The sequence below is a fragment of the Amphibacillus sp. MSJ-3 genome, from assembly GCF_018919165.1.
In the GTDB taxonomy this organism is placed as follows: Bacteria; Bacillota; Bacilli; order Bacillales; family Amphibacillaceae; genus Amphibacillus.
Window position 1 is genome coordinate 1 of the sequence record NZ_JAHLQM010000018.1, and the last position, 54,002, is coordinate 54,002.

A 54,002-nucleotide genomic window follows, 5' to 3' on the forward strand; every position below is an offset into this window, starting at 1 on the left:
CGAAGTCTACATGACCGTTATGAATTTTTGCGTTATAAATCTTAATTGAACCGCCGTATACGGAACCGTACGTACGGTGGTGTGAGAGGACGGAGGCTAACCGCCTCCTCCTACTCGATTATTAATTAAGATTTAAACCTCGTCCCAATCTATCCTCTACAAAAATAAAAACACTTATATTATCTTTTGACTTCTATCCATTAGTTCCTCACTATCTTATTAAAATCAGCTTGTTAAGATTTTATCCTTTTGATAGATAGCTACAGTCTCGGATCCATTCCCGGTCTAATCAAATGATGAAAAGCCCTTAACCGTCATTTATTATGGAAAGATTAAATCGTTTATTTATGTCTAAAATCCTAAAAGTAAAATGGTCATTGTAAGCATATGGAATATGTAGTAATTATTCACTATATATTCTTGTGAATATTAAGGGGAATATCTAGTGAAAACCTTTATTTATGCAGGTTAATGATGTTATCTTATCTGATAAAATCATGATAATTCTAAATACCTATAATAAGTAATAGAATGAATCAAAATTACTTATTTTCAATAAAAATATTTTTTTGGATATTATTTATGTATAATATCTATATATAGGTATTTTATATAATAAATTAGGAAAGGGATTGATTGTATGTCAGGTATGATTCGAGTTACACCAGAAGAATTGGTTAATATGTCTAATCGTTATAGCAATGAAAGTAGTCAAGTAGGTGAACAAATTACTCGATTGGATAATATGATACAAGAATTAGAATCCATATGGGAAGGACAGGCTAGTAGAGCTTTCAGTGAACAGTATGAAACGCTTAGACCTTCTTTTACGGAAATGCAACAGCTGTTAGAAGACATTTCAATCCAATTGAACAGCTCTGCTAGAGCATTAGAGGAAGCAGATCAACAAGTTGCTAGTCAAATTCGTGGGTAAAAAGAAAAGGAGACTGTGAGGGAGTGCTTATCGATGATACGGTTACTCGTTCCAGTTGCGCTGTGCTATATCAAGGGTTAGGGGCTAATTGAAATCATTTAGCCCCAGATTTAGCCCCACCTAATGCATTGTTAAAGATATCGAGTGCCTTCTCTTCCATTTCATCGAACGAGTGAACATAAACTTTATAGACCATTTCAACGGTGTTACCTAGCTTGTCCGCAACAGTTTTAGCGGGAACTCCGTTATTGATTAAAATAGTTGCGTGAGTATGTCGCAAACCGTGAGGAGTTATTCTTTTCAAATTGATACCTTGTTTTTTTAAATCATCATACATAAGATTAAAAAACTTGTATGTGAATCTATCTCCAATTGGTTCCCCAGATTGAATTGAAATAATGACATAATCGTTTTCATGTAATTTCTTCCCGTTTTTTAGTTTTATTTCTTTACACCACGTTCGATAACTTCTTAACCTATTTAGTAATATATCATCAACCTTAATAACTCTATAACTATTTCTTGTTTTCGGTAATCTTACTCCATACTCATCGCGGGTTCTTTTAATAGATATTGTTTTTTTATTGAAATCAATATCATCCCATTTAAGCCCGAGAGATTCACCTTTACGCATACCCGTATATGCTAATATCCATATGAATATAGATCTATTAGGACTAAACTTGTCAGCGGTGACTAGTAAAATGTTGAGTTCATCGGGCGTTAAAAAGTTTTTTAACTTCTCGTCTTTTTTTATTTTAATGTTTTTGAAACGGTTACGTGGTATCCTCTCATCATTGACCGCAGCGTTAATTCCAATACTAAAGATTCGATGGTACATGTACACTGACCCGGGACTATACTTTTCTAATAGCGGGTTGATAAATTCTCGAATATATGTTGACCTATCAAGTTTTGCTATCTTGCGTTTACCGATTAAAGGTTTAATTTGATTTTCGACGATCTCTTTTCTTCTAGCAACTGTCTTTACTCCCCAATTACTTTTATAAGCGTCAAACCAGATATCAAACCACTGCGATACGGTCATTTGATCATGCTCTACTTTTTTTACATTACCATCCAGCAGATCAGCTTTGAGCTTCAACAGAGCCTTTAACGCTTGCTTTTCAGACTTAAAACCACTCTTTTTCTTCTCTCTTCTCTTTCCAAGAGTGTCATAGTACTTATGGCGATACATCCACCGCTTTTCGCCACTTTTCAAAAAATAATAATAAATCTCGTCATCAATCTTTGTTTTGTTTAATTTCAATTTAGTTCATCCTTTTCTTACGTGGGTAGACGTTTTAAGGATGTTTATTTTTATCACCACCTTTCAGTTAATGGAACGTTTGTTCTTTATTTATGTAAAAATTTTTAATGAGAAGCTGTTTGGGGATTCTATAAGTCGCTACAGCTTCATTAATCGTAATTGGTTGATCTCTTTCTTGATGTGATAAGAGTTCAATAGCAAATAGATTCGCTTCCTTCTCAATTCTACTTGTTGGGTAATGCGTTTTTGATTTGAGAAAAGCAGTGTTGATCTCTGGGTGTAAAATAGCATGTCCAAGTTCATGGGCACATGTGGAAAGTTGTTCTTCATAGGATAATGATTCATTAATATGAATAATTGTCGTTCGATTGAACCTACTAAAGTAACCTAGCGAATCACCTAAAAATTCATACACAACTTCAATGCCCAAACATTTCGATATTTCAAAAGGATTGCTTGTGTCGTGCTTTTTAATTAATTGAATAACCCTCTTTTTTATTGTCACAGAATCATTCCTAACGATATTTTTTAGGTGTGAATTTCTTTTTAGCTAGGCGCTTATGCATTCTCAATGCGTTTTTCAATGAGTCAATCATGATTTCTCTATTTTCCTCATCTAATTCATCTAGTGTGTTACCATCAAACGCTGCAAAACCTGAATCACTTACGTTATTGATCATATCCTCTAATTGTTTTTCAATATCACACTCATCTTTTTCAGTTAAATCATAGTAACGTTTTTTATCGGTGCGTCCTAATAGGTAGTCTGTAGAGACGTCGAAAAAGTCGGCGACTTTTAGAAGATTAGTCCCTTTTGGAATATTTTTCTTCCAAGAATACAGTGAATTTCTACCTATATCGAGCCTTTCTTCTAAAGTATTCACAGAAATTCCTTGTTCATCACAAAGTATTTTTAATCGATCAAAAGCAGTCATATCAATAATGCTCCTTGTTTTTGTACCGAGATTTTAAAACTAGTTTTAAATATTTTTATAAAAAGCGTTGACTTTTAAAACTAGATTTAATATACTCTAGGTAAGCTAATTAATTAGCGAAAAAGACAATAAAAAATACGACCTATCAAAATACAGTTTTTTCGTTGGGGAACGGATAACTACAGTATTTACAGGCTTTTAAAGTCTTATTTAGCTATGGTTATATATTAAATCTAGTTTTAATATTTGTCAACGACTTTCGCTAATTTTTTAGCTTATAAATTAAATCACTCACATCCAAGCATCAGTAATCGATTGAGCGGAGTACGCCAAGACCTACTAATTACAGTAGAGAGCGACAGTCACATAGACCAACGCCATGACATCGAATATTGGTTCTTGGGTGTGAGTTGGGAGAAGGAGGTGAGGATAATGCTACATCACTATATTACTAAGTATGAAGAGAATGGACTTAGATACGTTGAAGCATGGCTTCAATTAAACTTCTTCAATAAAAGTTGGTGCTTTTCTAGAAAGAAAATTAAGTTATAGAAGCCATTGCGAAAATAATGGCTTCTACAGAAAAAGTCTACATCTTTTTCCACTTACGTCCTTTTTCTTGAGTAGGTGGTAATCGATCGCCTGGATCGATGTTAACAATTCTCGGTTTTGGTACATTGCCGCCACGTGGTCCAACTTCTTGATACTTACCTGGGGGCCGGTTATCAGAACCAGGTTTTATTAGATCAGCCATAAGAATCCTCCTTTCTACATTAGGTTAAGACTATAAATCTATTATACCACAATATATAGTGGTTTCAATCATTGTTAAGGAGGTTTAATCTATATGTTGATTTTGAGGGAAATTAGAGAATCAAAAAAAATATCTCGCTATCGACTATCCAAAATGGCAGGGATAAGAGAATCTACTTTACAAAATATCGAGAACAGTAATGACCCTAACCCTACTTTTAAGGTAATGTGCAAAATCGCAGATGCATTAGAAATTACATTAGACGAATTGAGAAAGGATTGATAGTATGCCAGATTTAACAATTATTAATCACAACGGTCAACTTGTAACAGACAGCAGAGAGGTAGCTCAGATGATCGACAAAGAGCACAAACACCTATTAAGGGATATAAGAAATTATTTGGAGGTTCTAGGTAAGTCCAATTTTGGACTGAGTAATTTTTTTATTGAAAGCTACTACAACGATTCGCAAGGGAAAACAAGACCACACTTCTATTTAACTAGAAAAGGATGCGACATGGTAGCCAATAAAATGACTGGCGAAAAAGGTGTTTTATTTACGGCTTATTATGTTACTAAATTTGAGGAAATGGAACAACAACTTGATACTTCACAACTCAGTCCAGAATTACAAATGTTCAATGGTCTATTTCAATCATTAGCTAAACAAGAATTAGCAACCAAGCAACTAGAAAACAAAGTAGACGGTATTCGTGAGGTCGTTGCTTTAAACACAATCGACTGGCGCAAGGATGCACGACACCTAATCAATAAGATAGCTCAATCACGTGGAGGCTATGGAGCATATAAAGATGTAACGGTTGAAATCTATCAAGAAGTCGAACGTAGAGGAAAGTTTGATCTTACTAGACGTTTAACGAATAAAAAGCAACGCATGGCACTAAATGGCGATAGTAAATCAAAAATAGATCGAATAAACAAGGTTGACGTCATTGCAGATGATAAACGTTTAGTTGAGATTTATATCGCTGTCGTTAAAGATTTTGCAATAAAACACGGTGTTGATCTTGGCGATCAGCAAACAGTTATTTGAGAAAGGAGTAGAACAACATGTCAGAAGATTTGAGTCTTAAAGTTAGAAATGAGCTTTATAGAAGAGGTAGAACCCAAACTTGGTTGGCGAACGAGTTGGGTATTTCTAGACCATATTTGTCAGATATTTTATCAGGGAAGCGCGATGGGGATAGAGCACAGGAACATGTTGAACGTATTCGAAAAATATTAGTGATTTGAGGTGATTAAATGATACCCGCTCAAGTCAATGTTGAAATTGATCAGAAACAAGTTAAACAAATTATTGAACAAGAATTACAGAAACAAATCCATCAAAATTTATTATTTGTTGATATCAATAAGTTGTCAGAGATCACATGCATGTCCATTCGGTACTTAGAAGATGAAATTTTATGTGATCCAAGAGTAAGGATTCATGAGCGCAGAAAGAGTCGCAAGCGTTGGTGGCTTTATGAGCCAACCATAAAGGCAATTGTTGATATTACAGATGAATGGTAATAAAAATAAAAAATACGTGGGTAGACGTGTTTTAAAAGGAGCGAACCCAAATGAAAACAATGACAATCGGCGAAATGAACACTTATGCCGGACGATTTATCGCCATCACAAAAATAAAAGACCAGGATCTTAAAGATCGCAGGTTGGCTCATTTAATGAGTGACTTAGAGTGTGTTTATGACATCCCACTTTTAGCAAGTAACGTTGAAGACAGTGGAGTGGATCCTATCGCTCTTAGTTTTTACAAAATGGTGTCGGCAGAAAGGAGTTTTTGAGGGTGGGTGATAAAGAACGGTTGGAACGGATAGAGGATATAGACCAAGAAATAGGAAATGGATTTGCAGTAGAAGATTTAGATTTAAACACTATGACGGTTGTTAACAGAGAAGATTTTGAATGGCTTAATGCACAAGCTAAACGAGTTGAGGAATTGGAAAGATATGTTGAAGCAAGTACTCATATTCAAAGGCAACTAAGAAAGGAAAACAAGCGTTACAAATACGCTTTGGAAAAAATATATGATAATTGGATCACTTCAACCAGTGCGATTTCAGGGGGAGTAATAGCTTTTAACGCCAAAGAAATAGCATATCAAGCGTTGAGAGGATGTGAATCAGATGAATAAAGAGCAGAGAGATAAGTTTTACGAGGAATTAAACAAACTTATACTTTACAACGAATTGGAATTAGAATCAGCATCTAAAATAACTGAAGAAACGATAGAAGAAAACAAGAAACTTAAAGAACGTGTTGAGGAACTGAAAGATAAGATAGTATCTTTTGAGGTTTGGTACACGCTACTCGAACAACAAAACAAACGCTACAAACAGGCACTTGAGTTTTATGCAGATTTAAGGAATTGGAGAAAAACAGACACAGAAAGAATAAATCACTCGCCGTCAAGAATTATAGCAGACACAGGAGACAAAGCACGTGAAGCCTTGAATTGAAAGGAGCTGAACCAAATGAAAATCAAAGCTAAAGATTGGTTGTTGTTACCTGGTAGCTTAAAGCGTGCATTGTTAAGACAAGCCATGAACTCGAAAGGTGGAATTTGAGATGGAACTGATCAGACACATTTATTTAATCTTTTTAATCATCAGCATGATCTGCATGGCGATCAATATCTGTATTGCTCTTGTGATTGGGGGTACTTCAGATGATCAATCTTAAACATTATTTAAGCACTGACCATAATAGAGTGGTCCGATTAAATGACTATTTTGAATATTATTCTGCTTTAGCTAACTTCGAATTGTCAAAAGGTAACTACGACAACGCTGAGAAGTATATGCGCTATGCTACTAATTTTATTAGTGAGCTGAAAAAACTACATGACCAAAAGGTAACTTGTGATGAAGCTAGTGAGTTGCTGAAGCAGATCAAGCAACGGGAGTTATCTGACCTAGGCGAAATGATTCGGAGAAATTATTTTTGAAAGGGGGTGAAGAGATGTCCGAATGTATTATCGCAAGACCTATAAATGGAATAACCATTAATGGCTTAGAGTACATCCTTGATGATTTTGGGGAAGTTAAAAGATTCAACAATGAAGATGAAGCCGTTCAATTTTTAAAGCAAAATGACTTATCGGAAAAGGAAATTGAGAGCCTAAAATTTATTGAAGTTTATTGAAGTTTATTGAAAGGGGGTGAATTAAATGGAACATCCAGCAGTTTATCGCACTAGACAAACTGGCTATCCAGGGAAAGAGCCTAACATTTATGGAACAGATGCAAGAGGTAATGAAGTTTATGTTGGCGATGAGATCTACATTTACGATGAAGAGTTTTGGTTAGCAGACGAACTATCACAAGATGCAATTGAGGTGCTAGAGCATTTTGGGGCTAAAAGAATAAAAGCTTGTTATGGGCTTTGAAATTGAAGGAAGGTGATTCGTTTTGAAGGAAGGTGATTCGTTTGGGAGAAATTGAAGAAATGAAAGATTACGCAATAAAAGCCCTAACATACACACTTGAGGAGGTGCGGAAAGATATAAAACTAACAATCCGATTGTCGGAAGACAAGACAGCAATTCACCATTTGCATACAACTATAAAAAACATAGAGAGCATTCTAGATGCAGTATACGCAAAAGAAAAACCCACTGACGGCAATCAGTGAGCTTTGAAAAAACATTTACAGGTTTAGTATATCACAAATTGGAAGGAGTTTTTATCGTGAATATAAATATCAAAATTGATGCAGAGGGGCTTGAAGGAGCAATTCTTAAATTAACTAAAGCTTTATCTGGGGGCGCACCTTTAACTGCCTCCGAAATATCGCCAGCTGAAGATGGGCCTAAAGAAGTTGAGCCAAAGGAAGACCAACCTAAGAAGGTGGACAAGCCGAAGAAAGAGGGCAAGCCGACAGTCACTCTTGAAGTCGTTCGTACTAAGTTGGCTGAATTGGCTCAAGCGGGTAAGCAAGCGGAAGTTAAGGAGCTGATCACATCATTTGAAGCTAAAAAGTTATCAGATATTAAAGTGGAAGATTATGCGGAGTTGCTTAAAAAAGCGGGTGAAATTTAATGGCTGAAATTAATCATGCGGAAAGGGCTCATGCCACTTTATCGGCTTCAGGTGCCCATAGGTGGATGGCTTGCACACCTTCCGCCATGTTGGAAAAAGACTTGCCTGATACGACAAGCGAGTTTGCCAAAGAGGGTACCACCGCCCACGAATTAAGCGAGATTTACCTTAGTCATGAAATAGGTGAGATCAACAAGAGTACACGTACGAGACGGATCAATAGGTTTAAAAAAGAAAATGCCTACTACTCTCAAGAGATGATTGATTACGTTGAGAAGTATGTAGATATCGTTGTAGAGAAGATCAATGAGGCAAAAGCTAGATCAGATGATGCGGTTATCCTGCTTGAACAACGCTTAGATTTTAGTGAATGGGTGCCTAGGGGTTATGGGACTGGGGACGTTGTTATCATCTCAGATGGGCACTTAGAAGTTGTTGACCTCAAGTATGGTAAGGGCGTTGAAGTTTCAGCAGTTGAGAACGAACAGCTCAGACTATACGGGCTTGGGGCTTTTAATCAATTTGACATGCTCTATGACATTGAGACGGTCTCCATGACGATTGTCCAACCTAGACTAGACAACCTATCCACAGAAACGCTAGAAGCGGAGACACTAGTTGAATGGGCTAAAACAGAGGTTAAGCCTAAGGCAGATTTAGCCTGGAGTGGCGAAGGTGAGTTTGTCGCAGGTGACCACTGCAGATTTTGCAAGCTAAAAGCGACATGCCGAGCTAGGGCAGAGGAAAATCTCAAGATGGCTCAGTATGAATTCGATAAACCCGCTGAGTTGAGTTTAGACGAGATCGGGCAGATTCTATTTAAGGCTGGTGAACTCCAAAAGTGGGCAAAGGATATTGAAAAGTATGCCTTTGATCAAGCCGAGAAGCACGGCAAGAAGGTTCCAGGTTGGAAGCTGGTAGAGGGTCGCTCTAACCGTAAGTACGCAGATGAGGCAAAGGTTTTAAGTACGTTAAAGGTAGATTATGAGTTAGATAGTATCGCCCCAAGAAAGATTCTAGGCATTACGGCTATGGAAAAGGCAATCGGCAAGAAAGTTTTTGCTGAAAAACTAAGTGATTTAGTGATTAAGCCGGCAGGCAAGCCAACGCTTGTCCCGGAAGGTGATAAACGTCCAGAGTTAAATTCAACAGCTTCAGCACAAGCTGATTTTAAATAAAAAACTTAATTTTAAAGGGGAAATGAAAAATGTCAAACACTAACAAAAATCAAGCAACTAAAGTCGTTACAGGGGAAGTTCGTTTCAGCTATTTACACGTATTCGAGCCACATGCTATTGAAGAGGGCCAGCAAGAGAAATACTCAGTCTCACTGCTAATCCCTAAAAAGGATAAAGCGACTTTAAATAAAATTAAGAAGGCGATTGAAGCAGCAAAAGAGGCAGGCAAGTCTACTAAATTCGGCGGTAAGATTCCAGCCAATCTAAAAATGCCTTTACGTGATGGAGATGTCGATCGGCCGGATCAAGAGGAGTATGCAGGACATTATTTTATCAACGCTAATTCGACTAATAAACCGGGAATCGTTGACGCGAACGTCGATCCAATTTTGGATTCAACCGAATTGTATAGTGGTTGCTACGGTCGAGCTTCAGTTAACTTTTATGCTTACAGCGTTTCAGGAAATAAGGGGATTGCTTGCGGCTTAAACAACATCCAAAAGCTTCGAGATGGGGACACTTTAGGCGGTCGCTCAAGAGCTGAAGATGACTTTGATGCGGTAGAAGTAGAAGGCGAAGATGAAGGTATGGATGATTTTCTGAACTAAACCTTTAGTTAGGCCTTGAGGGGGTGTCGTTTGCGTCTACCCCCTTCAATTTTAATAAATCAATAGGGGTGATAACAATTGATACTTTAGCGATTGATATTGAGACGTATTCAAGCTACAACTTGCTAGATACGGGGGTTTACCGTTATGCGGAGGCACCGGACTTTGAAATTCTACTCTTTGCTTACAGCTTTAATGATGATCCAGTAGAGGTAATTGATCTAACTTGGGACGATCTTCCCGATCGAGTATTAAAAGCCTTGACTGACAAGAACACGCTCAAAACAGCTTTTAATGCCCAGTTTGAGTTCGTCTGTATCAACAAACATTTTAATTTAGATATGGATATCCGTCAGTGGCAGTGTACCATGGTGCACGCTTTGACTTTAGGCCTGCCTGGTAGCTTAGCCAATGTAGCAAAGGCCTTGGGCATTGAGGAACGAAAGGACACAGCCGGAACGGCTTTAATCAATTATTTTTCTAAGCCTTGTAGACCTACGAAAGCGAATGGCAAACGGACGAGAAATCTACCCGAACATGATCCCGAAAAATGGGCGAATTACATTAAGTATAATCGTCAAGACGTAGTTGTTGAGAAGGCAATTAAAAATAAATTATCTCGTTTCCCAATCAGTGAAAGAGAACAGACTCTTTGGGAACTGGATCAGCGCATCAATGGGGGTGGGGTTAAAACGGATCTGCAAATGGTCTTAAATGCAATAAAAATTGATGAGACGGATTCAGATCGTTTGTTGGTTGAAGCAAAAAAGCTAACAGGGCTCGACAACCCTAATAGTACAGCTCAGTTGAAAAAATGGGTTGAAGATCAAGGCGAATCCATGCCGAATGTTCAGAAAGCTACGGTTGAAAAATTAGCAAATGAAACAGAAAACGAAGCGGTGAAACGTGCGCTTGAGATTAGACAGCAGCTCTCGAAAACGAGTGTTAAAAAATACTATGCCTTACAGGCAACCCGTTGTGATGATGGCCGAGTTCGTGGATTAATGCAACACTACGGGGCTAACAGGACAGGCAGATGGGCGGGTAGGCTGGTTCAAGTTCAGAACTTACCCGGCATCAGTATGGGAGCCTCTGACCTTGATAGCGCGAGGTCACTAGTGGTTAAGGATGAAGGTGAGATGTTTGGTTTACTTTATCCTGTAGCGGACACGCTCAGTCAATTAATTCGGACGGCTTTAGTTGCAGAAGAGGGCAGTCGCTTTATTGTTTCAGACTTTAGCGCTATTGAAGCAAGAGTCATCGCTTGGTTAGCTAACGAGAAATGGCGGATTGATGTATTTAAAGGTCATGGGAAGATTTATGAAGCTTCGGCTTCACAGATGTTTAACGTGCCCATTGAAAATGTAACGAGGGAAAATGGTCTGCGGGCTAAGGGTAAGGTTGCCGAGCTTGCTCTAGGCTATCAGGGATCACTAGGGGCTTTAAAGCAGATGGGCGGTGAAGCAATGGGCTTGAGTGAGGAAGAGATGGAAGAAATCGTTCAATCTTGGCGATTAGCAAGCCCAAATATTGTTCAATTCTGGTATGACGTGGGTAACGCTGCATTAAAAGCTGTCAAGGACAAAGCAGTCATTAAATTGCAGTATGGGCTTCAATTCTCATACGAATCCGGCTTTTTATTTATTAGATTACCCAGCGGGAGACGGTTAGCTTATGTCAGACCAAGAATTAAAGAAAACAAGTTTGGTAGAGACGCTATATTTTTTGATGGGGCAAGAAGTGAAGAAAGTACCTACGGGGGTAAATTAGTAGAGAACATTGTTCAAGCAACAGCTAGGGACTTATTAGCTGATAATCTCTTAAAGCTAGATGGTATGGGCTATAAAACAGTGTTCCATGTGCATGATGAGGTGGTTTGTGAGATGCCTTATGGGCAGGGAAGTTTAGAAGAAGTCGAACAGCTCATGTCAGAACCGATCGAATGGGCTCCGGGCTTACCCTTATCAGCAGATGGTTTTGAAACAGAATACTATAAAAAAGATTAGGAGAGATTAACATGTCAGAGATTACAAGAAAAGATATTTGCGCTTTAATTAACTATTTCAATGGATATGGAAGTCCCTTTGATGACTTAATTATGAAGTTAGCTTCAAAGTATTTAAGAAAAGGTTGGAATTATTTTAAATATGATAAACCAAAGAACGGCCAGGAAGTACTAGTTTACTGGTATGAGGAAGATTACGAAACCGAACAAATTCACATCCTAACTTATTTTGAAAAAGGTACAGTCATAGAGGACCCTGCTGTTGAGGTTGTTCTTACTGGGAAAGGCACTAAAGTAATTGCAGATAGTGACGGCTTTTACATTTACGAAAACAGTAAATGGAGAAAACATGCAGATTTAATAACTCACTGGCAACCTCTACCAGAAGATCCGATTTTACCAGAGTATGAAGGCTGAATACTATAAAAAAGATTAGCTGAATCCAAACGTGGATTCAGTGGAAAGGGCTGATAGAAGATGAGTGAACTACCTGAAAGGGTAACCTGTCCAGATTGTAAAGGGGACGGGCTTGATAGATACCTTGATTATATTGACTATATGACACCTTGCCCGACTTGTGGGGGCAGGGGGACAATTAAGGGGGATGTTGTAGACAATGGATGATTTGACAATGGTGATTCAGCAGTGGGCTTTTGATAGAAGGCTAGATACGGCTGATCCAAGTAAGCAGACGATTAAACTCGGGGAAGAGTTTGGCGAGTTATGCGAGGGTATGGTCAAAGATAATATCGATCAAGTCGTTGATTCGATAGGCGATATGTACGTCGTGCTCACGATTCTATCAATGCAGTTAGGTTTAGAGATTGAAGATTGTGTTCGGTTAGCCTACGAGGAAATTGCTGATCGTAAAGGAAGAATGGTCAACGGGGTTTTTGTTAAGGAGGGGGACTTATGAGGCCATCTGAAAAGTATGGGGTTTTTATGCGACATGCTAAAAAGTTAACGAACAGTCGAGTAGTTAAGGATCACCATAGAAGAGATGTACTAGAGGGTGTCAAGCATTTTGATGATGGGCGTTTAGCCGTAACGGACGGGCACCGACTCTACCATCTTAAGGATGTTGATCACGGCAAAGGGGATAATTTAATCACTCCAAGCGGTCGACTGATTAAAAAGAAGGGTTATCCGGATGTTATGCGATTAATGCCCGACAGTACACCTGATCAAGAAATGTACTTAGCAGTCAAGGAGCTGTTTATTGGGGCTGATGGCTCAGCGCTAGCAGGTAAAGTGGCGGGAGTTACGCCGTCCATGACCTTTAAAGGCAATCACCTGAGTTTTGTATCAGATCAAATAACGTTTAAGCATGAGCTATCCAAGACTTTTGAGGGTGATGAATTCTATTCCAATGCGCAGTATTGGGTAGATGCTCTAAATTTATTCAAGGCTTTAGGCTATGACCAGGTGTGTCTAAAGACCTTTGGGCGTGTCAGACCTTTTCTACTGGGAAGTCTAGACCGAAAGCTAGAGGTTATCATACTACCGATTAGGAGGCTTTAACATGGAACCTAGAATTGTAGGAAATTTTACAGAGGGCAAGGAAATGATGAAAAAGAAAAGGGAAGAGCTTAGGAAGGAACTAAATCAGGCAGAAAAAAAGGGTGTAGTGAAAGCTAAATCTTTAAAAAGGCTAATAGCCATCTACTCCGTTTCTGCAACGCTTCCAGCTGAGATAGATGGGATCATAGTCAACGGATTAGCTTTAACCCGTTTTATTAAAAAGTTAAAAGGTTTTCGCTATGAAATCATTGTTGAAGGTGATTGTTTAACCGTAAATTACGGAAAAACCCGCAGGGAGTGGACGGGTAAACTTGTTTTATATGATATGTCTTCTTACTTCGAGGGGTATCCTGATATACCAAAGTTGGTGATGGATCGTGTCTGATCGAGTAAACCATCCATCGCATTACAACCAAGGCAAATACGAAACGATAGACGTTATTTTAGATACGGTACAGCATATTCCAGGACGAGAGGGCTTCCTGGTCGGAAATATCATTAAATATCTAAATCGTTGGCCTTTTAAAAACGGTAGGGAAGATTTAGAAAAAGCTAAACGGTACTTAGGTTTACTCATTGACCTGATTGACGAAGAGGACTGAGGTGGTCAGCTTGAATGCAACACAGAGTAGTAAACAACTAAAAATTGAATATGACGGGTCACTGACAATTGCCACGGGTCGAAATCGGAAAGAGATGCAGTGGAAGAACAGGGAGATGCTTTGGTCAGACTTGGCCAAGCGTCTCTCAAACACCACGCGAACGGGTGAGACCCAAGAGGAATATCGGAAGAGCGCTAAGGGCGTACAGGTTGATATTAAGGACGTTGGGGGCTTTGTGGGTGGAACTTTAAAAGGCGGACGTCGGAAAGCGGATGCCGTTGTGTGGCGCCAGTTAATTACCTTAGACGCTGACTTTATCAAGGGTGATTTCTGGACAAGCGTTGAGTTGATGTATGACTTTGCTTGTTTGGCTTACTCAACCCACTCCCATAGCTCAAATAATCAGCGCATACGCTTAGTTATTCCACTCACAAGACCGATTACCCCAGATGAGTATCAAGCGGTCAGCAGAAGACTTGCTGCAGATGTCGGGATAGATTTCTTTGACGATACCACCTATCAAGCGCACCGTTTAATGTATTGGCCAAGTACATCGCAGGATGCGGAATTTTTCTTTAAACTCCAAGATGAGCCTTGGCTTAACCCTGATGATGTGCTTGACCGTTATCCTGATTGGACGGATCCGTCGTATTGGCCAGAGTCCAGTCGAGTACACCAGTCAAGGCAAAAGATGGCTGACAGACAGGGAGACCCATTTGAAAAGCCGGGGCTTATAGGGGCTTTCTGTAGAGCATATTCGATTCCTGAGGCAATTGAGGCCTTCTTAGGTGACATCTACAAGCAAGAAGATGATGGTAGGTACAGCTACATCAAGGGCTCAACTAGTGGCGGATTGGTGTTATACGAGGGTGGCAAGTTTGCCTATTCCCACCACGGAACGGATCCGGTTGGTGGTCAGCTGGTCAACAGTTTTGACTTAGTGAGGATCCACAAGTTTGGTGTGCGTGATGAAGATGCAAAAGAAGGTACGCCTATTGTGCGCATGCCGTCATACTCGATGATGACAGACTTTTCTGGTCGAGATGAAAAGGTGAAACACAAGTTAGGTTTAGAGCGATTAGAACAGGCTAGTCAAGAGTTTGATGTCGTTGAAGTAGCAACAGAAGATAACAACGAATGGCTTAAAAAGTTAGAACGGCATCCTAAGACGGGAGCCATTTTATCCACGAGACATAATGCTCTATTGGTGTTAGAAAATGATGGTAATCTAAAGAATAAGCTTGCTTATGATGAGTTTTCCCACCGGCCAGTGATGTTGGGCGATCTGCCTTGGGAGAATGCCGAAAAGGGCGGGTTATGGAGTGATGATGATGAGTCAGCTCTATTCTATTATCTTGAATCGGTTTATGACATCGACAGCCCTGGAAAGGTGAGGGATGCCTTAGGTGTGTTGATGAAGCGCCATAGAGTACATCCAGTCAAAGACTATTTAAAAGAATTAGAGTGGGATGGTGAAAAACGTTTAGAGACTGTTCTGATAGACTATCTAGGCGTTAGCGATACGAAGTTCGATCGAACGGTTACGCGAAAGGCATTGACCGCAGCAGTCGCAAGAATCTTCCGTCCAGGGGTTAAATTTGATTACATGCTTACCATTACAGGACCACAAGGAGCGGGTAAGAGTTTACTGCTTGATAAATTGGGTGGCGACTGGTTTTCAGACAGTTTGACAACGGTTCAAGGAAAAGAAGCGTATGAACAATTGCAAGGTGTATGGCTGATTGAAATGTCTGAGCTATCAGCAACAAGAAAAGCAGATAATGAAGCAATTAAACAGTTTTTATCGAAACGAGAAGATATATTCAGAGTCGCATATGACAGACAAATATCCGTATTTCCAAGGCAGTGTATTTTCATCGGAACCACGAACGATCATGATTTCTTGAGGGATAGAACAGGAAACAGACGATTTTGGCCTGTTGTGGTTGATGAGTCAAGAAGGAATGAAGGCATGATAAAGGATTTAAGCAAGGAGACTGTCGACCAAATATGGGCGGAAGCCGTCGCAAATTACAAGCGGGGCGAAAAACTCTATTTGGAAGAGGAAGATATGCAACAGGAGGCATTTAGACGTCAGGAACTCCATAGGGAAGAAAACCCAACGTTTGGGTTGGTGCAGAAGTTCCTAGAAATGAAATTACCGGCTGACTGGGACGATCGGGATTTATCCCAGAGACGAATGTTTTTGGATAGCGATTTTGGACAAGTTGAGGGCACAGTTCAGCGTGATCGAGTGTGTGCTTTGGAAATATGGGTTGAAGTCTTAGGGGGCGATCCAAAGAATTTTAGACCCGTTGATGCAAGAAACATAAATGATATTTTACGAGAAATGCCGGGTTGGATTCAGCACAGATCGACTTTAAGATTCGGAAAACTCTATGGGCAACAAAGGGCTTTTGTCAGGGACGAAAATATGTGAAAAGGTGACAACAAGAGCCAATAAAGTCTGTTGTCACTAATATTTTCCAGTGACAACAATGACAACGCATGACAACAAAGAAAAGCAAGTTCTGTTGTCACCTCAAACCCTTATACATCATGGTTTTACTATCTACTGACAACAATGACAACAGAAATAATAGAAGAAAGATAAAAAGAGATATATAGATAATATATATATAAAAATATCTATATACGTATATACGCATATATAGGGAAATTCTGTTGTCGTTGTTGTCACCTAAAATTAATTCTTTGAAGGTGAGTTTGTGAAAGAACAAAAAATTGAGAAGTACCTAAAAGATAAAATTGAACATTTAGGTGGGCATGCTTTGAAATTTAATTCAGGGGTAAGGGGCGTACCTGATCGAATTGTTTTACTTCCAGGAGGCAAGGTTATTTTTGTCGAGCTGAAGGCACCGGGTAAAAAACCCAGACCCTTACAAGAAAAAAGGCTAAGGGATTTAAATGAACTAGGCTTTCACGCAATCGTGATCGATTCAAAAAGTAAAGTCGATGATTTTATAAATGAGGTGAGGTAGTGACTGATTTTATCCCACACGATTATCAAGATTATTCGATTAAAAAAATAATAGAAAACCCAGCGGCTGGATTGTTCCTGGATATGGGTATGGGGAAAACGGTATCTACTTTAACAGCAGTAGCGGATCTCATGTATGACTACTTTGAGGTTAATAGAGTTTTAGTGATTGCACCATTACGGGTAGCCAAATATACATGGACGGACGAAATCGAGAAGTGGGAGCACTTGAACCACTTGAGGACATCCCAAATCCTAGGAACTAAAAAACAGCGACTTGCAGCACTTGATAAACAAGCTGACATCTATCTGATCAATCGTGAGAATGTTGTTTGGCTAGTGGACCATTTAAAAAGTGATTGGCCATTTGACATGGTAGTGATTGACGAGCTATCCAGCTTTAAATCAACAAAAGCTAAACGTTTCAGAGCTTTAAGGAAAGTTAGGCCTTTAATTAAACGTATTGTAGGGCTTACGGGTACACCAGCACCTAATGGGCTGATCGACTTATGGCCACAACTCTACTTACTTGATCAGGGCGAACGATTAGGAACGACAATCACAGGCTTTCGCAATCGGTATTTTGTCCCTGGAGCTGGAGACCCAAGCAAGCATGTCGTCTATGAATGGGTACCAAAGCCAGAAGCGGAAGAAAATATTTATAAAAAAATTGGTGATATTTGTGTCAGTATGAAATCTGTCGATCATTTAAAAATACCTGAAAGAGTTGATCACGTTGTTGAAGTCAACTTAGGCCCAAGGACTAGGCGCAAGTACGAACAGCTAGAGAAAGATTTCCTTTTGTCGTTTGAAGATAGCGATGTTGTGGCTGATACTGCAGCAGTTTTATCAAATAAGCTTTTGCAATTGTCAAATGGGGCTATTTATGACGAGAATAAAGACGTCCAACATATCCATGACGAGAAACTAGATGCCCTGGAAGAATTAATCGAACAGGCGAATGGCAAGCCAGTTCTTGTCTTTTATAATTTCAAGCATGACCTGGCCAGAATACAGGCACGATTTAAAGAAGCCGTTAAGCTTGAAACAGATGCAGATTTCAAAGCATGGAATAAAGGTGAGATTCCAATTCTTTTAACACATCCTGCTTCAGCTGGTCATGGATTGAATATGCAAGATGGTGGAAATACAATTATCTGGTTCGGCTTAAATTGGAGTCTCGAACTCTACCAACAAGCCAATGCCCGACTGCATCGACAAGGGCAGAAGAACATTGTTAACATCTATCACTTAATCGTGACCGATTCAATTGACGAAAAAGTGATGAAGGCGATTAAAAATAAAACTGTTACTCAAGATAATCTAATGCAAGCCGTTAAAGCAAGACTTGATCGATATAAGGGGGTTGAAGCTTAATGCAGAAAAAGAATGAGGATGGCTACTCAATCAACCGAATACTTATGGTTATAAACATGTATCACATCAACATGAAAAACATAAAAGAGCTAGAACAAGGGCTTAATCCAAGCGTTGGAGTCGCCCAGTATGGCATCGAAGCGACATTACCGAAAGGCAATGCTATTTCTAAGGTTGTGGAGAATGAGGCCATTAGACAAGTTGACAGTAGCCGTTATTGGGCTGAGACGATAACCGATATGAAATACATCCAGGATCGCTGGCACCGGATCACAGACGAGAAGGAGGCTATGATTTTAAATCTAAGATTGAATGGTATTTCGATTGCTGAAATCAGCCACATTATGAGTATGGATCGCACGAATGTCTATAGAAATTTAAGAAAAATAGCAAAAAAAATAAAAAGTTATCCACAGGACAACGCCACAAACGCCACAAATTTGGTGAAATCGTAAGTAATGGTTTATAATGTGCGTGAGAACGTTTTTAAAATTACCGTTGCAATAGTTAACCAATTCTAGGATAATGGTCTTATAACATAGTCAGGAGTTGGGAAAAATGAGTGAAGAAATAATTTTAGAATTTGAATCGGACTTATTTGGCATTAAAGATAATTCAGAAGGGCCTTTAAAAATCCCAAAAGAATATTACACTTTGACAACCGAACGTTTAAAAGTACGTAAGCAAGGGGTTATGACAAAAACTTTGAGTGACATCGAGGTTTTTAAAATTAACGATATCACCGTTAAGCAAAAGCTAACAGATAAAGTTCGCGGGGTTGGGGATATTGAAATTCTTAGTGCAGATGAATCTGATCCCAAGTTAATCCTTAAAAAGGTAAAAGACCCGCATGAGGTCAGAGAGCAGATAAGAGACGCTGCTAAAAAAGCAAAAGAAAAAATGGGCGTTAAATACAGATATGAACTATAAGCATCCTAACGGGTGCTTTTTTGTTTGTCAAAAACTTTGAGGTGGTGATATGCCATGAGTAAAACAAAAAAGTTAAGCTTGAAACAACAGAAATTCGCTGATGAGTATATCATCACTGGAAACATTGAACAATCAGCGCTAAAAGCGGGTTATAGTAAAAGCTATGCCAGGGCACAATCGCATAAATTATTGGCGAATGTTGGCATAAAATCCTATATAGACAATCGCTTGGCTGAGATTGAATCTGAGAAAATAGCAGATCAAAAAGAAATTCTTGAATTCCTAACAAATGTCCTCAGAGGTGAAGCAGAAGGGACGGAGCTTGTGGGAATGGGTAAGGGTGCACAGTCACCCGAACAGCTTCCGCCAACAGTTGCAGATAAAACAAAGGCGGCGGAACTCTTAGGTAAACGTTATGCTATGTGGACTGAGAAAGTCGATCAGACCAACACGAATATAGAGATCAATGTTGGTGAATGGGATGACGATTAAACTCAATTTTAATAAACCCAGCAAGGTGTTTAATAAAAAGATATTCAAGCTACTCAATGATTATGACACGTTCACAGAAGTGCATTATGGGGGTGCTTCAAGCGGTAAATCACACGGGGTTGTACAAAAGGTTGTACTAAAAGCTTTAAAGCCCTGGAGCAAGCCTAGACGTATATTATTTTTACGTAAAGTTGCAGCAACCGTCAAGGATTCGATCTTCGAAGATGTCCTAGCCTGTTTATCAAGTTTTGGCATACTCGATCAGTGCAAGATCAATATGAGTGATTATCGCATCATACTCCCCAATAAAGCAGTCTTTATTTTCAAGGGGATGGATAACCCGGAAAAAATTAAGTCAATCAAGGGCTTATCAGATATCGTCATGGAAGAGGCCACAGAATTTACCCTTGATGATTATACTCAGCTAACTTTACGGTTGAGGGATAAAGGTCATGACAAAAAGCAAATCTATTTAATGTTTAACCCAGTATCTAAAGTGAACTGGGTTTTTAAATATTTTTTTATCAATAAGCATAAAAATACAAAAGTCATCCAAAGCACTTATAAAGATAACCGTTTTTTAGATGCATCAACAAAAGAAAATATTGAGGACTTAGCAAACCGCAACCCGGCCTATTATAAAATTTATGCACTGGGTGAGTTCGCTACTTTGGATAAGCTTGTTTTTCCTAAGTTTGAAAAGCGGATCATTAATGCGGAAGAGATAAAGCACCTCCCTTCTTACTTTGGGCTTGATTTTGGGTACGTCAATGACCCGTCTGCCTTTATCCACTTGAAAGTAGACGAGAAAAACAAGCGAATATATTTTGTCGAGGAGTACGTTAGAAAGGGATTGCTTAATGACCAGTTAGCTAAAGCCATCATTGATTTAGGCTATAAAAAAGAGGTTATTACAGCAGATTCAGCTGAGAAAAAATCAATTGAAGAAATTAGACGATTGGGTGTCGATCGAATAAGGGCAGCAAAGAAAGCCCCGGACTCAATCATCCAGGGCATACAGTTCTTGTCCCAATTTGATTTTATTGTGGATGAACGTTGTGTAAAGCTGATTGAAGAGCTTGAAAATTACACCTGGAAAAAGGATAAGAACACAAATGAGTACACGAATACACCGGTAGACAGCTATAATCATGTGATTGATGCGAGTAGGTATGCGGTTGAAGGACTGCATACTAAGACGGTCGTCAATCTGTTTAAGGGAGGTTTGTAGAAATTGGAGTTATTTACAATGGGTAAGGACGAGGAATTAACGAGTGACATTTTAAGAGACTTTATTAATCAGCATAAAGCAAGACTACCTAGATACAATCGTTTGATGGATATGTACCAGGGCAAACATCCAATTCTAAAACAGGAGAATAAGGAATTGCATAAACCTGATAACCGCATTATGGTCAACTTTGCAAAATATATTGTTGACACGCTGAACGGTTATTTTATGGGCAATCCCGTTAAAACAGACCATCCAGTGCCTACTGTGGCAGATAAGATGCGAACGATCGCAAAGCGGAACAGTCAAAATGACAATAACGCTGAATTAGCTAAAATGTGCAGTATCTATGGGCATGCCTATGAATTTTTATGGATTGATGACGAGGTAAATAATCGAGTGACATATATGGATCCACACGAAGCCTTTATCATCTATGATGATTCGATTGCCCAAGAGCCATTATATGGGGTCCACATCTTACAAGATGACGAGGGCAGGCTTTACGGGACGATTTATTCCACTACAGATGAGAGGGACTTTTCCGAAAATGACAAAGGCGAAATTGTGATTGGTGCAGAATCAACTGAACATTATTTCGGGGATGTGCCATTGGTTGAGTATATTGAGAACGAAGAAAGGCAATCGGCTTTTGAAAACGTTGAATCATTGATCAATGCCTATAACAAGGCTCTATCTGAAAAGGCAAATGATGTGGATTACTTTGCAGATGCCTATCTAGCTATTTTAGGAGTAGACCTAGACGAGGATACGCTAAAAAGCATACGGGATAACCGTATCATTAACTTAAAAGATGGGGATATGAGTAAGATCGTTGTTGAGTTCCTGGATAAGCCAAATGCTGATACTACACAAGAAAATTTAATTGATCGGCTTGAAAAGCTTATTTTCCAAATTTCAATGGTATCAAATATATCAGATGAGAACTTTGGTACCTCGTCCGGAATAAGTCTGAAATTCAAGCTACAGTCGATGGAAAACGTCGCATTGATGAAAGAGCGCAAGTTTAATAATGGCATGATCAGACGTTTCAAGATGATGTTTGCTATACCTACCAACTTTGGAGTCGATAAAGAGTCTTATTTAGACATTGATTACATTTTTACCCGAAATATTCCGAATAACATTGCAGAAGAAGCGGAGACTGCGGGTAAGTTGGCAGGAATCACATCTAAACGAACGCAATTAGCCGTACTATCAGCTGTTGATAATGTTCAGGATGAATTAGACCAGATCGACAAAGAAAGCGAGGAACAGGCTAAAAATAGCTTTAATCGTGATATGATGACTCCGTTTGTTTCGAGTGAGGGAGTGGATGAGGATGGCCAAGAAGAATAAAAGCTATTGGCTAAACAGACAAGATCAATGGCTCACCAACCAAGATAAAGAGGATGCCCGCCTATCTAAAAAGCTTGAAAAAGAATATCAGCGTACAGCTAAAGAGCTTGAGAAGGATATAGGAAACTATTTTAATCAATATGGTCACGATAACGTGATTGAGTTTAGAACAATGCTTCAAGATTTGTCAGACGCTGATAGAAATCTACTCTTTCAAGATATGGATCGGTTTGCAGAGAAGTATCCACAATATTCCGATTTAATGCCCGTACGTGAGTCTATTTACCAGTTGAACAGGTTAGAAGGCTTACACTACTCAACTCAATTAAAATTGCTAGAATTGGGCGCTATCGAGCAACAGGAGCTAGAAAAGCATTTAGAGAAAACCTACGGTAAACATTATAAAAACATGCTAAAGGAGCTTGGTATTGGCAATCAGTTTTTAGCAATTGACGATCAGACAATGAGAAATACACTTTTTAGCGGTTGGGTAAATGGGCAAAACTTTTCCAATCGTATCTGGTCAAATAAAGAACGAATGTTGGAGCATATGCAGACGGTTTACCGTGACGGTTTAGCACGAGGCGATAATTATGCCAAGATGACAAAAGCCATTCGAGAGCGGTTTGAGGTAGGTGCATCTGATGCAAAAAGGCTTGTATGGACTGAATCCTCTTTTATATTAAACCAAGCTCACACACAAGCCTATCAAAATGCAGGTGTAGAAGAATACGAGATTTCAGCCATTCGAGATCATAAAACTAGCCCTATTTGTCGTGAGATGGACGGGGAAAGGTTTAGATTTGATGAAATGGAAGTGGGATTGAATTTCCCGCCTTTTCATCCGTATTGCAGGACTACTTTTATTGGAATCATAGAAGATAAAGAACATGGGCAAGAAACTACAGAAATGTTTAAGAGTATTTATGATAACTGGGATGGGAAAAACGTTAAAACTTTAGCTTCTAAAATTGTGGAATCTGAAGGCTTACCTTTAAAAGTTAATAGGCATAAAATTAATAATCATGGACAATGTAGGCTAAATCCTAGCAATAAAGAGATGGAAGTGTTGTCTTTTGAGATTAATAGTGGAGATGTTCGAGAAGTCGAATATCAAATAAAAACAGTTTTTCATGAGTTGTTCCACGCTAAATCGAATGGGGTTAATCAAGATATAAACCGCATAACTTTTGATAAATGGGCTTACATGGATGATGTTTTTGCTGAATCTACAGCCCATTATATTACAAAAGCGATTGGAGTAGAAAGGGAAATTTCTCCAAGTTACGCAGGGCATTTAATAGAAACCCTACCAAGATTAAAACAGTTGCCCGAATTCAAGGACTGTAATTCTATAGCTGATTTTGGAAAAGTAGCAATGAAGTTCAGATATTCTGATTCACCTAATGCCGAATGGGGTACATTGTATGATAGACTAGAAGAAACCCAATACGATTTTACAGAATTCAGCAAGAACTATATTGAATATATTCAGAAAAATAAAGAAGACATAGTCGATAAATTGTTAGAGAACATGCCACAAAACAAACCCTATAAAGATAGAATTATCGATGATGTAGCGTCAGCAATAAAAAGCATCGAATGGGGTTGGGCGTTCTCGGGTAGTGAAAAAATGATATTCGAGAATGTCTTAGCTATCGCTATGAATAGAAAAGGGGTGAAATGATGCCGATTTATATTCCGGATGAATGGGTCATTAATCAAGAAAATAAAGAAAATATTTATGAAATTTTGGCTAAGTATTATCACACGGATTTAATGTATGAGGGCAATCAAGACAACGCAGATAAAGCTAAAAAGGAATTAACGGAAATTGGCGAAACGATCATTATAGAGAAACTTGAAGATGGGACGATAATAGTGAATTAAGCACTGGGCGCAAAAATGCGCTGAGTGCTATTTTTATATCTAATTTTAAGGATGGGGGTGGTTGAGTGACACCAAACAAAGTAGATGTAGCAGGGATTAATTATGACGTTATTTTAGTTAATGGATTAGCGGAAGACCATAATTTAATAGGTCAGGTTATTTACGAAAAGGGAATTATCAAAATTGATGCGGACATATGTCAAGACAAAAAAGAACAAGTATTTGTCCATGAGCTACTTCATGCGATTTTTACTGAGGCTGGCTATGACAAACAGGACGAGGATATGGTTAATCGCCTTGGAATTGTCCTTTATCAAGTGCTTAAAAGCAATAAACTCTACTTTGGGAATGCTGAAATTCCATACAGACCTGAAGGATCTGCTTAGGAAGGAGTGTGATCCACTATCTCGGTGACAGCTTACGTTAGCTGTATTTTTTATGCCCAAAACATGCTCAAGGCTTTAAAAGGTGCAAGGCTTGACCCGAACATGCCCAAGTCGTAAAACTGTGCAAGGAATAATCGTCAACAAAGACGTTAAAAAAGGAGCTTTTAGAAATGACAATTGATGAGATTAAAAAAATAGCAGAAAGCACGCCTTATTCTGTCGGGGATATAGCTTCAAGTCTAAATTTTAGAGCAGAACAGGGCTTACCGCTTGACCTACAATTCTTTTCTGATCCAGAGGATGAAGAAATTCTAGAAGATGATCCAAAAGATAAACCAGAGGATACAGAAAGTGAAGAAAAAGAGGAAAAGGGTGAGGAAACCGTTACTTTAACTCAAGCTCAGCTCGATAAAATGTTAGCCGATAGAGAGAAACGAGCTTTGAAGGATAAAGAGAAAGCTGTTCAGGAAGCTGAGAAATTAGCCAAAATGAATACTGAACAAAAGCGGGAGTACGAGCTTGAAAAGTTAAAACGTGAGAATGAAGAGTTAAAAGCCTCTCAAAATCGTTTTGAACTAGGTAAAACAGCAACTGCTATTTTAGCTGAATCAGGCATTGTCGCTAATGATGAAATTCTTGATTTCGTGGTCAGAGAAGATGCTGAGAAAACAAATGATGCTGTCAAGGCTTTTACTGATCTTGTAAACAAAGTCTCAGATGGAAAAATGAAAGAAAAGCTAAAAGGGAAGCCACCTAAAAAACAGACAGGTAGAGTCGGAGCTATGTCAAAAGAAGATATTTTAAACATTAGGGATGGAGCAGAGCGTATTAAGGCTATTCAAGAAAATTCGCATCTATTCCAATAAAATTAGGAGGAATTTAAATGCCAGAAGAAAATTTAACAAGAGATTTAGGAACAGCGTTATCCATTGATTTTACAGAAAGATTTGGACAACGATTTAAAACGTTGTATGAGCTTTTAGGAATTGAACGACGTCTACCAATGCCAGCAGGAACGATTATCAAGACGTACACCTCATCTGTCACTTTAGATGGCACAGAAGTTGAACCGGGTGCGGTTATCCCGCTATCAGAAGTCGTATTAGAAGATGGCCCTACTCAAGAGTTAACTTGGAATAAAAAACGTAAAGCAGTGCCAATGGAAGATATTCAGAAGTTTGGTTTTAGCCGTGCGATTACTTTGACCGATACTAAGTTTATCAATGAGATCCAAAAAGGGATTCGTACTAAGCTGTTAGATCAATTGGCCACAGGTACGGGTGAAGCAACAGGCGAAGGCCTACAAGAGGTTATGGCTAACGCTTGGGCGGCGGTTACAGCTAAATTTGATGAAGATGATGTTCAAGTCATCTCATTCATCAACCCATTTGATGCGGCCGATTATCTAGGGAAAGCGAATATCACTACTCAGAGCGCTTTTGGCATGACTTATATCCAAGACTTTTTAAATAACCGTGTGGTATTTATGCATGGGGATATCCCAAAAGGTACGATTTACTCTACTGCAGTAGATAACTTGGTTATTGCTTATGCAACGATGAATGGCGGTGAGGTCAATAAAGCCTTTGACTTTACGACTGATCCAACAGGGTTGATTGGTGTTACGCATGACATAAATAAACAACGCTTAACCGCTGAAACAGTTACAGCTTACGGGATTGTATTATTTGCAGAACGCATTGATGGTGTGGTAGTTGGTACGATCGCTAACGGAGGTGTAGAAGGATAATGAGTACATTTAAAGCTCTAGTCACAGAAGACGTTGCACCTAATCGATTGCTATCACTTGCAGGGGGTAATGGAGTGCCAAAAATCTCTATTACTCCTGCAGGTGGTACACCTGATTTCAGATCCACTGGAGCCTTAAGTGCGGACAGTGAAGTAACTGTTACGTTAAAAAATAATCCAGTGTGGCAAGTTGAAGCGGGGGAAGATTTATCAGCCGGAACGTATGTGGAAGTTGGTGAAGGTGGTGTACTCGTTGCATCTGAATCTACCGGAATTGGATATGTAGCTGAAGCCGTTGAAGAAGGTGGGCTTGCTAAACTGGTGAGAAAAGCAAGCGGTGGAGCAGGTGAACGTGGTCCTCAAGGTCCAAAAGGCGATAAAGGAGAACCTGGAGAAAAAGGACCTAAAGGGGACAAAGGAGATCCTGGTGCTGATGGTAAGGATGGCACAAATGGTAAAGATGCAGAACCACAATTCACAGCTGAGCAAGTGACTGCTCTACTTGCTTTACTTGAAGCATAGAAAAGCGGTGATTAAATGTTAGACCGTATAAAAATTCGTAAGCCTGATGTTGATGACTTACTAGCAGATGAATTTATCAGAACAGCTAAAGACCGAATTTTGCTACGTGCGGGACTTAAAAAAGACGAGTTTCCAAGCGAATTAGAATCGATCTGTGTAGAAGTTGTAACAGCTATGATCAATCGACATGAGATGAATCACGAGGGCGTTGACAGTGAATCTGTTGACGTCTTTTCTGTTAAATTTATTAATAGTTTGCTAGATGAGTACGATCAAGAATTGCAGTCTTATAAAGGCATGATAGATGATGAGGAAGACGAAAAAAGAGGGGTTGTGAGGTTTTTATGAGATTGGAACCCATTAAACTCTTTTCACTTGAGGAAATAGGTCGAGATGAGTTAAACAACCCAATAAAAGAACCCGTTTTAATCGGTTTATACAAAGGTGCGATTACCCAGTGGACAACTGAGGAAATCGCCCTTTTAGATCGAGAAATAACCCAATCCCAAAGAAAACTATTAACGGATGCCCCTAAAAACGTCATAAAACATGCTGAGAGGGTTGAAGTGGAAGAGATGACTTATACCCTTATCGACACCAAAAGCGACTTCAAGCGTTGGCGATTAGTCCACGTAAAAGAGTTTAGACCATGATTAGATATGAATGGCTAGGTGTTGAAGATTTAGCTAATGCTTTACGAAAAAAGAGTGAGACTGATTACCGTAAAGTCGAACGCAAAAACATCCTAGAGATGAGAAACAGGGCAGTAAGTTCGTCTAATCCATCCAGTGGGGGAACGCCAGTCGATACGTCTGAATTAAGACTAAGCGCATCTGTTGGTGGCGATGTGTTTGGTTACACGAAAGACTATGCCCCTCACGTGGAATTCGGCCACAGGCTTGTTGGTGGTGGGTATGTTGGGGGTCAATATTACTTGAGGTCTAACGTAAATATCCAACAGCCTATTTTTAAACAAGATTTAATAACAGAAATGAGGAAATGATATGCTAAAAAAGTTATCCTTACTCGATTTGCATGCACCCATTCAAAATAGGATCCACGAGGGGACACATTTGCAATGTTTAGACGACATTCCGAAAGATGAGCCCGCCCCTTTTTGTTATTTAGAGTTTGTTGGCTCAACACCAAGAAATACAAAGACCATGTTCGTGCATGAATACTTAGTGCACGTCCACATTTTATCTGAACCAGGATCAAGTGTACCCCACTATAAAAACATCCAATCAGTTGATGAGGCTTTGACAGAGTACATCAAGTTACCTGAGGGCTATGAGTTGTGGGGACAAACGGAAAGCGGGCTGATCTCGAATTACGAAGAGCCTGAAACGAAAGAAAGACATGCTGTATTGGCTTTTGTTTTTAAAGTCTCATATGGCTTTAAAGTTAAAATTTAAAGGAGGAAGATAGCAATGGCTTTTGAAGATAATTTATATTGTGATTTTAGTGGCACAGCAACAAAAGCGGTAGCGGGTAAGGATATCCTACTTGCTGTTTTTAATGCAACAGGGGATAAACTCCTTGCCGTAGCGGGACAACAAGGTTTAACGATTAACCGATCTAAAGATTCAATTGAGGTAACTTCCAAGGACACTAAAGGTGGTTGGAAGGCTAAAATTGGTGGAATGAAAGAATGGTCAATTGACAATGATGGGCTTTATGTAGGTGATGATGAATCACATAGAACACTGACCAAGTCCTTTGATGATGACGAATTTGTTTGCCTGAAGGTCATTAACCAAAAGACAAAAGAGGCTATGTTTGGTGGGCTAGCAATCGTTACAGATTATCCAATTGAAGCCCCATTTGATGATGCAGTCACTTACTCTGTTAGTTTAGAGGGTAATGGTGCACTAGTTGATCTAACCACAGAAAATGCTGACCTTATGCCCGGTGAAGATGACAAGGGCGGGGAAGTAGAAGGCTAAAAGAGAGGGGAATTTAAATGTTTGAAGTTGATGGAAATACACTCGATTTACGATTTAATACACAAAAAATTAAAAATGTTGAGGCTTTACTTAAAATATCAGTTATGAATGAGCTGAGAAACACTCAAGGTCTGTTATCCTTTCACGTTTTAGAAGGCTTGTTTGTTATTGGATTGTTTGATGCTACTGAAGAAAAGGCGGTTAACGGCAAGAAAGCACAAGACATCTTTGAGAGCCTTTTAAGATCAGAAGGTTACGAAAATATTTGTGCGGCGGTTGTTACAAAACTTCAAGAAGATTTGGGTTTTTTGTTCCGCTAGAGCTTGTAGAGTACAAGTATTTTGACGCAGGATCTAGTGAGCCGATTACGGATAAACAAAAGGAGTTAGCAAAAATAGCAGGATCTTATGCCACAGAGCGGGATCTTGCTTTTTTTGTTGTCAATTTTGGCTTCAATAAGCAGGATTATAACGAATTAACTGAATTAGAAAAAATGTTTATCAGAAAAGAGTATGAATCGAAGTTGGTCAACGATATGACTCATATCAGAAATGCTGTACTGAACGCAGTTAATAATGCTTTACGTAAGAAAAATAAGAAATTTATTGAGCTCTTTAAGAAGAAAAATGAAAAGGTTGACCTGGAGTACAACTTAAAAGCAGTTGATGTCATTACTGAGATTGAGGAACGGGATGGTAAGTCTTGGGTTGATAAGATTTATCAAGCTTCTGGACTCAAAAAGCCACAACGAGAAGCGGGGTGATTGAATGGCAGATTATACATTGACGGCAAAGCTAACGGCAGATGCCAAAGGCCTGCAAAAGGGTTTTCAGATGGCTCAGTCCTCTCTGGCCACTATGCAGACTAAAACGTCTACTATGGGAAAAAATATGCAAAAGATCGGGAAAGGCATAAGTAAAGTTGGGTCATCTCTTACACGTAAGATAACGGCTCCCGCTTTAGCTGCAACAGGTGCCCTAACAGGAATTACGCTCGTTAAAGGTTTTAATCGTTTAACGGGTATTGACACTGCCCAAGCTAAGCTAAAAGGGCTTGGGCATGATGGGAAGAGCGTTGAAACTATTATGACCTCAGCGCTTGAATCCGTTAAGGGTACATCATTTGGGATGGATGAAGCGGCAACTACCGCAGCAAGTGCAGTTGCTGCAGGAATTAAACCAGGTAAGGAACTCACTCGATACTTAAGTTTAACAGGTGATGCGGCCGCTATTGCGGGTGACAGTCTAAGTGGTATGGGTCCGATATTTAATAAGGTTCAGACCTCAAATAAAGCATACAACGACAGTTTACAGCAATTATCTGAAAGAGGGTTACCGATCTACCAATGGCTCGCTGATGAGGCAGGAGTGACAGAGGACGCTGTTTTTGACATGGCCTCAAATGGTGAGATTTCCTCTGAAATGTTTTTAAATGCGGTTGAAAAGAATATCGGTGGTGCGGCTCAAACTATGGGGGCTGAATCCTTTACTGCAGGAATCGCAAACATCGGCGCAGCAGTTGGACGTTTAGGCGCTAACTTTTTAGATGCAGGTGGTCAAGCTGGAGGCTTTTTCTCAACAATTAAACCTATGATACCAGAGGTAATCGGGTATATTGACGGTTTAGCAGATAAAGCGGCGGATATGGGTGTCAAGTTCGGTGAAGCCTTTACGGGTTTCATTGATCGAGTCAGAGACATGAAGGCAAGTTTTGATAATCTTGATCCATCTGTTCAAAGCTTTTTATTGAAAGCGGTCGGTATTGGCGCGGCGGTTGCTGTGGGTATCGGTCCCGCTTTAAAAGTGATTGGGACTTTAACAACAGGCTTTGGGGGTGTGGCACAAGTAGTCAGTCTACTCTTTAGCCCGATTGGTCTTGTTGTTGGTGCTGTTATTGCATTAGGCGCGGCCTTTGCAGTTGCTTGGTTAAAAAGTGAAGAGTTTAGAAATAAAGTGTCAAATGCCTTTGGAATTGTTAGCGATATAATATCCAATGTTGTATCCTTCCTATCGCCCATCTTATCAACGATGTGGGACGGAGCAAAGGACGGTGTATCTTCTTTTGCGGACGGTCTTGGAGGTAAACTATTAAGTGCTTTTGACACGATTACGGGTGTTGTTATGACGGTTGTTGATGTGATTGGTCAATTTGTATCCAGTTTAGTGGTCGGTTTTAAGGATGCAGGCGGTGAAGTAAGTAACTTATCTATGTTATTCATAGGCTTTAATCCTGTCTTAAAAATCGTCATGATGATCTTAAAAAACTTCGGTCCACAAATTGCTGAATCTTTTAGCCAAATTGCTTCAATGGCAATGCCAATGCTTACGCTTTTAGGTCAGACATTGGGCGAATTAGCAGCAGCGATTATTCCTGTTGTAATGAATACAATTGCTACTTTAATTCCTATCGTTGCACAACTAGGTACTGTATTTATGCAGATTATATCAGCCGTATTACCTATTGTAGTTGATTTATTCAGCCAACTGGTACCTATCGTCATGTCATTGGTGACAACGGTGCTAGGTTTAGTTTCTCAATTCTTGCCTTTAGTGGCCATATTGGTTGATGCACTTGTACCTGTCATTATGGTTTTAATTGATGCCTTTTTAAATATCGTAACGGCAGTTGCACCGGCTTTAATCGCAATACTTGGTGCAGTGATAGCTGTGTTCCAGGCGATTATCCCTGTGGTCATGTCTGTGCTTACGGTGGTGATTAATGTTATGGCTAATGTTATATCAGCTATCACACCCATCATTGCTTTTATCGCTATGGTTATCACAACGATTATGAGCATTGTATCACCGATCATAGTCTTTATAGCGGGCATCATGGCCTCTATTTTTAATGCGATTCGTCCGATCATTGTCTTTGTGACAGGGGTATTTAACACAGTGTTTACAGTTATCTCTGGAGTATTTCGGAGTGTCAGCTCGTTTATTAGCGGGGTTATGTCGACGGTTTCTAGTGTGATCGCTCGGTTGAGTGGTACGGTTTCAAAGGTGTTTAACAGTATTTGGAATACCGTAACTAAGGTGATGACCAGGGTATCTACTAAGATTCAGAATGTTTTTAATGCGATCACAAATGCTTGGAATGGTTTAAAGTCTTTTGTTTCAGGTGTTTTTAGCGGGATTGGAAACAGTGTAGAAATCTTAGTTGGACAGGTAAAGGGGTTTGTTAATGGAGTTACTGGGGGTATTAACGCAGCAATCGGCATAATCAATAAGATACCTGGAGTTAGTATTTCAAAAATTCCTCAGCTTTATCACGGTACTAATAATTGGGCGGGTGGTTTTGCATACATGAATGAGGGTGGACGTGGTGAACTTGCCATGTTGCCAGGTGGAACTCAAGTCATCCCCCATGATGTTTCTATGCGATATGCAAGAGAGGCAGGTAGACAGTCCTCTTATGTTGGAGCGGGTGGGGTATCGACTGTAAGCAATGAAAACAATGTGACTGTCCACGCAGTGATTCGGAATGACAAAGATATTGATAAGCTTGCAAATACCCTAGATGAGAAATTAAGCCATTTAGGTGAAAGAAGGAGGGCGGCCTTTGCTTGATAGAACACTTTTAATTGATGATGTAGAGGTATCTAATCATGATTTATATTATGCCGCATTACCGTCTGTCCCCACACCTGAACAAGATGTTGAGCATGTAGAGGTTCGAGGACGGCATGGGAGCTTGACTAAAAAATACGGCTTTAAGGATATTGCTTATCCCATCGAGTTTTATTTTCACGAGGACAAACCTTTTAAAAAGTCTTTTAGGCTAGCTAAACCTCACCTATTCGAGGCTAAAACTTTAAGCTTTATGGATGATGACGAAGTTTTTTATAAGGTCAAAAGTGTACAAATAGAGACAGCGGAGAATGTTGTGTATCGTTTTGGAAAGTTCACCGTCAACTTCACCCTTGACCCTTTTCAATATGAACTAGCTGATTCTAGCCAAACAATAACCGAAGAGACAACTTTAACTAATAACGGCTATGAGTCACAACCTGTTATAACGGCACACGCAGAGGGAACGGGGAAAATCTATATCAATGATCAAGAAATCGGAATCAAGGATGTCAATGGAACGATTATCATCGATAGTGAGCTAATGAATGCTTATCGAAACGCAGGCGGGATTATCACCAATCTAAACAGTCATATGGTTGGTGATTTTCCTGTATTTAAGCATGGGGACAATGTTATTGATTTTGATGGGGATATAACTAAATTAGAAATTAATCCAAGATGGAGGTGGGTGTAAAACCCGCCTCCCTTTATCCCGTAAGAAAGGAGGAAACTGATTGTATCCTAGACTCTACAAAAGCAATGAAACAAACTTTAATCACAACGGATTAGGATTGCTGTCAGGATCGATTAAAGCAGTAGCAACTGAAGAACTAAACGGTCTGTTTGAATTAAAAATCGAATATGACAATGACGGTTTTTTAGCTGATGTGATTGAAAAAGAAATGATTATCAAAGCCAAAGCCAATGACAGACAGTCTGATCAGCTCTTTAGGATTTATCTGATAGAGAAAGATCACGAAAATGATAATTTGCTTATCTATGCCCAACATATCACCTATGACTTGTCGAAGAATTTTGTTGAGCGGTTAGTCGCTAACAACATGTCAAAAAGGCAAGTCATGGAGCTGATCGGCTCTAGTACAGCCTATGAGCACCCATTTACGCTAACTAGCCCTAACGTCACGACAAGATCTAGCACCAAGATTTACAGAGAGAGCCCACTAGCAATGGTTGGCGGAGTGGAAGGGTCTGTTTTGCAGATATGGGGCGGACAGATCGAGCGGGATAACTTTAATTTAGTTATGCACGATAGACGAGGTCATGATGATGGCGTGCTTGTCACCTATAAAAAGAATTTAACAGGTCTGACTGCTAAATTTGATATATCTAGTCTAGTTACTCGCATCTATCCTTTTATTTATAAAGAGGCAACAGATGATGAGCCTGAACAGCTAATTACCGTACCAGGCAAATACATTGATAGTCCATACATTGACAACTATGAGATGCCTTATATCTTACCTGTCGATTACAGTAACGAGGAAGGTGTAGAGACCGGTCAAGACTTATTAAATATTGCTAAAGACTGGTTTAAAGAAACAGGCAGAGACAATCCCAAAGTAGAAATGGAAGTCCAATTTGAACACTTATGGGAAACCGAAGAATATAAGGATGTCGCTAGTCTTGAATTGGTGGGTATGGGCGATACGATCACAGTTAGACATAGCAAGCTAAATGTTGATGGCACAGCAATCGTCAATTTGATTGAGTACGACGTGATTGACGAGAAAAACCTATCCGTTGAAATAGGTGACATCAAGAGCCGATTGACTCATAAAGTTAATGACGTTGAAAACATCGCTAAAAAAATTGATGAAGTCGAGAAAGGTATCTATCAAGTTATCCGTACCGTTGACGAAAAAAACGATATTTATTGGAGTCCAGATGAGCCGGTGGGAGACTTTGTAGAAGGCGATCTATGGTTTAAGGGTATTGATGGGGTGCATGAGGCTACTTACCGTTATGATGGCATTCAGTGGCAACTGATCACGAGTAAGGATATATCCGATATACGTGAAACGGCTAATACAGCAAAAAACAACGCCCTAGAAGCAAAAGAAAAAGCCGAACTAGCCACAAGTAACGCTAATGAAGCCATAAACAAAGCACAGACTGCTTTTGACGAAACAGAAGCACTAAGTAAGGTTGTTGATACGAATACAGAGGATATAACCTCACTTACCATCACGGCACAAGGATTACAAAGCAAGGTATCTGATGCAGAAGAAAACATCACAACCCTAACCCAACTGTCAACGACTATGCAAGCCGATTTACGCAATGCACAAGGTGATATTGCACAACTCACGCTAACCGCTGAAAGTTTGCAAAGTGTGATCAACGATTTGGAAGAAGAAACCCAATCCCAAATCACACAGTTGTCCAATAATATTAACTTACGTGTCGAAAAAAGCGATGTCATTAATCAGATTAATATATCTGATGAGGATATTTTAATTAGTGGTAAAAAGCTTATCTTAGACGGTGACACAACGGTGACGGGTACGTTTAGAGTTTCAAATGCCAATATCACATCAGTTGATGCGGGTAAGATGACAACTGGCACTTTAGATGCTGCACAGGTTAATATTATTAATCTTAATGCGAGTAATATAAAAAGTGGGACATTGACGGGTGTAAGGATCGTGCAAGAATCTGGAAAAAGAAGATTAGAAATGTATGACGGGCTAATTGAAAGTTATCAAGATGGCAACTTAACAATGACATTTGGTCAGTATGGAATAGAATTTTACAACACAAAAAGTCAGTTGATCGGTAGCTTTAGTCCAGTATCGGGTGTATCTGGTCGCGGGATAGCGTTAACTGTTGACCGAGACTTTTTTACGCTAGGAATGAATATCGGCGGGTTAGTAAGACCCGTTTTGACAACATCAGCAAGCCTGAATCGGACGTATTTATCTGGTCCATACAACGGGTTGGTTAGTGGTGCAAGATTACAACTCTTTGGCAACCGTAGAGCAGTGTCAGAAGATGAGTTTGTATCTAGAGATCAACCGACAATTATCCTAGACCAATCGAGTACAACGAATGACATATATCAATATTTTGGCGGTTTAAACAGGCGAGCGAATGCGATTTGGGAAGTACGCCATAATTATGAAGCGGAGAGTTGGCGAAGTATCCTTTTAGCCGAAAGCAGCGGGGTAACTTCACGATATAAAATGGATATAAGAGAGGCTAGTGGTTTTACGCAAGGGGTAAGGCTTGGCAGTAGCAGTATAGCTACTAGCAATCAAGTGCACGTCATCACACGCCATACTGACAATAATAATATGATGGTTTATCCTCAGAGATACACTAATCAACCAATTTTTAGTGTTAGATCGCATAACGGCAGAGCGGATTATAGGGATGACTTAATCATTAAGTATAACGGTGATATTGAGGGTAAAAAGTTTGTGGACAGCTCATTAGCTGAAACTAAGGATAATATCACTCCTTGGAATTGTAGCGCATTAGATATTATCAATCAAGCTGATCTGTATGAGTGGACACGTGGTAGTGACAAAAAAGAGTATGGTTTTGTTATTGGCGATGGGTACAGAACACCTGAGGAAGTCATTTCTGAAAGTGGTAGTGGTATATCTAACTATTCGCACAGGTCACTTAATACCAAGGCGATCCAAGAGTTAGATTTAAAGGTCAATCATCATATAGAATCAACAGCATTAAAAATTGCTCAACTGGAACAAAGAGTACAAAAACTGGAGGTAGCATAATGAAAGTTGAAATTGAAAAAGGAAAATTAGCGGGAAGTATTAATTTTATGCAGAAATTGACGTTAGTCCGTAAACAATCACGTATCAGACGTCAATTTATCAGTACTTTAAAAGATAAATATCAAGCATATCTAGAAGATCGAGAAGAAATTTTAAAGGAACATGCCAACAAAGATGATGAGGGCAATCCGATTATTAAAAATGATCATTATGATGTCAAAAATCAAACAGCACTACTTGAGGATATAACGGAGCTAAATAAAGAAGTCGTGGTTATCGAAGGTGGTGATAATCGTGAAATGATTCGTACCATGAAACCCATTTTAAGAAAGTTTGAAGATGAGGAATACGGCGGGGAAGAATCAGAAATTTATGATTATCTGTGTGACCAATTTAAATTAGATGAGGGAGAGGATGGACATGAGAGTGACAATAACGGGAATTAACTTTAAATATGGTAACGGCTATCAAGAGGACTATACAGGGGTAGAATTGCAGTATATCACAAGTGGTTTTAAGTTTATTAACAATGACCCTGTCGAAATTACGAAAGAACAATACGAAGCCAATAAAGGCAACACAGACGGGTTGAGAAGTTTAATTGTGGATCAGAAGATAATTGAAGCTAATCAATATGTTGAGGATTTGGAAGCGTATAAAAATTCCTTAGCAGTTTAAAGAAGGATAATTGTCACCTCCTGTCGTAATAAGTAATTAGATGGGAGGTGAGCATATGGTCGCTAGTATTGGAATCCTTATTGCTTTTATAGGAACGTTCATAACTTTTGCGGATATTATTTTTTCAAAGCCCAAAACAGGGGGTGCTACATGGAATGATTTGAATGATATAAATCGTAAAGAGTATAAAAGTAGAAAATTTACGCTTATTGGACTGGCTTTTATTGCGCTTGGAACGTTCCTCCAGATCATCAGCTTGTTTATCAATTAGAATAACCTTTTTAAGATACTCATAATCGAGTGTCTTTTTTTTATTTGCAGGATTTATACCTACCCTAATCGAATTAAATAGTGAGAAAGGAGTGGGTATAATGATATTGTATTTAATAGAGCATAATGGTGACAAGCATTTAGTAGAGGCTGAAAATCAAATAGTAGCAATTGGGGCTTGGATCAATGAGGAAAAACAAAGAAAAAGAGATTTTAAGCCGAATGATTTTTCAGTACAAAAAATAAAAACAAAATATGGTTTAATTCAAGTACCGAGTTAAGTTAAAAGGAATCCTTTATAAGGGTTCTTTTTTTATGTTAAAAGTGGGAGGTTGCATATGTCGCTAGAAGTGGGAATTTTATTATCGATTGCATCAGTTGTTATTGGAATACTTGGTTATCAGCTTAATAAACAAAAACAACAAGCCGAAAGCCATAAAGCAGTTAAAAACGATGCGACACGTGAAGCGGTGATCGAAACTAAGCTAGATAACATCAGCAATGGTGTAGATAGCATTAGGATTGATTTAAGAGCTAATGAGCGCCAAATTGGCGAATTAAACGGAAGAATTATAAGAGTTGAAGAATCAACCAAACAGGCTCATAAGCGAATTGATAACTTAAGGGGAGGTGAAAAGTAATGCAGGAAATGCTAAATGAATACATCGTAGAACAAGCACTGATTGTCATTCCAGTGCTTTTAGTTTTGGGTACATTTATTAAATCGACACCAAAGATTAAAGATTGGACCATCCCTTATATCTTATTAGTATTAGGGGTGTTGTTTACGGTGGCACTGATGGGCTTTAATGTAGATGCAATCATACAAGGAGTTTTAGTCAGTGGCGCAGCAGTTTTTAGTAACCAATTATATAAGCAAGCAAAAAATAAGGATGTCGCTTAAGCGGTGTCCTTTTATTATTTTAAAGGAGAGGATAATAATGGTTAAAATTTATTTAGATCCAGGGCATGGCGGAACAGACCCAGGTGCAACAGCAAATGGGCTAAAGGAAAAGGACCTAACTTTAAAAATTGCTAAAAAGGTACAAGACTATCTAAAAGATTATAAAGACGTGTCTGTTAAGATGAGTCGAACAACCGATACAACAATTGAGTTAGTTAAACGTACGATTGACGCTAATAATTGGGGCGCTGATTATTTTGTATCTATCCATATCAACGCAGGTGGTGGATCAGGTTACGAGGACTTTATTTATAATGGTAATGTTTCAAGTGCTACAATCTCTTACCAGAATGTTATGCATGGTGAAATACGAAAAGCAACACCATACTTTAAAAATCGCGGTAAAAAGCGAGCCAATTTCCACGTCTTAAGAGAATCAAAGATGCCTGGGTTTTTAAGCGAGAGTGGTTTTATTGATAATAAAGCTGATGCTAATCGATTAAAACAATCTAGTGTGATAGATCAGATTGCACAAGGTCATGTTAATGGTTTAGTAAGAGTGTTTGGGCTTAAGAAAAATACACCAGTTAAAACGGTAGCCAGTGGCTCGACATACACAGTCAAACGTGGTGATACCCTATCAGCCATCGCTAAAAAATATGGCACAACAGTCGATAAATTGGTTAAGGATAACAACATCAAAAATCCTAATCTGATTAGGGTTGGCCAAAAGTTAAAGGTTAGTGGATCTGCAGTTAAATACTATACAGTAAAAAGTGGCGATAATTTAAGTAAGATTGCTAAAAAGCATGGGATCAGTTTGGACAAGATTAAAAAGCTTAACCCTAGCATTAAAAATTATAATTTGATTAGACCAGGGCAAAAGATAAGAGTGAAATAAATCAAAAGGAGCTAGGGAGTAAAATCCTTAGCTCTTAACGTCCTTTTCCAAAACGTCTACCCAGCATATTTTATTTTTGTAGCCCCAAAAACAGCCCCAGATCATTTCTTTCTATTGCGTTTTATTGCGTTTTTTAATTTCGGTCAACACTCATCAAACACTCATCAAACACTGATTTATCACGCTTTTATTAATTCTTATATATTGCTTTTCATTTTAATAAATGTATCGATGATAAGTGCTCTTTCCCACATTGAGGTGCATAAATGTATATTGAAATAACAGTCAGTATCAAAGAAATTAATCAAACTGAACTTGATATTCGTTTATCAAATCATCATACAGTTAAGGGACTTATTGAAATTGTAAAACAAACGTCGGATGTTTTTCAGAAAGCTAATCCTTTATCTTGGGTAAGGATAGTGAATAAAAGTCGAGTTGTATCAAGTGATATAAAATTAATAGATGCGGGTATTATGACAGGTGATAAAATTAATATTCTTAATTGTGATCCGTAGGACATTAGTAAGCATATGAACTATGCGAGGGAGTAGTATGATGTGTGATAAAAATAAGAGTTATCTTGAAGAGAAATTAACAGTGGAAATTTCAAAAGAGAAGAATCAAGTGATTTTCACATTTCAAAGTGAGACGGTTAGGCTTGATCAAGTTATTGAAATAAATTTATTAAAAACTTTGGATGATTCGATAGAGAGAAAGATAGAGATGGAACAAGATGAGTTAAAACTCATCTACCAATTGGAAAAAACAAGTTACTATAATGATAAACTAGAACAATTGACAAGAAAGGAGCGAAGTTTAGTTGGACATCAACTAATAAATAAAGTTAAAAACCACTCATTAACTAGACTCCATCTAGTTGTTAGTCCAGAAAATATAGTGGTAAGTAAGGGTCTGTCACCTTCTTTTCTTTATTACGGTGTGAAAGAAAGCTTACCACCATATGAGAAAAACCAAGAAGAGTTATTATTAGAAACCAAGGCGATGCTTGCTTATCTTATTGATCCCACCTATGAATTTAAACATTATTTAAAGTATTACCAAACATTAAAGTTACCCAAATTAATTAAAGATATCTTTGCTGCAGTCAGCTTATTTGAATTAGAGGAAATACTTGAACGAGTTATCAATGAAGAAAATGAACAAATGCTGAAAGTTAAACAAATTCCACTAAAAAAGTGGAATAGCTACCGTTATGGTATGTGGTCAGCAATAATTATACTTATTCCAGTCTTAATTTACTTATTTAATATTATTTTTATTAACGAACCAAGACAAGCTAACATTACTCAGGCACATGCAGGTTATTTAAATCAATCCTACAGTGAAGTGATTTCTCTTTTACAGCCTTATCCTATCGATCAGTTACCCAGAATTGCGCAATATGAGTTAGCTTATGCTTATGTAATGACAGAGGCATTGACGGAGGAACAACGGCAAAATATACGCAATACAATTACGCTCCAATCCGATCCTCTTTATTACGAGTACTGGATCAATATCGGTCGTGGTGGGTCAGAAGAAGCACTAGAAACAGCCCGATTTCTTGAAGATCGAGATTTAATATTATATTCCTTGATTAAACAACGCGAATTCATAAGAGCTGATCAATCATTAGCTAGTGAAGAACGTCAACAGAAGATTAATGAAATCGAAGCAGAAATTAAAACATATAGTAGTGAAATCGAATTAACAGAAGATGGTATGTCATTAGATGCAGAGCAAGAAATGAGCGAAGAGGGGTCAAATTAGGATGAGTGATATGGGAATGGTATGGGTATATTTTCAGGACAACTTTAACTACTATCATATAAAACGAAATCAAAAGGTAACTGTTGGAGGAAACTTGGAACATACGATTACTTTACCTGAATTAAATGATGACGAATCTATCACTTTAAAGAGAACAGATCAAGATATATTAATGATAAAGTCTACAACCAATATTGAATCTGTCCAAATAAAACATGGTGAAGGAAAATCAATCTCAACTATGAATGGATATATCCATATTTATTGGATTAAAAAATGGAAAACAGACGCTATATACTATACCGATGTTCAAAAGGAAATTCTACTTATGGAGGATAGTGTCGTGAATGTTAGTAATTTAACCATTCAAAATGGCCTTTCTTCTTCTGATTCGATTACCCTCTATCCTAAACAGAGATTTATTCAATTTAACAATGATTCGGTATGTCTTTACTTAAATGGAAAAAGGCAAACTCATTCTACTTGTTTTAAAATTGGAGATCTTATCATTTATAAGCAATTTGCCTTTTCATTTGTGGAAGAGGACGTGATTCAAATTAGACATCCTAAATCAATCGAGATTGATTTACAAGAAATTGCTTTACCACAGTCCGAAATGAAAAACCGCTATCCTTCTTATCGGCGTACACCAAGAATGATTTATGAATTACCAGATAAAAAGGTGCAATTCTCGTTACCAGGGCAAGAACCAGACTATGCAAGTAAAAGCTTATGGATGATTATCCTCCCTCCATTGATGATGCTGATCATTATGTCATTAATAGCCATTTTGATTCCGAGAGGGATCTTTATGCTAGTCTCAATCGTTATGTTTGCTACTACTCTAGTTACATCGACGATACAATACTTTAAAGATAAGAAGCTTAGAGTAATAAGAGAAGAGAAAAGAAAATGTGTTTATATGAATTATATGGAAGATAAGCGGACAGAGCTAGAAATACTATCAAGTAAACAACGATTTGTGATGCAATTTCATTTTCCTACCTTTGAGCGAATGAAATATCTAACCACTCAGATATCTGAACGAATCTGGGAGCGTACACTTGATAGCAAAGATTTTCTTCAATTTCGCATAGGAACGGGTACAGTGAAGTCAAGTTTTAATATAACAGTTAATGCCTCTGATATGTCTAATCGAGAAATGGATGAACTGTTAGAGGAATCGCAATTATTGGAGAGAACCTATCGGGAACTTAATCATTTACCGATTACCGCTAATTTAGCAACTGGAGCAATTGGTTTGATTGGGAAGGAAACGGTATGGAAACGAGAACTTCACCAAATTATTGGTCAGCTTGCTTTCTTTCATAGCTATCATGATTTGCGTTTTGTATTGATCTTTGATGAGAAAGAATATAGTGAATGGCAATGGCTAAGACAATTGCCACATTTTCAACTCCCACAGTCTTATGCAAAAGGTTTTATTTATAATGAGCGTACGCGTGATCAATTGCTATCATCTATTTATGAAGTGATTCGTGAACGAGATTTAGAGGAAGATAAGGAAAAGAAAAAATTTACACCACACTATTTATTCATTGTTATTAATCAAGAGTTAATTAATGAACATGTTATTTTAGAATACTTAGAAGCCGAGCATAAAAATTTAGGATTATCGGTTATTTTCGCAGCTGAAGCTAAAGAAAGTTTTTCTAACCATATTGATACATTAATTCGTTATATCAATGCAGTGCAAGGAGATATTTTGATTGAAAATAAACGTGCGGTTCAAATCCCCTTTCAATTAGATCAACATCAATTATGGAGTAATGAAACGTACGCTCGAACCTTGAGAACACTTCAACATCAAGTTGGCATGACTAATTCCATCCCAGATCGGGTTTCCTTTTTAGAAATGCTCGATGTCCAGACTATTGATGAATTACCGATTAAGGAAAACTGGCTGTCGAATGAATCGGCTAAGTCTCTAGCTGCACCGATTGGGTTAAAAGGAAAACAAGATATTGTATTTTTAAACTTACATGAAAAAGCTCATGGTCCACATGGTTTATTAGCTGGGACAACAGGTTCGGGGAAAAGTGAATTGCTGCAGACTTATATTTTATCATTAGCTGTCCATTATCATCCTTATGAAGTGGCATTTCTCCTTATTGATTATAAAGGTGGTGGGATGGCACAACCATTTCGCCACATACCACACTTATTGGGGACAATAACAAATATTGAAGGAAGTGAAAACTTCAGTGCTCGAGCATTGGCATCAATTAAAAGTGAACTTAAAAGACGACAACGATTATTTGATCAATTTCAAGTTAATCATATCAATGATTATACAAATCTATTTAAACTGGGGAAAACGAATGAACCATTACCACATTTGTTCCTGATTTCAGATGAATTTGCTGAATTAAAAACAGAAGAACCGGACTTTATTCGAGAGTTAGTCAGCGCAGCTCGAATCGGTCGAAGTCTTGGTGTTCATCTTATTCTGGCTACACAAAAACCTGGTGGTATTATCGATGATCAAATTTGGAGCAATGCTCGTTTCCGTATTGCGCTAAAGGTACAAAATGCAGAGGATAGTCGGGAAATACTTAAAAATGCAGATGCTGCTTCGCTGACAGAAACCGGGAGAGGATATTTACAAGTTGGTAGTAATGAAGTCTATCAATTATTTCAATCAGCTTGGAGTGGTGCACCTTACCAATCTGAAACGTCAGCAAATGAAGATGAAGTTGCACTTGTAACCGATCTAGGTCTTACCCTCCTATCGGAACTATCAACCGCACATCACCCTAATATTGAAGTTGGAGCAGAAATAGATGTGGTTGTGGATAAAATAGAGACTGTTTTTCAAGAGATGAATATAAATCGACTTGCGAGTCCATGGTTACCTCCTTTATCTGAACGACTATATTTTAATGAAATTGATCAAGCGTCGACAGATGATAACTTGATCTTTGCTAAGATTGACGAGCCTGAAAAACAAAGCCAAAACCCAATAGGGTATGAGCCAATAACAGATGGTAATATTGGTATATTTGGTTCTTCTGGATATGGTAAGACATATACAATTTATACTTTATTATTGCAACTAGCCCGTCATTATGAACCTAGTCAAGTCCATTTTTATTTATTAGATTTTGGCAATGGTGGACTTTTACCATTCAGGCAACTATTTCATACGGCAGATTACTTTTTAATTGATGAAGATAAAAAGCTAAATAAGCTAGTTCGTCTCATTCAAAATGAGATGAACAGGAGAAAGGTTCTATTTCAAGAACTTGAAGTCAGTTCAATTAAGATGTTTAATCATTTATCGGATCACCCACTCCCATTATGGTTTATTACAATTGATAATTTTGATGTAATTAAAGAGGAACGGCATGATTTAGAAACTATAATCACTCAATTTTCAAGGGACGGACAATCATTAGGCTTATACTTTATAATCACATCAACGCGTGTGAATGCTGTTCGGCAAGCCCTAATGAACAATTTAAAAACAAAAATTGTTCATTACCTACTTGATTCAGGGGAAGCCTATGCCACGCTTGGAAGAGTACCGTTTTCCTTAGAAAATGTTCCTGGAAGAGCAATTGTTAAAATGTCAGATATCCATTTAGCTCAAGTTATTTTACCTGTTGATGGAGAGAATGACTATCAGCAATTAGAGGCATTAAAACAGGAGATTAAACAGTTGAATAAACTTAATGCTGACAAAGATAAACCTGAGTCCATTCCAATGCTTCCAAAGAATTTAACAGTAGATAATTTTAAGGACTTTATCAAGCAAGAGTATCGATCCGGTACCATCCCAATCGGGTTACATGAAGAGTTAGTTAAACCAATATGGATTGATTTTAAGAAAATCAATCATTGTTTGGTAATGGGAGGAAGTCAAAGTGGAAAGACAAATGTCTTACGCTATATTATCCATCAGCTACTAGATAGTCATATAGACCAACTAACATTGTTCGATTCAATTGATAGAGGTTTTTCTTATCTTGTTCAAAATGAAAGAATTAATTATGTAGAAACAGAAGAAGATATTGAAGATTGGTTAGACAAAACAGAAATGCTCTTTCTACAACGCGAACAAGACTATCTATCAGCGGTAAGTTCTGGGAAACCTTTACCACAATTAGAAGTGGCCCCCCTTATTATTGATGGATATGCTAGGTTTTTGCGGATTATAGACAATCAAATACAAGAAAGAATTGTACATATGATTAAGTCCTATAGTCATTTAGGCCTTCAGTTAATTGTTTCGGGAAATAGCAATGAATTAGCGAAGGGATTTGATCCACTAACTGTTGAGATGAAACAAATACGACAAGCTATTTTGTTGATGAAGAAGTCTGATCAGACATTATTTAATTTAACATATGAACGAAAAGAAGTAGATTTTCATCTAGGTTATGGTTACTTTGTTCAAAATGAGAAAGAAGTACGTATCCAAATTCCATATATTTCGACTGAGAAAGAGAAGGTGGGTATAAGCTAATGTTAAGAGAAATGATTAAAATCATTGTTGCGGTCCTCATTGTATTATTTATACCGTTAAGTTATTTCCTAATTATTGGGGATAACCCTTTTCAGGAGAAAGAAAATTTGACACAGTCAATTGCTGTTGTTAATGAAGATAATGGCATTGCGACAGAAGACAATGAAATTCGTTTAGGAGAACAGGTCATCAATTTATTTGAGGACGAATCTTCATTTGACTGGCTTGTTGTTTCAAGAAGTGCAGCTGAAAGTGGATTGCAATCGCAAAATTTTGATGCGATTATTTATATTCCGTCGGATTTCTCTCAAAATGTGATGGCTTATGATGAATCCAATCCAACTAAGGTAATTTTTGATTATCGGATCCAAGAACAATTGAATACCAGTAACTCTCAACGTGTACAAGGTGAAGTTGAGCGAGTAGTTAATCGAACAAACAATAGCATTACTGAGTTGTATTGGTATTATGTGTCAACTGATATGGAAGTTGTTCGAAAACAGTTTGATCGAATCTTAGCAACTGAATTAGAATTCCAAGAGGCAATGTTAGCATTCTATCAACCAAGCTCTGAAGATTTAACAACGCAGATTATTAAACAACAATCAATGATTCATCAATTACAAAGTTCAATTGAAGAAACGAACGAGAAACAAACAGATTATGAAAATTTGATTGATCAAGTGACTGGGCAACTCACTGCATTCATTGATTTTGTCAATAAATTTGAAGACTATCAAGAGCAACAACAAAAATTACTTAGTGATGTTCAATCAGATGCTATTGTGCAAATTGATCGAGCAACGGACAATCAATTGCAAAGATCCCAACAAGAGCAACATTTGTTAAGCGATCACCAATCAAAAACAATTGGTGATATGGGAACCCTAGCTGAGAATATCGAGAAAAGCAAGGAAGTATTTACGAATTTAAAAACATATCGCTATCGACGGCTAAGTAATCAAGCAGAAGATTATTTGATCTATCAAAATCGCTTATTAGATTATTACCAACAGCTTGTTGATACGACGGTTCTAAATCGTTATCAAGATGAAATCATTGAGTTACGTACAGTGCTAGGAGCTGATGAGCAATTATTAATCCTTAATCCTCCTGATCAAAATCCGATTTTTGGAATAGATGAAGATAAAGAAAGAGAGAGCGAGCAGGAGATGTTGCTAGAGGGAAATATTGAGCGTGCTCACGATGATCAGAGTGATGAGAGTGCTCAATTGCCAAGCTTTGAAGCAGAATTAACTATGCTAGAAGAACTTGAGGGACAAATAAGGGAAATGCTTGCTGCACTTGAAAATGAATCCGAACCGTTATCCGCATTTCTACTTGAATTACAAGATCATCTAGTGGCTTTATTCGCTGATGTACAAAACATTCAAACGACACTTGAAGATAAGGATGAACAACAAGAAAGATCCCGTTGGCTTATTATACAACAAATTGAAGAGTTGACAATGAACAACCAAGACTTAATGACTGAGCTTTCAGCAGTAAGTGAATTAGAAGAGGTTTTACGTGAGGAAAATTTACGTTTCAAAGAATACGCGGAAAATTTACTCGATGTAAATGAACAGTTACGTGATCAGCTTGATCACTATGTAAGTGGGCTAACAAAAATCATCGAAGAGGTTGAAGCAAAGGAAAAGGCAATTTTAGATTCAGAACAATTATCTAATCGCAGACGTAAAGTGTTGACAACTTCGTTTGAAACCCCTTTATATACAGGTCAGATCATTGATTTATTGAATTACTATGCTTATTTAGATCAATATGAATCTGTTTTAATTCGAATGGGTAGGGAAAATCAAGTAAAACAACTTGTGATGAATGATGAATGTTTTACTGATCAGATTAATCATATATTGCGAGTGACGAATAGAGAAGAAGCTTATTGGAATACGCTCTCAGATGATTTACCAACAACAAAAGATGGTTTGTTAGCTTTAGAAGATAAATTCACCCTTTTTATGACAGATTATCAAAAGACGATTCAAGACAGTCATGACGATCTGTTGGAAAGTTTAGTTGAAGTAAAAACAGATGCAGTCAAAGTCTTACAACAAATACAGCAACCAGATTTACAGTTGGGTAATATTCCAAAAGCAGAGACTGGGGTATCACATGATCGTATTATGCAAAATCAAATTCAACTTAATGACCAGTTTGGCTCTATTCGTGATTGGTTGGGTCGAACTGAAGAAAGTCAATCGATAATTGTAGATTATACAGATGATTTACAGCGTGAGGTGGCATCTGTTCAAAGTAATGCTGACATCTTAAACGAAAGATGGTCATCTAACGTTGAAACAACAAGATTAGTAAGAGATGACGTCTTCTCTGTTTTAGGAAATACATTTATCGATGGTCAATCTAATGATGATGTTTATGATTTCCTTACCAATCCACTTGAATTGAAAAATTCAACAATGACACAAAACCATGTAATCCAAGTGCCACCGGTGGTAATCTTATTTGGTGTCTTATTGGGAAGTTTATTAATCGGTTATTTAAGTTATTATTTCACATCAATTCCAATTTGGCTTAGAACAGTTCTATTTATTTTCTTAAATATTATTGTTGGTTTTGCGATAAGTATATTTGGGTTAAACATTTACCAATTAGTAGAATCAAACATGGCTCAGTGGACTATTTATACAATTTTATTATTGTTTGTCTGTTCAGGAATAGTTACGGTTTCCTACACATTACATCGTTTGTTTGGCTGGTTGATTACTGTTGGTATGATTGTTTTTTTTGTAACACCATTAATAGCATTAACAACACCAAACTTTAACTTCATTGATCCGATGTCACGTGTGTATATGTCAATTCAGTATAGTGGACGTTCAGCATTTCCAATGACAGTAATTATTTTAACAATAATGTTAGGTATTTTAATTGCATTACAAATATCCATTGAATATCACAGATCAAAAAGTCTAAAAGAAGGATTGGCAAATGAACAAGTCGCATAAAAGTAAATGTCTAATATTATTGATTATAGTCTTTCTATTTATTGATCCAAGTGACTTAATAGCCTATGAAAATATTAACTTTGAGCAATTAGTACCAAATAAATATGAAAACCGCAGTGAACGTACAACGGAGTTTATTAGGAGGCATTCAAATCAACCGATTAAAGAAATTTCAGAAGAGCAAAAACAACTTACTTTTGAAGGGAATAAACGATTTGAGAAAGAGATCTTTGTTGAACAGCTTTTTCAATCGTCAAGTGGATCAACTAGCACAATTACTTATCAAGCTATCAAGTTAGACTTGTTTAAAGACTCTAGTGAAGTGGTTTCACAATATCGGAATATTGAAGTAAATGATAGAATACCTCCATTTCTTATCTTTTTAATGACAGCAACAATTCTATTTATGATTGGCTTATGTGTCATTTTATATTTCTATTTTAAATCGGTTTCTCAAGGGAGATTGAAAAGTGACTAAGGAGTGGTGGAAATGAACTTTTGGTCTACAATAAGTGGTTACCAAAGCGAAATCAATAATAGGGTAGCTGAAATAGATCGAAAGATTGAACGCTTAGAACAAGCAAAGCGTAAGATCGAACAAGAGCAAAAGGTTGTTTTAGAAGAAATAGAACAGTTAAAGAAACCCGATATTGATCAAAACTGGACTGGGAAATTTGCCAACGATTATGAAAATAAACGAGACGATGTATATTTAGGGATGCGATCCCTTGCATATGATTCCTATGATCTTTATCAATCAACGATTGAGTTAAAAATCAATTCTTTTAATCTCCAGCGTTCAGGATTAGTTGGATTAAGAAGTCTTGTTTCCGAGACAAATCAACTCCTGAATTTTGGTGAAGAAGTTTATGATGAGGTATCAAATAAAATTAATTATATAAGAAGGGAGCTATTCGGTTAATGGTTACTATTCAATTAAATCACCAGCATGTTATTGCTAAAATTGAACAAGCAAAAAGTCAGATCGATTCATTTAAGATTAAAATACCGCCTCAAGTAAAACAATCTGATAATCATTTAAATTTTGTTAATGATTTTAGAGATAGGGAAGTGGAGATTAATCAATTAGTTAATACTTATTTAGAAGTTGTTATGAAAAACCTAGAGGACACTAAAGCTAATGTTAATCTAATTCAACAACAAGATCATGCGATCATTCGCTAATTTTCTGACCAAGTGAGGTTAAAAAAATGAAACAGTTAAACGCAGAGCGGTTACGTGATACAATGGAAGTGCGAATTAAGCATTATCAAAGCTACCGTGAACAATTGTCTGCGCTTCGTCAAATCTTTGAAGAAATCGTTGGTTTAGAAGGTTTTTCAGGACGAGGGGCTACAGCAATTAAAGGCTTCTATCAAGGCCAAATGGATGTTATCGATGCCTGGTTTCGATTGATTGATCGTCAAATTTCCTTTTTTGAAGGGGTCCCTGAAAACTTATCTGATTTTAAACTTGGTGGACAAACAATAGTCGATACAGAGTTTCTTAATGTGGACCTTGCTCAGCGAGAAATTCAAGCTGATCAAATGGTTAGTGATCAGAGACAAACGCTGAGACAAATTTTTACTGATATTGATGATCTCATGACACTAAGCCCTTTTTCCCGTGACCAATTTGATCAACAAATGAGCGATCTTCGAAAAAAACGGATTGAAACGATCGATACCGTTGATGAGCTTGATCAACAGTTGACCACTGAATATAGCTCATCTTTATATGAACAAGATTTTCTCATCGCATTATTCGATACTTTACTCACGGCGACAAGAAAAGGTGGGGATATCTCAGTTATTCACTTTAATGCTGATGCTTATCACAAGAGCGATATTTATCAAAATATTGAAAGTGCACAAGCGTATACAGCAACCTATTTTGCGCATCGGGAAGAACAAGATCATGCCCGTCAACTCAGAGAACGTGCTTGGTATGAAGTGGTTTGGGATGGGGCCAAAACATTTGTTGGAGAAGTGACAGGTTATTATGATACAATCCGAGCCACAACAGGAGTTGACCCCGTCACGGGTGTTGAGTACACAGCCGGACAACGCATCGCTTATGCCGGTCTAGCCGCTGCTGGCTTTATTCCTTTTGTAGGTTGGGCAGGGCGTGCGCTTAGAGGTAGCAAGGGCATCTACGCCACGGTTAAAGGTGTAAAGGCACTTGATACGAGCCTGGATATTTATAAAGCAGCCAATGCTTTTTCAATGATTAAGCAAGTTGAAATGGGTCTTTATGGTTTAGCTGCGGCCAATGGTTTTTCAGATGCCATTACAGGTAGAGATATCTTTGGTAATGCACTCAATGCCGAACAACGTAGTGCTAGCTTAATGCAGGGAATCGGTGCGAGCATTCCTTTTGTGCCTAGTGCTGTTAAACAAGGAAAATACATGACCAATCAAGCCCTGGAGACCATCAGCAACATGAACTTAACCCAAGGCTCAAATGGATTCCGGATATTTGGCCAAAACCAAGGTGGGCTCCAGCGCTGGTTAGGAAACAAACACATTCAACCAGCCTTTGCCGGGAGTGTCCCTGAAGTCCCCATTCGTGTGATGGATCAGAGGCATATCAACAAAAAACTTGATATGGTGTATTCGAAGCGTGTGGGTAGTGGGAATATTGGTGAAAAAGTCAGTAAAGTAGCTGATAAAGTAGATGGATTAAATGTGAGCAAAGGAAAAGTTGGCGATAAAATTCCAATGGAAGATTTCCAAATGATACGCAAAAAATCATTGCATAATATAGAAGGTGATTCAATGACTCTAGGGAAGTATACTCCATCCATGGAAAATGGAACAGCCAACTGGGGTAAAGCAGGACCTGATTCTTATATTGGTCGTGCTGGGAAAGATTCAATGTATTTTGATTTAGGAAGCGAATGGGGACAAATACAAAAGAAATATAATTTAACTAATGATGAGATGTTTGAGTATTTTAATATACCAGCCCTAGATGATGCGGTGAAAAGTGGGAAAGAAATACGATTTTCACATGACCCGCGCTTATCTAGCTATAAAGATAGTTACTTGAGAAAAGAGTGGGAATATTTAAAAGATAAACACAATTTTAGCATTTTAATTGAGGAAGGTGGAGTTTGGTATGCGGAATGATTCAAATACTAAGAAAAAGGCAAAAGAAATTATCAAAAAGCTTAAAAAGTATTTTGATAATAAAATTGATGATTTTACAATTTATAATATAACAGAAGAACCGTATGAAATGTTTAATATTACATTTGTTGCTTATCATTATCACATTGTGAATTTCAGTTATAATAGGGGAAGTATAGGTTGTGGTTTATCCTATGGTAAATATGATATTGAATTGGTAAACAGCCAAGAATGGTATGATAAAGCGGATATGGATGTTTTTTGTAAAGAACTTCAAGAGCAATTAGAATTAAGAATACCTGATAAGTTTTTAGAACATTATGGTTGGAAATAGAGAAAAGGGTGTGGGAAGAACCTAAAAATCATTAGACTTTAAGTTTTCCTTATTTGGTGCGCCCGGCATAGGCTATAACTCGGGGTGAAAGTCCACTACTGCACGGGTTCCATACAGTAAATACACTGTTACATGGAAGAAAGGTTATAGTGCTTACCCGTGGAGATCTCTCGGACGAGTGATCTTCGAAAAAAAACGGATCGATACCGTTGATGAGCTTGATCAACAGTTGACCACTGAATATAGCTCATCTTTATATGAACAAGATTTTCTCATCGCATTATTCGATACTTTACTCACGGCGACAAGAAAAGGTGGGGATATCTGAGTTATTCACTTTAATGCTGATGCTTATCACAAGAGCGATGTTTATCAAAATATTGAAAGTGCACAAGCGTATACAGCAACCTATTTTGCGCATCGGGAAGAACAAGATCATGCTCGTCAACTCAGAGAACGTGCTTGGTATGAAGTGGTTTGGGATGGGGCCAAAACATTTGTTGGAGAAGTGACAGGTTATTATGATACAATCCGAGCCACAACAGGAGTTGACCCCGTCACGGGTGTTGAGTACACAGCCGGACAACGTATCGCTTATGCCGGTCTAGCCGCTGCTGGCTTTATTCCTTTTGTAGGTTGGGCAGGGCGTGCGCTTAGAGGTAGCAAGGGCATCTACGCCACGGTTAAAGGTGTAAAGGCACTTGATACGAGCCTGGATATTTATAAAGCAGCCAATGCTTTTTCAATGATTAAGCAAGTTGAAATGGGTCTTTATGGTTTAGCTGCGGCCAATGGTTTTTCAGATGCCATTACAGGTAGAGATATCTTTGGTAATGCACTCAATGCCGAACAACGTAGTGCTAGCTTAATGCAGGGAATCGGTGCGAGCATTCCTTTTGTGCCTAGTGCTGTTAAACAAGGAAAATACATGACCAATCAAGCCCTGGAGACCATCAGCAACATGAACTTAACCCAAGGCTCAAATGGATTCCGGATATTTGGCCAAAACCAAGGTGGGCTCCAGCGCTGGTTAGGAAACAAACACATTCAACCAGCCTTTGCCGGGAGTGTCCCTGAAGTCCCCATTCGTGTGATGGATACGAAACATGTGAATAAGATGGTGGATCATACCTATTTTAAAGGTGTTGGTGGGGGAAGTAAGGGTACGGGTAATGTAAAGCATTTGGATGATGTACCAAGAATAAAAGAAGTTGAAGTTAATTTTAAAAGAAATGATAAACATGACTCCGAAGAGTTTGCAAGACAATTGAAAGACCAAGAAAAAGGTATGAATGAACTAACAGTTAATGAGTATTTAAAAAATCGTGAGAAATATATTGAACAAGGGCGTGCAATTGAAGGTAACGCTGCACAACAAGCTGCTAGGGAAGAAGCTTATGTACAAAAGATAAATGACCTACAAAGAGAAGGATTAACGTTATCGAAAGCTAAGAAACAAGCTAAGGAGTGGTTAGATACTCAAGCTGCACTTCACAACCCAGACCAGATAGCGGGAGGAAAGGCAGAATTAATAGGAGGTTTGGGAGATAAGAGAATAAATTCATCAATAGGTAGTCAATGGCGGTATAGGATAGATATTGTTGATGAACAAATCAAGGAATTAGCAAAAAGTATGACACCAGAACAACTAAAAAATACTTATTTGAATGTGAAATTAACACATTAGTGGGAGGAGTATAAATGGAAGAATACTTAAAAGATTTTAAATTGCATAATAAAGTTCCGAGTGAAATCATTGAAAAATATATGCAACTGGTACCAAATGAAATTATAGATTTATGGAGTAATTATGGATTTGGTACATTTATGCAAGGATATTTTAAAAGTGTAAATCCAGAGGAATTTAAAGAGATTTTGGGAGAGAGTAGTCAAAGATACAAGGATTCAGTTGTGTTGTTTGCTACAGGTATGGGTGACCTAGTTATTTGGTCAGATGGATATGTTAGACTACTTAATTACAGGTATGGTGTGGTAAAGACAATTATGTTTACATTTGAATTTTTCTTTCAAAATATTAATGATTTGGAATTTAAAGATGAGGATTTGTCTTGGCAACCGTATCCTGAAGCCCTTAGACGATATAGTGAGTTGGATTATGGTGAGTGCTTCGGCTATACACCGCTATTAGGTTTAGGTGGAGCAGAAAAAGTAGAGAATCTAAAAAAAGTCAAACTGAAGGAACATATTCTTATTATTACTGAATTTATGGGACCAGTTCAGTAATATTCGGGAGTATGTCACAGAATTAACTATAAGCACTTGATTGCCTTATTAGGAATCAGGTGTTTTTGTTTTTTTAGAAATCAGGTTCTATAATATATGACGTTGGTGAAGAAAAATCCCATTTCTCTTTGGAGATGAAATGGGGTGGAAATTCACTAGCGTCATTTTCATTTTTATATAGAAAACAAGTGAATTTCCCTG

General features: G+C 38.0%; 68 protein-coding genes and 1 pseudogene. 65 read left to right on the plus strand and 4 right to left on the minus strand.

Features of this window, described 5'->3' with window-relative positions; all coding sequences use genetic code 11:
* Positions 1-640: 640 nt before the first annotated feature.
* The gene (locus KQI76_RS06825; protein ID WP_216399577.1) at positions 641-934 is read left to right on the plus strand and encodes a WXG100 family type VII secretion target; all 294 of its coding nucleotides are present in this window, start codon (positions 641-643) and stop codon (positions 932-934) included.
* Positions 935-1,028: 94 nt separating this feature from the next.
* On the opposite strand, the gene KQI76_RS06830 is transcribed toward KQI76_RS06825, so the two are convergent.
* The 4 genes from KQI76_RS06830 to KQI76_RS06845 form a co-directional block, all read right to left on the minus strand.
* A complete protein-coding gene (locus KQI76_RS06830) occupies positions 1,029-2,204 on the minus strand; it encodes a tyrosine-type recombinase/integrase (RefSeq protein ID WP_216399578.1) in 1,176 nt (391 codons plus the stop codon).
* A gap of 67 nt (positions 2,205-2,271) precedes the next feature.
* Positions 2,272-2,709, minus strand: coding sequence for an ImmA/IrrE family metallo-endopeptidase (locus KQI76_RS06835; RefSeq protein WP_216399579.1), 438 nt, complete (start codon positions 2,707-2,709; stop codon positions 2,272-2,274).
* A 10-nt stretch (positions 2,710-2,719) separates the two neighbouring features.
* Positions 2,720-3,139, minus strand: a complete 420-nt coding sequence (locus tag KQI76_RS06840; protein ID WP_216399580.1) for a helix-turn-helix domain-containing protein — start codon at positions 3,137-3,139, stop codon at positions 2,720-2,722.
* A gap of 589 nt (positions 3,140-3,728) precedes the next feature.
* On the minus strand, positions 3,729-3,893 hold the full coding sequence (locus KQI76_RS06845; RefSeq protein WP_216399581.1) for a YjzC family protein: 165 nt from the start codon (positions 3,891-3,893) through the stop codon (positions 3,729-3,731).
* 93 nt (positions 3,894-3,986) lie between these two features.
* On the opposite strand from KQI76_RS06845, the gene KQI76_RS06850 reads away from it, so the two are divergent.
* From KQI76_RS06850 to KQI76_RS07160, 64 genes and pseudogenes are all read left to right on the plus strand, one after another.
* Positions 3,987-4,175: a helix-turn-helix domain-containing protein gene (locus KQI76_RS06850; protein WP_216399582.1), complete on the plus strand. Its 189-nt coding sequence runs from the start codon at positions 3,987-3,989 to the stop codon at positions 4,173-4,175.
* Positions 4,176-4,179: 4 nt separating this feature from the next.
* Entirely contained in the window at positions 4,180-4,947 is a 768-nt protein-coding gene (locus KQI76_RS06855; protein ID WP_216399583.1) for a Rha family transcriptional regulator, read from the plus strand.
* Between the two features lie 17 nt (positions 4,948-4,964).
* Positions 4,965-5,147, plus strand: coding sequence for a helix-turn-helix domain-containing protein (locus KQI76_RS06860; protein WP_216399584.1), 183 nt, complete (start codon positions 4,965-4,967; stop codon positions 5,145-5,147).
* Between the two features lie 9 nt (positions 5,148-5,156).
* The gene (locus tag KQI76_RS06865; RefSeq protein ID WP_216399585.1) at positions 5,157-5,426 is read left to right on the plus strand and encodes a hypothetical protein; all 270 of its coding nucleotides are present in this window, start codon (positions 5,157-5,159) and stop codon (positions 5,424-5,426) included.
* 50 nt (positions 5,427-5,476) lie between these two features.
* Positions 5,477-5,701: a hypothetical protein gene (locus tag KQI76_RS06870; protein WP_216399586.1), complete on the plus strand. Its 225-nt coding sequence runs from the start codon at positions 5,477-5,479 to the stop codon at positions 5,699-5,701.
* A gap of 2 nt (positions 5,702-5,703) precedes the next feature.
* Complete coding sequence (locus tag KQI76_RS06875) at positions 5,704-6,051, plus strand: hypothetical protein (RefSeq protein ID WP_216399587.1); 348 nt, start codon at positions 5,704-5,706, stop codon at positions 6,049-6,051.
* Positions 6,044-6,376, plus strand: a complete 333-nt coding sequence (locus KQI76_RS06880) for an MreC domain-containing protein (RefSeq protein ID WP_216399588.1) — start codon at positions 6,044-6,046, stop codon at positions 6,374-6,376. Before KQI76_RS06875 ends, KQI76_RS06880 begins: the two co-directional genes overlap by 8 nt.
* Before the next feature lie 209 nt (positions 6,377-6,585).
* Positions 6,586-6,864 carry a hypothetical protein gene (locus KQI76_RS06885; protein ID WP_216399589.1) on the plus strand — a complete coding sequence of 93 codons (279 nt, stop codon included), beginning with the start codon at positions 6,586-6,588 and terminating at the stop codon, positions 6,862-6,864.
* A gap of 14 nt (positions 6,865-6,878) precedes the next feature.
* A complete protein-coding gene (locus KQI76_RS06890; protein ID WP_216399590.1) occupies positions 6,879-7,061 on the plus strand; it encodes a hypothetical protein in 183 nt (60 codons plus the stop codon).
* A 25-nt stretch (positions 7,062-7,086) separates the two neighbouring features.
* Positions 7,087-7,305 carry a hypothetical protein gene (locus KQI76_RS06895; RefSeq protein WP_216399591.1) on the plus strand — a complete coding sequence of 73 codons (219 nt, stop codon included), beginning with the start codon at positions 7,087-7,089 and terminating at the stop codon, positions 7,303-7,305.
* Positions 7,306-7,346: 41 nt separating this feature from the next.
* Complete coding sequence (locus KQI76_RS06900; protein ID WP_216399592.1) at positions 7,347-7,550, plus strand: hypothetical protein; 204 nt, start codon at positions 7,347-7,349, stop codon at positions 7,548-7,550.
* 56 nt (positions 7,551-7,606) lie between these two features.
* On the plus strand, positions 7,607-7,957 hold the full coding sequence (locus KQI76_RS06905) for a hypothetical protein (protein WP_216399593.1): 351 nt from the start codon (positions 7,607-7,609) through the stop codon (positions 7,955-7,957).
* The gene (locus KQI76_RS06910) at positions 7,957-9,135 is read left to right on the plus strand and encodes a DUF2800 domain-containing protein (RefSeq protein WP_216399594.1); all 1,179 of its coding nucleotides are present in this window, start codon (positions 7,957-7,959) and stop codon (positions 9,133-9,135) included. The genes KQI76_RS06905 and KQI76_RS06910 overlap by 1 nt, the downstream gene beginning before the upstream one ends.
* 29 nt (positions 9,136-9,164) lie before the next feature.
* Complete coding sequence (locus KQI76_RS06915) at positions 9,165-9,743, plus strand: DUF2815 family protein (protein ID WP_216399595.1); 579 nt, start codon at positions 9,165-9,167, stop codon at positions 9,741-9,743.
* A 77-nt stretch (positions 9,744-9,820) separates the two neighbouring features.
* Positions 9,821-11,749, plus strand: a complete 1,929-nt coding sequence (locus tag KQI76_RS06920; RefSeq protein ID WP_216399639.1) for a DNA polymerase — start codon at positions 9,821-9,823, stop codon at positions 11,747-11,749.
* A gap of 11 nt (positions 11,750-11,760) precedes the next feature.
* Positions 11,761-12,165 carry a hypothetical protein gene (locus KQI76_RS06925; RefSeq protein ID WP_216399596.1) on the plus strand — a complete coding sequence of 135 codons (405 nt, stop codon included), beginning with the start codon at positions 11,761-11,763 and terminating at the stop codon, positions 12,163-12,165.
* Positions 12,166-12,364: 199 nt separating this feature from the next.
* Positions 12,365-12,664 carry a MazG-like family protein gene (locus KQI76_RS06930; RefSeq protein WP_216399597.1) on the plus strand — a complete coding sequence of 100 codons (300 nt, stop codon included), beginning with the start codon at positions 12,365-12,367 and terminating at the stop codon, positions 12,662-12,664.
* A complete protein-coding gene (locus KQI76_RS06935) occupies positions 12,661-13,269 on the plus strand; it encodes a hypothetical protein (protein ID WP_216399598.1) in 609 nt (202 codons plus the stop codon). The genes KQI76_RS06930 and KQI76_RS06935 overlap by 4 nt, the downstream gene beginning before the upstream one ends.
* A 1-nt stretch (position 13,270) precedes the next feature.
* Complete coding sequence (locus KQI76_RS06940; RefSeq protein WP_216399599.1) at positions 13,271-13,654, plus strand: aminoacyl-tRNA hydrolase; 384 nt, start codon at positions 13,271-13,273, stop codon at positions 13,652-13,654.
* Complete coding sequence (locus tag KQI76_RS06945) at positions 13,647-13,871, plus strand: DUF3310 domain-containing protein (protein ID WP_216399600.1); 225 nt, start codon at positions 13,647-13,649, stop codon at positions 13,869-13,871. The genes KQI76_RS06940 and KQI76_RS06945 overlap by 8 nt, the downstream gene beginning before the upstream one ends.
* A 94-nt stretch (positions 13,872-13,965) precedes the next feature.
* On the plus strand, positions 13,966-16,311 hold the full coding sequence (locus tag KQI76_RS06950) for a virulence-associated E family protein (protein WP_216399640.1): 2,346 nt from the start codon (positions 13,966-13,968) through the stop codon (positions 16,309-16,311).
* Positions 16,312-16,600: 289 nt separating this feature from the next.
* Complete coding sequence (locus tag KQI76_RS06955) at positions 16,601-16,873, plus strand: VRR-NUC domain-containing protein (RefSeq protein ID WP_216399601.1); 273 nt, start codon at positions 16,601-16,603, stop codon at positions 16,871-16,873.
* The gene (locus tag KQI76_RS06960; RefSeq protein ID WP_216399602.1) at positions 16,873-18,249 is read left to right on the plus strand and encodes an SNF2-related protein; all 1,377 of its coding nucleotides are present in this window, start codon (positions 16,873-16,875) and stop codon (positions 18,247-18,249) included. Before KQI76_RS06955 ends, KQI76_RS06960 begins: the two co-directional genes overlap by 1 nt.
* Entirely contained in the window at positions 18,249-18,704 is a 456-nt protein-coding gene (locus KQI76_RS06965) for a hypothetical protein (RefSeq protein ID WP_216399603.1), read from the plus strand. Before KQI76_RS06960 ends, KQI76_RS06965 begins: the two co-directional genes overlap by 1 nt.
* A gap of 103 nt (positions 18,705-18,807) precedes the next feature.
* On the plus strand, positions 18,808-19,179 hold the full coding sequence (locus KQI76_RS06970) for a PH domain-containing protein (RefSeq protein WP_216399604.1): 372 nt from the start codon (positions 18,808-18,810) through the stop codon (positions 19,177-19,179).
* 54 nt (positions 19,180-19,233) lie between these two features.
* Positions 19,234-19,671: a terminase small subunit gene (locus KQI76_RS06975; protein WP_216399605.1), complete on the plus strand. Its 438-nt coding sequence runs from the start codon at positions 19,234-19,236 to the stop codon at positions 19,669-19,671.
* The gene (locus KQI76_RS06980) at positions 19,661-20,902 is read left to right on the plus strand and encodes a PBSX family phage terminase large subunit (protein WP_216399606.1); all 1,242 of its coding nucleotides are present in this window, start codon (positions 19,661-19,663) and stop codon (positions 20,900-20,902) included. The genes KQI76_RS06975 and KQI76_RS06980 overlap by 11 nt, the downstream gene beginning before the upstream one ends.
* A 3-nt stretch (positions 20,903-20,905) precedes the next feature.
* Positions 20,906-22,261 (plus strand): phage portal protein, encoded by a 1,356-nt coding sequence (locus tag KQI76_RS06985; protein ID WP_216399607.1) that lies wholly within the window; start codon positions 20,906-20,908, stop codon positions 22,259-22,261.
* On the plus strand, positions 22,245-23,948 hold the full coding sequence (locus KQI76_RS06990) for a minor capsid protein (RefSeq protein ID WP_216399608.1): 1,704 nt from the start codon (positions 22,245-22,247) through the stop codon (positions 23,946-23,948). The genes KQI76_RS06985 and KQI76_RS06990 overlap by 17 nt, the downstream gene beginning before the upstream one ends.
* A complete protein-coding gene (locus KQI76_RS06995; protein WP_216399609.1) occupies positions 23,948-24,151 on the plus strand; it encodes a hypothetical protein in 204 nt (67 codons plus the stop codon). Before KQI76_RS06990 ends, KQI76_RS06995 begins: the two co-directional genes overlap by 1 nt.
* A 65-nt stretch (positions 24,152-24,216) precedes the next feature.
* On the plus strand, positions 24,217-24,537 hold the full coding sequence (locus KQI76_RS07000) for an ImmA/IrrE family metallo-endopeptidase (protein WP_216399610.1): 321 nt from the start codon (positions 24,217-24,219) through the stop codon (positions 24,535-24,537).
* 170 nt (positions 24,538-24,707) lie between these two features.
* Positions 24,708-25,403 (plus strand): DUF4355 domain-containing protein, encoded by a 696-nt coding sequence (locus KQI76_RS07005; RefSeq protein WP_216399611.1) that lies wholly within the window; start codon positions 24,708-24,710, stop codon positions 25,401-25,403.
* A 17-nt stretch (positions 25,404-25,420) separates the two neighbouring features.
* Positions 25,421-26,287, plus strand: coding sequence for a hypothetical protein (locus KQI76_RS07010; protein ID WP_216399612.1), 867 nt, complete (start codon positions 25,421-25,423; stop codon positions 26,285-26,287).
* On the plus strand, positions 26,287-26,808 hold the full coding sequence (locus KQI76_RS11775) for a hypothetical protein (RefSeq protein ID WP_253288850.1): 522 nt from the start codon (positions 26,287-26,289) through the stop codon (positions 26,806-26,808). The genes KQI76_RS07010 and KQI76_RS11775 overlap by 1 nt, the downstream gene beginning before the upstream one ends.
* A 15-nt stretch (positions 26,809-26,823) precedes the next feature.
* Positions 26,824-27,156, plus strand: a complete 333-nt coding sequence (locus tag KQI76_RS07020) for a hypothetical protein (protein WP_216399613.1) — start codon at positions 26,824-26,826, stop codon at positions 27,154-27,156.
* A complete protein-coding gene (locus KQI76_RS07025; RefSeq protein ID WP_216399614.1) occupies positions 27,153-27,461 on the plus strand; it encodes a hypothetical protein in 309 nt (102 codons plus the stop codon). Before KQI76_RS07020 ends, KQI76_RS07025 begins: the two co-directional genes overlap by 4 nt.
* Positions 27,458-27,811 (plus strand): hypothetical protein, encoded by a 354-nt coding sequence (locus KQI76_RS07030; protein WP_216399615.1) that lies wholly within the window; start codon positions 27,458-27,460, stop codon positions 27,809-27,811. The genes KQI76_RS07025 and KQI76_RS07030 overlap by 4 nt, the downstream gene beginning before the upstream one ends.
* 1 nt (position 27,812) lies before the next feature.
* On the plus strand, positions 27,813-28,223 hold the full coding sequence (locus KQI76_RS07035; protein WP_216399616.1) for a DUF5072 family protein: 411 nt from the start codon (positions 27,813-27,815) through the stop codon (positions 28,221-28,223).
* Between the two features lie 15 nt (positions 28,224-28,238).
* Positions 28,239-28,754, plus strand: coding sequence for a phage major tail protein, TP901-1 family (locus tag KQI76_RS07040; RefSeq protein WP_216399617.1), 516 nt, complete (start codon positions 28,239-28,241; stop codon positions 28,752-28,754).
* A gap of 17 nt (positions 28,755-28,771) precedes the next feature.
* Positions 28,772-29,074, plus strand: coding sequence for a segregation and condensation protein B (locus KQI76_RS07045; protein ID WP_216399618.1), 303 nt, complete (start codon positions 28,772-28,774; stop codon positions 29,072-29,074).
* A complete protein-coding gene (locus KQI76_RS07050) occupies positions 29,020-29,517 on the plus strand; it encodes a phenylalanine racemase (RefSeq protein ID WP_253288851.1) in 498 nt (165 codons plus the stop codon). Before KQI76_RS07045 ends, KQI76_RS07050 begins: the two co-directional genes overlap by 55 nt.
* A gap of 4 nt (positions 29,518-29,521) precedes the next feature.
* Positions 29,522-32,323, plus strand: coding sequence for a tape measure protein (locus KQI76_RS07055; RefSeq protein ID WP_216399619.1), 2,802 nt, complete (start codon positions 29,522-29,524; stop codon positions 32,321-32,323).
* A complete protein-coding gene (locus KQI76_RS07060; RefSeq protein WP_216399620.1) occupies positions 32,316-33,020 on the plus strand; it encodes a phage tail protein in 705 nt (234 codons plus the stop codon). Before KQI76_RS07055 ends, KQI76_RS07060 begins: the two co-directional genes overlap by 8 nt.
* A 40-nt stretch (positions 33,021-33,060) precedes the next feature.
* Positions 33,061-36,087: a phage tail spike protein gene (locus KQI76_RS07065; protein ID WP_216399621.1), complete on the plus strand. Its 3,027-nt coding sequence runs from the start codon at positions 33,061-33,063 to the stop codon at positions 36,085-36,087.
* Positions 36,087-36,533: a hypothetical protein gene (locus tag KQI76_RS07070; protein WP_253288852.1), complete on the plus strand. Its 447-nt coding sequence runs from the start codon at positions 36,087-36,089 to the stop codon at positions 36,531-36,533. The genes KQI76_RS07065 and KQI76_RS07070 overlap by 1 nt, the downstream gene beginning before the upstream one ends.
* On the plus strand, positions 36,508-36,765 hold the full coding sequence (locus KQI76_RS07075; RefSeq protein WP_216399622.1) for a hypothetical protein: 258 nt from the start codon (positions 36,508-36,510) through the stop codon (positions 36,763-36,765). Before KQI76_RS07070 ends, KQI76_RS07075 begins: the two co-directional genes overlap by 26 nt.
* Positions 36,766-36,820: 55 nt before the next feature.
* A complete protein-coding gene (locus KQI76_RS07080) occupies positions 36,821-37,036 on the plus strand; it encodes a hypothetical protein (RefSeq protein WP_216399623.1) in 216 nt (71 codons plus the stop codon).
* A gap of 100 nt (positions 37,037-37,136) precedes the next feature.
* A complete protein-coding gene (locus KQI76_RS07085) occupies positions 37,137-37,316 on the plus strand; it encodes a hypothetical protein (RefSeq protein ID WP_216399624.1) in 180 nt (59 codons plus the stop codon).
* 57 nt (positions 37,317-37,373) lie between these two features.
* Positions 37,374-37,676 (plus strand): hypothetical protein, encoded by a 303-nt coding sequence (locus KQI76_RS07090; protein WP_216399625.1) that lies wholly within the window; start codon positions 37,374-37,376, stop codon positions 37,674-37,676.
* A complete protein-coding gene (locus KQI76_RS07095) occupies positions 37,676-37,939 on the plus strand; it encodes a phage holin family protein (protein WP_216399626.1) in 264 nt (87 codons plus the stop codon). Before KQI76_RS07090 ends, KQI76_RS07095 begins: the two co-directional genes overlap by 1 nt.
* Before the next feature lie 37 nt (positions 37,940-37,976).
* Entirely contained in the window at positions 37,977-38,840 is an 864-nt protein-coding gene (locus KQI76_RS07100) for an N-acetylmuramoyl-L-alanine amidase (protein ID WP_216399627.1), read from the plus strand.
* Positions 38,841-39,106: 266 nt separating this feature from the next.
* Positions 39,107-39,358 (plus strand): EsaB/YukD family protein, encoded by a 252-nt coding sequence (locus KQI76_RS07105; RefSeq protein ID WP_216399628.1) that lies wholly within the window; start codon positions 39,107-39,109, stop codon positions 39,356-39,358.
* Positions 39,359-39,398: 40 nt separating this feature from the next.
* Entirely contained in the window at positions 39,399-40,613 is a 1,215-nt protein-coding gene (gene essB, locus KQI76_RS07110) for a type VII secretion protein EssB (protein ID WP_216399629.1), read from the plus strand.
* A 10-nt stretch (positions 40,614-40,623) separates the two neighbouring features.
* Positions 40,624-45,102 carry a type VII secretion protein EssC gene (gene essC, locus KQI76_RS07115; protein WP_216399643.1) on the plus strand — a complete coding sequence of 1,493 codons (4,479 nt, stop codon included), beginning with the start codon at positions 40,624-40,626 and terminating at the stop codon, positions 45,100-45,102.
* Positions 45,102-48,092 carry a type VII secretion protein EsaA gene (gene esaA / locus KQI76_RS07120; protein WP_216399630.1) on the plus strand — a complete coding sequence of 997 codons (2,991 nt, stop codon included), beginning with the start codon at positions 45,102-45,104 and terminating at the stop codon, positions 48,090-48,092. Before essC ends, esaA begins: the two co-directional genes overlap by 1 nt.
* Positions 48,076-48,570, plus strand: coding sequence for a type VII secretion EssA family protein (locus KQI76_RS07125; RefSeq protein WP_216399631.1), 495 nt, complete (start codon positions 48,076-48,078; stop codon positions 48,568-48,570). The genes esaA and KQI76_RS07125 overlap by 17 nt, the downstream gene beginning before the upstream one ends.
* 12 nt (positions 48,571-48,582) lie before the next feature.
* A complete protein-coding gene (locus KQI76_RS07130; protein ID WP_216399632.1) occupies positions 48,583-49,014 on the plus strand; it encodes a YwqH-like family protein in 432 nt (143 codons plus the stop codon).
* Positions 49,014-49,277, plus strand: a complete 264-nt coding sequence (locus KQI76_RS07135; RefSeq protein ID WP_216399633.1) for a DUF5344 family protein — start codon at positions 49,014-49,016, stop codon at positions 49,275-49,277. Before KQI76_RS07130 ends, KQI76_RS07135 begins: the two co-directional genes overlap by 1 nt.
* Positions 49,278-49,303: 26 nt before the next feature.
* On the plus strand, positions 49,304-51,223 hold the full coding sequence (locus KQI76_RS07140) for a ribonuclease YeeF family protein (protein WP_216399634.1): 1,920 nt from the start codon (positions 49,304-49,306) through the stop codon (positions 51,221-51,223).
* A complete protein-coding gene (locus KQI76_RS07145; protein ID WP_216399635.1) occupies positions 51,213-51,557 on the plus strand; it encodes a hypothetical protein in 345 nt (114 codons plus the stop codon). Before KQI76_RS07140 ends, KQI76_RS07145 begins: the two co-directional genes overlap by 11 nt.
* A 178-nt stretch (positions 51,558-51,735) precedes the next feature.
* A complete protein-coding gene (locus KQI76_RS07150) occupies positions 51,736-51,885 on the plus strand; it encodes a hypothetical protein (protein ID WP_216399636.1) in 150 nt (49 codons plus the stop codon).
* A 144-nt stretch (positions 51,886-52,029) separates the two neighbouring features.
* Positions 52,030-52,242: pseudogene (locus KQI76_RS11890) on the plus strand (pre-toxin TG domain-containing protein); the annotation flags it as partial.
* Positions 52,243-52,674: 432 nt separating this feature from the next.
* A complete protein-coding gene (locus tag KQI76_RS11785) occupies positions 52,675-53,244 on the plus strand; it encodes a polymorphic toxin type 15 domain-containing protein (protein ID WP_256442982.1) in 570 nt (189 codons plus the stop codon).
* A 14-nt stretch (positions 53,245-53,258) separates the two neighbouring features.
* Positions 53,259-53,801 (plus strand): T6SS immunity protein Tdi1 domain-containing protein, encoded by a 543-nt coding sequence (locus KQI76_RS07160; protein WP_216399638.1) that lies wholly within the window; start codon positions 53,259-53,261, stop codon positions 53,799-53,801.
* Positions 53,802-54,002 lie beyond the last annotated feature (201 nt).

Bases quoted from the DNA above. Each gene is read 5' to 3' on its own strand.
- KQI76_RS06825 (WP_216399577.1), top strand. From the start codon at position 641: ATGTCAGGTATGATTCGAGTTACACCAGAAGAATTGGTTAATATGTCT.
- KQI76_RS06840 (WP_216399580.1), bottom strand. From the start codon at position 3,139: ATGACTGCTTTTGATCGATTAAAAATACTTTGTGATGAACAAGGAATT.
- KQI76_RS06845 (WP_216399581.1), bottom strand. From the start codon at position 3,893: ATGGCTGATCTAATAAAACCTGGTTCTGATAACCGGCCCCCAGGTAAG.
- KQI76_RS06850 (WP_216399582.1), top strand. From the start codon at position 3,987: ATGTTGATTTTGAGGGAAATTAGAGAATCAAAAAAAATATCTCGCTAT.
- KQI76_RS06855 (WP_216399583.1), top strand. From the start codon at position 4,180: ATGCCAGATTTAACAATTATTAATCACAACGGTCAACTTGTAACAGAC.
- KQI76_RS06860 (WP_216399584.1), top strand. From the start codon at position 4,965: ATGTCAGAAGATTTGAGTCTTAAAGTTAGAAATGAGCTTTATAGAAGA.
- KQI76_RS06865 (WP_216399585.1), top strand. From the start codon at position 5,157: ATGATACCCGCTCAAGTCAATGTTGAAATTGATCAGAAACAAGTTAAA.
- KQI76_RS06870 (WP_216399586.1), top strand. From the start codon at position 5,477: ATGAAAACAATGACAATCGGCGAAATGAACACTTATGCCGGACGATTT.
- KQI76_RS06880 (WP_216399588.1), top strand. From the start codon at position 6,044: ATGAATAAAGAGCAGAGAGATAAGTTTTACGAGGAATTAAACAAACTT.
- KQI76_RS06885 (WP_216399589.1), top strand. From the start codon at position 6,586: ATGATCAATCTTAAACATTATTTAAGCACTGACCATAATAGAGTGGTC.
- KQI76_RS06890 (WP_216399590.1), top strand. From the start codon at position 6,879: ATGTCCGAATGTATTATCGCAAGACCTATAAATGGAATAACCATTAAT.
- KQI76_RS06895 (WP_216399591.1), top strand. From the start codon at position 7,087: ATGGAACATCCAGCAGTTTATCGCACTAGACAAACTGGCTATCCAGGG.
- KQI76_RS06910 (WP_216399594.1), top strand. From the start codon at position 7,957: ATGGCTGAAATTAATCATGCGGAAAGGGCTCATGCCACTTTATCGGCT.
- KQI76_RS06915 (WP_216399595.1), top strand. From the start codon at position 9,165: ATGTCAAACACTAACAAAAATCAAGCAACTAAAGTCGTTACAGGGGAA.
- KQI76_RS06925 (WP_216399596.1), top strand. From the start codon at position 11,761: ATGTCAGAGATTACAAGAAAAGATATTTGCGCTTTAATTAACTATTTC.
- KQI76_RS06930 (WP_216399597.1), top strand. From the start codon at position 12,365: ATGGATGATTTGACAATGGTGATTCAGCAGTGGGCTTTTGATAGAAGG.
- KQI76_RS06935 (WP_216399598.1), top strand. From the start codon at position 12,661: ATGAGGCCATCTGAAAAGTATGGGGTTTTTATGCGACATGCTAAAAAG.
- KQI76_RS06940 (WP_216399599.1), top strand. From the start codon at position 13,271: ATGGAACCTAGAATTGTAGGAAATTTTACAGAGGGCAAGGAAATGATG.
- KQI76_RS06950 (WP_216399640.1), top strand. From the start codon at position 13,966: ATGCAGTGGAAGAACAGGGAGATGCTTTGGTCAGACTTGGCCAAGCGT.
- KQI76_RS06965 (WP_216399603.1), top strand. From the start codon at position 18,249: ATGCAGAAAAAGAATGAGGATGGCTACTCAATCAACCGAATACTTATG.
- KQI76_RS06970 (WP_216399604.1), top strand. From the start codon at position 18,808: ATGAGTGAAGAAATAATTTTAGAATTTGAATCGGACTTATTTGGCATT.
- KQI76_RS06975 (WP_216399605.1), top strand. From the start codon at position 19,234: ATGAGTAAAACAAAAAAGTTAAGCTTGAAACAACAGAAATTCGCTGAT.
- KQI76_RS06980 (WP_216399606.1), top strand. From the start codon at position 19,661: ATGACGATTAAACTCAATTTTAATAAACCCAGCAAGGTGTTTAATAAA.
- KQI76_RS06990 (WP_216399608.1), top strand. From the start codon at position 22,245: ATGGCCAAGAAGAATAAAAGCTATTGGCTAAACAGACAAGATCAATGG.
- KQI76_RS06995 (WP_216399609.1), top strand. From the start codon at position 23,948: ATGCCGATTTATATTCCGGATGAATGGGTCATTAATCAAGAAAATAAA.
- KQI76_RS07005 (WP_216399611.1), top strand. From the start codon at position 24,708: ATGACAATTGATGAGATTAAAAAAATAGCAGAAAGCACGCCTTATTCT.
- KQI76_RS07010 (WP_216399612.1), top strand. From the start codon at position 25,421: ATGCCAGAAGAAAATTTAACAAGAGATTTAGGAACAGCGTTATCCATT.
- KQI76_RS11775 (WP_253288850.1), top strand. From the start codon at position 26,287: ATGAGTACATTTAAAGCTCTAGTCACAGAAGACGTTGCACCTAATCGA.
- KQI76_RS07020 (WP_216399613.1), top strand. From the start codon at position 26,824: ATGTTAGACCGTATAAAAATTCGTAAGCCTGATGTTGATGACTTACTA.
- KQI76_RS07025 (WP_216399614.1), top strand. From the start codon at position 27,153: ATGAGATTGGAACCCATTAAACTCTTTTCACTTGAGGAAATAGGTCGA.
- KQI76_RS07030 (WP_216399615.1), top strand. From the start codon at position 27,458: ATGATTAGATATGAATGGCTAGGTGTTGAAGATTTAGCTAATGCTTTA.
- KQI76_RS07035 (WP_216399616.1), top strand. From the start codon at position 27,813: ATGCTAAAAAAGTTATCCTTACTCGATTTGCATGCACCCATTCAAAAT.
- KQI76_RS07040 (WP_216399617.1), top strand. From the start codon at position 28,239: ATGGCTTTTGAAGATAATTTATATTGTGATTTTAGTGGCACAGCAACA.
- KQI76_RS07045 (WP_216399618.1), top strand. From the start codon at position 28,772: ATGTTTGAAGTTGATGGAAATACACTCGATTTACGATTTAATACACAA.
- KQI76_RS07055 (WP_216399619.1), top strand. From the start codon at position 29,522: ATGGCAGATTATACATTGACGGCAAAGCTAACGGCAGATGCCAAAGGC.
- KQI76_RS07070 (WP_253288852.1), top strand. From the start codon at position 36,087: ATGAAAGTTGAAATTGAAAAAGGAAAATTAGCGGGAAGTATTAATTTT.
- KQI76_RS07075 (WP_216399622.1), top strand. From the start codon at position 36,508: ATGAGAGTGACAATAACGGGAATTAACTTTAAATATGGTAACGGCTAT.
- KQI76_RS07080 (WP_216399623.1), top strand. From the start codon at position 36,821: ATGGTCGCTAGTATTGGAATCCTTATTGCTTTTATAGGAACGTTCATA.
- KQI76_RS07085 (WP_216399624.1), top strand. From the start codon at position 37,137: ATGATATTGTATTTAATAGAGCATAATGGTGACAAGCATTTAGTAGAG.
- KQI76_RS07090 (WP_216399625.1), top strand. From the start codon at position 37,374: ATGTCGCTAGAAGTGGGAATTTTATTATCGATTGCATCAGTTGTTATT.
- KQI76_RS07095 (WP_216399626.1), top strand. From the start codon at position 37,676: ATGCAGGAAATGCTAAATGAATACATCGTAGAACAAGCACTGATTGTC.
- KQI76_RS07100 (WP_216399627.1), top strand. From the start codon at position 37,977: ATGGTTAAAATTTATTTAGATCCAGGGCATGGCGGAACAGACCCAGGT.
- KQI76_RS07105 (WP_216399628.1), top strand. From the start codon at position 39,107: ATGTATATTGAAATAACAGTCAGTATCAAAGAAATTAATCAAACTGAA.
- essB (WP_216399629.1), top strand. From the start codon at position 39,399: ATGTGTGATAAAAATAAGAGTTATCTTGAAGAGAAATTAACAGTGGAA.
- essC (WP_216399643.1), top strand. From the start codon at position 40,624: ATGGGAATGGTATGGGTATATTTTCAGGACAACTTTAACTACTATCAT.
- esaA (WP_216399630.1), top strand. From the start codon at position 45,102: ATGTTAAGAGAAATGATTAAAATCATTGTTGCGGTCCTCATTGTATTA.
- KQI76_RS07125 (WP_216399631.1), top strand. From the start codon at position 48,076: ATGAACAAGTCGCATAAAAGTAAATGTCTAATATTATTGATTATAGTC.
- KQI76_RS07130 (WP_216399632.1), top strand. From the start codon at position 48,583: ATGAACTTTTGGTCTACAATAAGTGGTTACCAAAGCGAAATCAATAAT.
- KQI76_RS07135 (WP_216399633.1), top strand. From the start codon at position 49,014: ATGGTTACTATTCAATTAAATCACCAGCATGTTATTGCTAAAATTGAA.
- KQI76_RS07140 (WP_216399634.1), top strand. From the start codon at position 49,304: ATGAAACAGTTAAACGCAGAGCGGTTACGTGATACAATGGAAGTGCGA.
- KQI76_RS07145 (WP_216399635.1), top strand. From the start codon at position 51,213: ATGCGGAATGATTCAAATACTAAGAAAAAGGCAAAAGAAATTATCAAA.
- KQI76_RS11785 (WP_256442982.1), top strand. From the start codon at position 52,675: ATGGTGGATCATACCTATTTTAAAGGTGTTGGTGGGGGAAGTAAGGGT.
- KQI76_RS07160 (WP_216399638.1), top strand. From the start codon at position 53,259: ATGGAAGAATACTTAAAAGATTTTAAATTGCATAATAAAGTTCCGAGT.